Source organism: Nocardioides sp. Root240 (assembly GCF_001428825.1).
Classification (GTDB): Bacteria; Actinomycetota; Actinomycetes; order Propionibacteriales; family Nocardioidaceae; genus Nocardioides.
Genome location: NZ_LMIT01000001.1, coordinates 237,560 through 286,753 on the forward strand (window position 1 = coordinate 237,560; position 49,194 = coordinate 286,753).

Sequence of the window (49,194 nt, forward strand, 5' to 3'; positions counted from 1 at the left end):
CCGACGAACAGGCCGAGCACCGCCCACAGCAGGCCACTGCCGATCTCGCCGTCGCGGAACGCCGGGAGCACGACGTGGTCCGTCGACCACCCGAGCACCCACGCGTCGGCGACGGTCAGCGCGCCGAAGAGGACGCTTCCGATCGTGGAGAGCGCGAAGATCCACGGCTCCCGCTTGATGGCGACCCAGAGGACACCGAACCCGGCTGACGTCGTACCCGTGCTGCCGGTGCTCCCTGCCGTTGCCACCCGTTCCCCACCTCTGCTCGTCCAACCTGGGCCCAACCCGACCCCGGCGGAGCATATTCCTGACCGGCGACAGCGGCCCGCCCTGCTCGGTACGGTTCCCCTCGTGGACGTGGAGACGATGCTCGCGCACTGCCTCGCCAAGCCCGGCGCCTGGCCCGACAACCCCTGGGACCACGAGTACCCGGTCGTGAAGGTCGGCGACGGCGAGCGCGGCAAGATCTTCGCCTTCCTCGGCGCCGACCACGTCGGCATCAAGGCCGGCCCCACCCGCGAGGTCGCCGACGAGTGGCTCCACCGCCACCCCGACGACGCCACCGTCATGCCCTACATCGGGCGGTCGGGGTGGAACAACCTCGCGCTCGGCGGCGGGATCCCGGACGACGAGCTGATCGAGGCAGTGGATGCGTCGTACCTCGCAGTGGTGTCGAAGCTGCCGAAGTCGCAGCGGCCGGCGGGCTGGGATCAGCCGGTCACGTAGTCGGCACCCGCGCTCGACAGGTAGAGATCCTTCACCGAGTCGGCGTCGGACACTGCCTGGCGGACGTGCGGGAGGGTGAGGTCGAGGACACGCAGCTGCCCGTCGACCTCGGCAACGGCCTCCACGCGATGCAGGTCGTCGGCGAAGTCCTCGGCATATCTCGCCAGGCCCCGGAGCTTCGGCAGTGCGTCGCCGAGGTGGGTGCCGTGGGGGTCGACGATCGACGATCGGATCTCGCCCCGGACCTCTTGGAAGAAGATGAAGTCGGGGCACAGCCGACGCCACTCGCGCTGCGCGTCGAGGTAGGCGATGGCAATGGCGTCAGCCGAGGCTCGCGACGGGTTCCGGTACCACGCCACGCTGCGACCGATCTCGGCGTCGAGGACGGCGCGCTCCCACCCCAGCAACGAGCCCGTCGGGAAGCGACCATCGGCGTCGGACAGCAGGTGGCGAGGGTGCGTCGCGAGAACCTTGCCTGCCGCGTCCTCAGTGACCTCCATCCGGACGAGCGGGCGCTCCACGTCAGCCGGAACCGGGTACCCCGCCAAGGAGCGGAGCTCCTCGTAGACGGCGCGGCGCTCGTCGGGGAGATCCTTGATCGCGACCCGGTGCTCGGCGTCCCACCCGGAGAACATGCGATCAGCCTCGGCGCCGAGCTGCTCGACGACGTCGGAGAGGCGGGCCAGGGCGGCGGTACGCAGGTGCGCCTCGAAGTATCCGTCGTCGTACTCGTCCTCGAGCACCTCGGCGTAGGCAGCCGCGAGCTGCGGGGAGAGGGTACGACGAGCGACCTTGTACTCCTGGTCCACCGCACGGTCGTCGACGCGGAGCGAGAAGCTCGTCCGAACGGTCGTGCTCTCAGGTCCCATCCCCACGACGATCGTCTCGCCCGTCATCTCCTGGAGATCGGCGATCTGCTCCTCGACTCGCGTGGCGTACTGCACCGCCTTGCCGCGCAGGAAGTCGACGAGGGACTTGATCGCGGAGTCGTAGGCCCCGGGCCGGATGCCATCCCTGGCGAGGGCAGCGGCGAGCGCGGTGAACCTGCTCACCGGCTTGGATCCCTTGCGCGGCACCGTCTGCGACGGCAGCCGGTCGAATGCCTCCCACACGGATTCGTCGACGTCGCTGTTGCGCCGGAAGGCCGACGTCGCCGGGGAGATCACGGGCCCGGGCGAGCCGGCGCCCATGATCTGCCGGGCGACCTGCTGCGCGTTCGCCCGGTTGAACAGGGGCAGGAAGCACTCCACCGCGTTCAGGCGATCGTCGCCGGCGATGCGGCGAGCGAGGGGCGTGCGCACCATCCGCCCAAGGAGCTGGGTGATGTGGGTCAGGTCCTGCGCAGGACGGAACGAGACGAGCACCTCGGCACGCGGACAGTCCCAGCCCGTCGAGATGGCGTCCTTCGCCAGGAGGACTCGGACGTGGGTCCGTTCGGCCACGTCCTGCGGCGCGACGTACTCGATCTCATGACCCCCGACCGACAGCGGAGTCCCGTCCCCGAAGACGTTGGCGACGTTGGCAGAGCTGAGCTCCGGCCACTCGTCGAGGATGGTCGTGACGGCGTCAGCCAGCAGCTCGTCCGACGGTTTGTTCGGCACCTGGACCACCAGCAGTGGCTGCACGGCCGCACCGTGATCCTGCTGCTCGGCGTGGTAGGCGGCCCACAACTCGCTCGCCTCCCGCGTCCGCTGGACCGCGTGCCGGAGCAGGACGGTGTCGAAGGCGCCGATTTCTGCCGGGAACGACAGGAGGACGTTGTCCTTGAGGAGGCCGGACTCCTGCACCCTGGCCGGATCGACCGAGACGTCGGGCAGCGTCGTACGGCCGTCGGCCTGCTCCATGGCTCCGCGGAACCGGTCGATGGTGGCGCTGATGCCCAGCACGATCGGTACCGCTGGCGCGCCTGCCTCCCCGTTCACGAGCGCCCTGACGATCGTCGACTTCTCCCCCAGGTCGCGCTTGGAGGTGTTCATGCCGATGTGCGCCTCGTCGAGGACGACGTAGAGCGTGGTCCCGTCGTGCTCGATGGTGTTGCGCAGCACCTCCCAGAAGGTGCGGGCACGCATGTCCGGCGCCGCGAGCATCTCGCCCTCGTCACCTGCGCCGCCGCCCCGCACGAGGAGCGAGTTGCGGCTGAGCTTCTGCGAGTTGAGGAAGTAGACGGTCCCAGGCTCCAGGCGTTCCTCGGCGAACGTCGAGGGAACCACGACCAGTCGATTCGGCGTGAGGCGGTCCGAGGCCTGCTGGATGCGATGACGTGTCTGCTCGTTCAGGGACGGGTCGGACGTGAACCACAGCACTGTGGCGCGAGGATCCGGCAGCACGTCAAGATCGTCGCTGCCGAAGAACAGAGCCTCGATGATGGCTGCGGCCATGACGGTCTTGCCGGCGCCCGTAGGTGCCGTCAGCGCGAGCGAGGTCTTCATGTGCAGGTCGACCATCGCCCGCGCGTTGCCCAGTCCAGCGAGCACGCTCGCGACGGCCTCGGCCTGGTAGTCCTTGAGACCGAACCTCATCAGTCGTGCCCGCCGATCGTGAAGTTGGTCAGGTACGACTCGTACAGACGGACGGGGATGACGTGCTCCGGCAGGTCCGCGCACACCATCTGGAACGCGCGCTCGTCGTCCGTGACGACGTACGCCATCCGTGCGTCGGGCCGGGACGCCAACGCGTCGAGGAACAGCCCGGCCGCATCGACGTCGAACAGGACCCCGTACGCCTCGGCGACGTCGAAGGTGTCGGTCGGCGCGTCGATCCGCCGTCCCCTCGCCCCCGCCCTGAGCCACAGCAACGGAGCGATCGCCTCGAAGCTCCGGCCGTGCTGGACCGCCCGCGGGGTCTCGTAGGTCATCGTGAAGAACTCGACGTTCTCCTCGAAGCCGTCGGCCATCGGGAACTCGTCGGTGAACTTGTAGTCGCCCTTGATCGGGTCGCCGTCGGGCGTCCTACCCGTCACCGCCGCCGCGATCCGGGGTTTGGTGATGTGGTCGCAGATGCCCCACCGCTCCCACTCCGGGTCGCCCGGGCGCAGGCCCTGCTCCCGGAGCTTCTTCTGCTCGTCGGCGCCGACCTCGTTGTTGGTGACGCTGATGCTCTGGCGGCGGCCGCCGTCCTGCTTGTTCAGGCGCATGACTGCGTGGGCCGTCGTACCGGAGCCGGAGAAGAAATCGAGGACGACCGCGTCGGGCTTGTCAGCGACGGCTAGGCGAAGCGCATCCTCAACCGCGTAGAGCGACTTGGGGAACTGAAAGCGGCCGCGATCACCGAACAAGCGACTTAGTAGTTGGGCTCCGCCGCCGCCACCTGCAATGTGCTGCGGCCTGTTCCACACCGTCTTCGGCCGCTGACGTCTGCTAGTTGTGACCTGCTCGACTAGAACCTCTCCGCGTGGCCCGCGACCAACAACCCGGCGCTCACCAGACTCGATCTCGGCGACGGTCCCACCCAACAGATACCGGAGCGTTGGCTGCTCTGCCCCGGGCTTGGAGCTGACGTGCGCGTATCCCTTCGCGATGAGTGTCTCTAGCTTCCGCGCCTCGACCCGCCAAATCCCAAGCCGGCCATCATTCCTCAAAGGCCACACAACCGGTGCCCCATCGATACGAGTCGGCCTGCTTGCTTCAGCGCCAGAAAGGGGGGCACCAACCCCCACCATCCGCGTGCGTTCTTCATTCATCAGCACCGGGTAGCAGAGGTTAGGGCGTTGGTCCCGGTACCACGACCCGCCACCTCGGAGAAGCCATTCCCACCGCACTCCGGCCTTGCCGAGCTTCGCCCCGTCGGCCTGCTGATCGGTCAGAAGATCATCGAAGACCTCAGCCGGTCTGGCATCTCCGACGAAGCAAAAGAATGCGTACTCGTCTACTCGCGACAGCAATTCTCGCGAGGTTCCGCTGGGGTTGATGACGATCGAGATCATCTGCACGGTCGCCTCGGGAAAGGTCTGCTGCAACAGCAACCCCAGTCGCAGGTACTCCTTCTCGTCGATCGTCACGATCAACACGGAGTTCTCCGGGTTCAGCAGCCTCTTCGCCAGCTTCAGGCGCCGCTCCATGAACGACAGCCACTTGCTGTGCCGGTAGGCGTCCTCGCCGTCGACGTAGTCGTTGTTGTACTTCCAGTCCTTCGCGCCCGTGTTGTACGGAGGATCGATGTAGATCGCGTCGACCTTGCCGGCGTGGGTGTACAGCAACGCCTGCAGGGCGTGGTGGTTCTCCGCGTTGATGACCGAGTGGAACGGCTTGTCCGCTCCCCCGCGCTCGACCTTCCCGGTCGACACCAGTCCGGGGAAGATCGGGTCACGGAACTCCGCGACCACGACCAGGTCGGCGACCGCGACCTGTCGCGCCTCCCCGTCGGCGCCCACGAGCGAAGCGACGCCGGACGCGACCCGCTGGACGAGCCAGAGCGCGGAGTCGCCCCTGGCCGTCGTGCCCCGGGGCGGAAGGACGCGAACCTTGTCGCCGCGGCGGACCGGGCGTCCGGGGAGATCGACGGACTCCGGCACGTGCCGCTCGAAGTTCAGCCCAAAGGGTCGGCGGTTCTCGAGAGCCTTGACCTCGGCACGGAGGTCTGCGGCCAACCGCGGATCGGACCGTTCGACCTGCAGCAGCAGATCGCTCAGTCTCGACACGGTTCGACAGTTCCTTCCGGCTCAATACATCGGGCTTTGGCTCAATATATTGGGCCATGCCCGGAAGGGCAGGCGAACAGGGTGGTTTCGTGCCCGCCGCCGACCACCTCCCGGACTTCGCGGAGCGCGCGAAGCTCTTCGGCGAGAAGGTCCGGCAGCGGCGCAACGAGCTCGGCCTGACCGAGCGCGACCTGATCGAACGGACCGGTCTGAGCCGGGGCTACATCCAGCTGCTGCTGAACAACCGCGGCGGCCACAAGGACCCGAGCACCGGGCTCTACAAGCCGGTCAACCCGACGCTTGACGTGATCTGGCGGCTCGCCGACGCGCTCGAGCTCGACCCGACCTACCTCGTGGACAACGGCCGGGGCGTCGAGGCCGACGCTGGCCGCTCGTGAGGATCACCCTCGGCGTCACGGACAATGCATGGGCCGACTTCCTGCGCGCCCGTGACCACGTCACCGAGGCCAACTTCTGGGTGCCGTCCGCCCAACGGTTCACCGGACGTGCCTCGCTCGACGAGCCGTTCCTGTTCAAGACGAAGAGTCCGCGCGAAGGCTTGGTCGGCGGAGGCTTCTTCGCCGGCTACTACGAGCAGCGGGTCAGCGAGGCCTGGGCCGTTTTCGGCACCGGCAACGGCGTCGACTCCGAGGCTGCACTGCTCCGCGCCATCCGGACGTACCGCGAACGCACACGCAAGCCGTTCCACCCGGACCCGACGATCGGGTGCGTCGTGCTGCGCAACATCTTCTTCGCTCCCGAGGGCGATGAGCTGCCCGCTCCCGAGCACTGGGGCCGGTCGATCGTGCAGGGCAAGACCTACGACGACACCGACCCCGACTGGCACTACGTCCTCCACGCGTTCCGCGCCTTCCAGGGTGGCGCGCGCGTCGATCACGTCTGGGACAGAGACTTGGTCGCGGTCGACCTCGACCGCGACGACGCACGCTTCGGAGCACCGGTCCTCACCCAGCACCGGCTCGGTCAAGGCTCCTTCCGGCTGGCGGTGCTCGATGCGTACGAGAACCGCTGCGCCATCACCGGAAGCCGGATGGCCCCGGTCCTTCAGGCCGCGCACATCCGGCCCTACGCCGGCGGTGGCGAGCACGTCGTCACGAACGGCCTTGCGCTGCGTTCCGACATCCACGGCCTCTACGACCGCGGGTACCTGGGCGTCGACGAGAAGTACCGGCTCCGGGTCAGCCCGCGGCTCAACGCGGACTTCGGCAACGGCGTCGAGTTCTACTCGCGCGAGGCGCGCGGCGAGGTGATCCGACTCCCCCTGCGTGGCGTCGACCGACCCGACCACGAGTCGCTGACATGGCACATGGACGAGGTGTTCCTCTCGGCCTGACGTCCTCGGTCAGACTCCTCGCCTAATGGCGTCGGTTCGGCGGCGGTCGTCGAACCAGGACCCATTCGGTCGGGCTGTGGGAGCGCAGCTCGAATGTCGGGTCATGCGCTGCCCGGTGGTGGTGCCAGCACAGCGGCAACCCGTTGGTGAGGTCGGTCCGCCCGCCGTGCGCCCACGGTTGCGGATGGTGGATCTCGCACCAGGCGAACGGTCGGTCGCACGAGGCGATCGCGCAGGTGTCGTGGAGAACGGCGTAGGCCTGACGCTGCTTGTCGTTGTGCAGCCGGCGGGTGCGACCGAGGTCCAGCGGCATGGAGGCTCCGCCCATGACGGCCGGGACGATGCCCGCCTCACAGGCCAGGCGCCGGACCTCGCCGGCAGTGAGGTCAGCGCCAGTCGTGGTGGTCGCCACGCCGAGCCCCGAGCGCAGCACGTCGAGGTCCACCATCGCCATGACCGTGACGAGGGACCGGGACAGACGGTCGCTCGGGAGGTGCTCGATCAGCTCGCAGAAGGCCAGGCCCAGCTTGTCGGCCCAGCCCAGCCCTGATCCCTCGGCCCCGGCAACGTCGTCGAGCACCGGAGCTCCAACCGCGTCCCGCCCGTGCCGCCGCGGGGCGGTCAGCCTGTCGAGGACGCCGGCGAGGATCTGCCCGTGCAGCTCGGGGATCGAGAACCTGCCGTCGAAGGTGCCGTCACCGCGGTCGTGGAGAGTCAGCCACGTGTTGCTCGCGCCTCGGTGGTGGTTGGCCCGGACGCTGCGTTCGAAGTGGCGTCTGGCGAGGTCGGCATCGATCTGGTCGTAGGCACGTCGCACTGCCCGCCGCAGCCGGGCGGGGGGCATCGGAACGCCGCTGCGGGTCGCAGCTCCGGTTGCCTTGGCCAGCAGGCGCTCCTCGGCCTCCCGCTGCTGGGCCGGCGTCGCATCGTCCGCTGACACGTCGAGCCCGTTGACGATGACCCGCGCCTGCTCCAGTCGGATCTCGCCGGCCGACAGAGCGGCCGCGGTCGTCGCATAGCGCTCCTGCAACAACCGGGCGATCCGGAGGCCACCGCGCAGCACCTCACGCCGGTCGCCGGTCAGGCGGGCCAGCCACTCGTCGGTGCCGGTGTCGCCGCTGTCGCGGGCCACCGCCCGTCGTTCGGCCTCCGCGGCGAGCGCCAGCTCAAGGACGTCGGTCTGCGACCGCAGCCGTGCAGCGCCCTGGACCGCGGCCGCCAACTGCTCGTCGTCCAGCACTGCCAACGACACCGACGCCGCGCTCGCCATCGCACTGCGTGCCTCCTCCACCCCGGCCAACAGGCCGGGGGCACCTGAGGGTGCGAGGAGGAGGGCGGTGGCACTCATGGGTCCATCCGACACGCCACCACCGACAAAGAGGGCCCCGGCCGGGACGACCTGTGGAAACCCAGATCAGGCAGCCGCGACCGCGAGGTCAGCAAGTGTCAGGAGCCGCTGCCGCGCCGGCTCGGGCACGAGCGACGCCCACTTCCGCCACGACCCCGGTTGGCCGGGCCGCACCAGCGTGCGACGCACGTCCGCGTCCGCCTGTACGACGAGGGCGGCCGCGGCGACGAGCGCCTGGTTCTCCGGCAACACCTGGCCCTCGGAAGCTCGGCGCAGGAGACGGAAGGCAGCCCGCCGGCGTTCGTCGCGGCCCTCGCGCCAGTTCTGCACGGTCACCGAGCGCTGGGCCGCGGTGCAGCTGTGCTCGATGAGGGCGATCTCCTGGACGTCCGAGCCGATCTCATAGCCCTCACGCAGGTAGGAATCGGAGCTGATCCGGCGCTCGAGCTGCGCCGTGGCCAGCGGCACGGACCACCTACCTCCTCCGGTCGTGGCCGCGACATCCCGGGCCAGCTGCTCCGGAACCGGCAGGGGCGCCATGTCGAACATGAGCCGGTCGTCGACGCCGCTCGGAACCAGCCTGCCCAGCACCCAGCCACCGAGACAAAGGCCGGTTCGCGCACCCAGGTCCAGGACCTCGGTCCAGTCGACCGCACCGGCCTCGCGGACCTGGAGTCGTGCTCCGGGGAGGCTCTGGCCGAGCTGGTAGCCACTCATCGGCGCTGCCGCCCACTGGCGCGCGAGGTCGCCGTGCTCCGCCAGGCGGCCCTCGGCGTGCTCGTCGAGGAACGCCAGCAGGGCACCGACACCGAGAACCGTCTGCTGGTAGGCCCACGACTCCCCCATCACCTGGGCGCCGACGCGGACCGGGTCACCGCCGCGCTCGAAACACGCCTGGAGGAGGTCGCCGTGGGCCGTCTCGACCATCACCCGCAAGGTGCCCCGCACCAGTCCCCCCGTGTCGCCGTCCTCGCAACGCGTCGCGGTGTAGGAGAGATAGCGCATCCACACCCATGGGGGCAGGTCAGGCCCCCAGCCAGCCAGGTCCTCGAGGATCCGGCCGTGGCGGTTGCCGGCGAACATCGGCACGGTCCGGTACCAGTCGAGCGCGGTCGCGAAGTCGCCGGCGCGCTCCGCCCGGAGGGACATCTCGACGCACTCGTACAGGGCAGGCGTCATCCGGTCAGCGACGCGAGGTTGGCGGCTGAAGCCGCTCCGGGGGTTGCGAGACATGGGGCCAGACAAGACCGACGACCTACGACGCGCAACGTCGATCCCGGCCACCTGTGGACAACCAGACGTTGCCCGCAGGTTGTCCACAGATGACGCCCAGCGCTCTTGCGAGCACCCGGCCGCGCGACCACCCTCGTGTCGACCAACGACGAGAGGAAGGGCGCCGTGGAGACCATCGGTACCCGTCTCGGGATCCTCGGCGTCGCGCTCGGCATCACCTTGAGCGCGTGCGACGATCGCGTGACGCAAGCACCTGATCGAGACACCCCCGCCATCCGGATCGGCAGCGGCGCGGAGCCCGGGGCCGATCTGCTCCTTCCCCCGTCAACAGGAGCAGCAGGAGTGGCTACGGCGTGACCTCGGCCACGATCCGCACACTCATGTGGAAGGTCGACGTCGCGCCCTCGATGATCACCAGGAACCCGTCCTGGCCGTCCCGGAACACCTGCCGGCCCTGCGGGGACCACGGGTCCGGCGGGTCGAACTCGAAGGCCGCCCGCTTCGCGGCGAGCATCGCGGTGGCGTGGTCGGCGTGGCTGGTGCGGCCGACCTGGACGATCGTCGACGGCTTGGCCTGGCCCTGGTTGGAGTACTCGATGGCCACCCGCCACGGTCCTTCGGCGCCGAGGGACTGCGGGGAGCCGGACGGCTCGTACTGCGCGTAGGTCATGGCGGCACCCTCCCCCGTCAGCGGACGGGCACACCCGCGGCGGCGAGCGACTGCTTCACGTCGGCGATGCGCAGCGTGCCGAAGTGGAAGACGGTCGCGGCCAGGACCGCGTCGGCGCCGGCCTCGACGGCGGGGGCGAAGTGCTCGACGGCGCCGGCGCCGCCGGAGGCGATGACCGGGATCGAGACCTCGGCACGGACGGCGCGGATCAGCTCGAGGTCGAAGCCGTCGGTGGTGCCGTCGGCGTCCATCGCGTTGAGGAGGATCTCGCCGGCGCCCAGCTCGGCGGCGCGGACGGCCCACTCGATGGCGTCGATGCCGGCGGACTGGCGCCCGCCGTGGGTGGTGACCTCGAAGCCGGAGTCGGTACGGACGTCGGAGCCCGCCGCGACGCGACGGGCGTCGACCGACAGGACCAGCACCTGGTTGCCGAAGCGCTGCGCGATCTCCGCGATCAGCTCGGGACGCCGGATGGCCGCGGTGTTCACGGCGACCTTGTCGGCGCCGGCGCGGAGCAGCCGGTCGACGTCCTCGACGGAGGAGACGCCGCCGCCGACGGTGAGCGGGATGAACACCTGCTCGGCGGTGCGGGAGACGATGTCCATCGTGGTGGCCCGGCCCTCGTGGGACGCGGAGATGTCGAGGAAGGTCAGCTCGTCGGCGCCCTCGGCGTCGTAGAGCTTGGCCAGCTCGACCGGGTCACCGGCATCGCGCAGGTCCTGGAAGTTGACGCCCTTGACCACGCGGCCGGCATCGACGTCCAGGCACGGGATGACACGGACGGCCAACGTCATACGAGCCCGCCCTTGGTGAGCGCGAGCGCGTCCTCGAGGGTGAACTGGCCGGTGTAGAGGGCGGTACCGGCGATGGCGCCCTCGACGCCGATCTGCACCAGGCCCATCAGGGCGCGGATGTCGTCGAGGGTGGTGACGCCGCCGGAGGCGACGACGGGGCGCGAGGTCGCGGCGCAGACGTCCTGCAGCAGCTGGAGGTTCGGGCCCTGCAGCATGCCGTCCTTGTTGACGTCGGTGACGACGTAGCGCGCGCAGCCCTCGGCGTCGAGGCGGGCCAGCGTCTCGTAGAGGTCGCCGCCCTCCTTGGTCCAGCCACGGGCGGCCAGGGTGCGGCCACGGACGTCGAGGCCCACGGCCACGCGGTCGCCGTACGTCGCGATGGCCTTCGCGCACCACTCGGGCTGCTCGAGGGCGGCGGTGCCGATGTTCACGCGGCGACAGCCGGTCGCCATCGCGGCCTCGAGCGACTCGTCGTCGCGGATGCCACCGCTCATCTCGACCTTGATGTCGAGCTTGCCGACGATCTCGGCCTGGAGCTCGCGGTTCTGGCCGTGGCCGAATGCAGCGTCGAGGTCGACGAGGTGCAGCCACTCCGCCCCGGCGTCCTGCCAGCGCAGGGCCGCCTCGATCGGGTCGCCGAAGCGCTTCTCGGAGCCGTCGACCCCCTGCACCAGCTGGACGGCCTGGCCGCCCTTGATGTCGACGGCGGGAAGCAGCTCCAGGTACGTGCTCACAGTGATGTCACCCAGTTCCTCAGAAGTTGCGCGCCCGCGTCACCCGACTTCTCCGGGTGGAACTGCGTGGCGCAGAGTGGTCCGTTCTCGACCGCGGCGACGAAACGGTCGCCGCCGTGCTCGGCCCAGGTCACCAGCGGCTGGTGGCTCGCAGGCGTGCGGTCGTTGGTGACCAGCGTCCAGTCGCGCACGCCGTAGGAGTGCACGAAGTAGAAGCGCTCGTCCTCGATGCCCGCGAAAAGGCGGGTGTCCTCGGGGACCGACACCGTGTTCCAGCCCATGTGCGGCACGATCGGCGCCTGCAGCCGCTCGACGACCCCCGGCCACTCGTTGCAGCCCTCGGTCTCGACACCGTGCTCGATGCCGCGCTCGAACAGGATCTGCATGCCCACGCAGATGCCGAGCACCGGTCGGCCGCCGGCCAGGCGCCGCGCGATGATCCGCTCGCCGCGGATCGCCCGCAGCCCGCGCATGCACGCCTCGTAGGCGCCGACGCCCGGGACCAGCAGCCCGTCGGCCTCCATCGCCGCGTCCAGGTCACCGGTGAGGGTGACCGAGGCGCCGGCGCGCTCGACCGCGCGGACGGCGGAGCGCAGGTTGCCGGAACCGTAGTCGAGGACGACCACGGAGGGCTGGGCTGAGGTCACAGAGCGCCCTTGGTCGAGGGGATGCCGGTCTCACGCGGGTCGAGCGCGATCGCGTCGCGCAGCGCGCGGGCGAAGGCCTTGAACTGCGTCTCGACGATGTGGTGCGGCTCGCGGCCCGCGAGAACGCGCACGTGCAGCGCGAAGTGGCCGTGGAAGGCGATGGACTCGAAGACGTGCTGGGTCAGCGAGCCGAGGTAGGACACGCCGGAGCCGCCGAGCTGGACGTACTGCTGGCCCTCGGGCTCGCCCGTGTGGACGCAGTACGGCCGGCCGGAGACGTCGACGACGGCGTGCACGAGGGCCTCGTCGAGCGGGACGGTCGCGTCGCCGAAGCGGCGGATGCCCTTCTTGTCCCCCAGCGCCTCGCGCAGCGCCTGGCCGAGCGCGATCGCGGTGTCCTCGGTCGTGTGGTGGGCATCGATGTGGACGTCGCCCTCGGTCTGCACCGTCAGGTCGAGCAGCGCGTGGCGGGCCAGCGCGGTGAGCATGTGGTCGTAGAAGCCGACGCCCGTGGAGATGTCGTGGCGGCCGGTGCCGTCGAGGTTGACCTCGACGAGGACCTTCGACTCGCTGGTCTGTCGCTCGACGCGGGCGGTCCTGGCAGTCATGCGCGCTCTCCATCTACATCGGTCAGTGCGGCCCGGAAGGCCGCCATCTCGTCGGGGGTCCCGACCGAGACGCGCAGCCAGCCGTCCGGCCCGGTCTCCCGGATCAGGACCCCTCGGTCGAGGAGACCCTGCCAGACAGCATGACGGTCGGCGAATCGGCCGAACAACACGAAATTCGCGTCGGAGTCAGCGACGTCGCAGCCCTCGTCGCGCAGCCAGATCACCAGCGCGTCGCGCTCGACGCGCAGCTCGTCGACCTTGCCGAGCAGCTCGGGCGCGTGCCGCAGCGCGGCCAGCGCGACCGCCTGCGTGACCGCCGAGAGGTGGTACGGCAACCGCACGACCCGGATCGCGTCGCAGATCTCCGGCGCCGCGGCGAGGTAGCCCAGGCGCAGCCCGGCGCCCGCGAAGGCCTTGCTCATCGTGCGCGTCACCACGAGGTTGCGGTACGACGGCAGCAGCTCGAGCGCGCTCGGGACCCCCTCACGGCGGAACTCGCCGTAGGCCTCGTCCACGACGACCAGCCCGTCGCCCGCGGCCTCGCACAGCTCGCCGACCGCCTCGGGCGGCAGCGCCGTGCCCGTCGGGTTGTTGGGGCTCGGCAGCAGGATGACGCTCGGTAGCTCGGTCTTGACCAGGTCGCGCGCGGCGTCGAGGTCGAGCGAGAAGTCGTCGGCGCGGCGTCCGGCGACCCAGCGGGTGTTGGTGTCGCGGGCGTACTCCGGGTACATCGAGTACGTCGGCGCGAAGCTCACCGCCGTGCGGCCCGGTCCGCCGAAGGCCTGCAGCAGCTGCAGCATGACCTCGTTGGAGCCGTTGGCCGCCCACACCTGCTCGGGCACGATGCCGGCCGGCGTGTCCCGCGAAAGGTAGTCGGCGAGGGCAGCGCGCAGCGCGACGAACTCGCGGTCCGGGTACCGGTTCAGCGTCACTGCCGCCTCGGCAGCGGACGTCGCGATGTCGGCGATGCACGCCGGCGAGGGCCCGTAGGGGTTCTCGTTGACGTTGAGCTGGACGGGCACGTCGAGCTGCGGAGCGCCGTAGGGCTCGATCCCCCGGAGCTCCTCGCGCAGCGGGGGCCAGGTCATCGGCTCACCCGCACCGTGACGGCGGCGCCGTGGCCCGGCAGGTCCTCGGCCTCGGCCAGGGTGACGACGTGGCCAGCCACCTCGGCCAGCGCCGCCTCGGAGTAGTCGATGACGTGCACGGACTTGGTGAACGCGCGCACCGACAGGCCCGAGGAGTGGCAGGCGCAGCCCGCGGTCGGCAGCACGTGGTTGGAGCCGGCGCAGTAGTCGCCGAGGCTCACCGGCGCGTGCGGGCCGACGAAGATGGCGCCGGCGTTGCGCACCCGGGCAGCCCACGCGGCGGCGTCCTCGGTGTGGATCTCGAGGTGCTCGGCGGCGTAGGCGTTGACGACGTCGAGGCCCTGCTCGAGGTCGCGGACCAGCACGATGCCGGACTGCTGGCCGCCGAGCGAGGTGGTGATCCGCTCGGTGTGCTTGGTGGCCGCCACCTGCTTGTCCAGCTCGACCTCGACCTCGCCGGCGAGCCGCTCGGAGGTCGTGACGAGCACGGAGGCCGCCAGCGGGTCGTGCTCGGCCTGGCTGATCAGGTCGGCGGCGACGAAGGCGGCGTCGCCGGTGTCGTCGGCGAGGATCGCGATCTCGGTCGGGCCGGCCTCGGAGTCGATGCCGATCTGGCCCTTGAGGATCCGCTTGGCGGTGACGACCCAGATGTTGCCGGGCCCGGTGACCAAATCAACACGGGCGACCCGCCGGCTGGGATCTGTGTCGTTGAGGCCGTAGGCGAACATGGCGATCGCCTGGGCTCCACCGACGGCGTAGACCTCCTCGACGCCGAGCAGCGCGCACGCGGCCAGGATCGTGGGGTGCACCGAGCCGCCGAACTCCTTCTGCGGCGGACTGGCGAGCGCGATCGACTCGACGCCCGCCGTCTGCGCGGGCACGACGTTCATCAGCACGCTGGACACCAGGGGCGCGAGACCACCGGGCACGTACAGCCCTACCCGGCCGACCGGCACCTTGCGGTGGGTCACCCGGGCACCGGGGCCGAGGTCGGTGACGGCGTCCTGCTCGAGCTCGTTGGCGCACGTGGCGCGGAGCCGGCGGATCGACTCCTCCAGCCCGGCGCGGATGCCGGGGTCGAGGTCGGCGAGCGCGGCCTGCATCGCCTCCGGGGCGACCCGGATGTCGTCGACACGCACGCCGTCGAACTTCTCGCCGAACTCCACGATCGCGTCCAGGCCGCGGGTGCGGACCTCCTCGCAGATCGCATGCACCGCCGGCACCGCGGCTTCGATGTCGAAGTCGGCACGGGGCACTGCTGCGCGGTAGTCGACCGAGGTGTCGCCAGCGGTCGGCATCGTGCGCAGGTCGATGCGGCGGATCAGGGACATGTCCCCGATTCTACGGTTGCCTGCGCTTGCGACCGGTGCCGGTGACGCCTGCCGGGACGAGCTCCCCGGCCAACCGTCGCGCGGTGTCGAGTGCGGCGTCGTCGCCGAACAGCTCGCGTCGGGTGTTGGCGGCGACGAGGTAGGCGTCGATCCGGAAGGCCGCCTCCCCCGGGTCCGGTACGCCGGCCGTCGCGAGGTCGCGCTCGAGGAGGTCGAGCCACTCCCTCTTCAACGCCCGGACCGCGTCCGCGACCCGTCCCTCGCGGTGGCCGTACTCCGCCGAGCTCGCCGCCACGAAGCAGCCGCCGGGGAAGACCTCGGCGCGCAGGTAGTCGACCCACCGGTCGAGCAGCGCACGCAGTCGGGGCGCCCCCGCGCGCTCGCCCCAGGCGGGGGCGACGACGTGCTCGACGTACAGGGTGCGGGCCTCGGCGACGGCGGCGACGAGGATGTCCTCGCGGGTGCCGAACACGGCGAGCAGGCCGCTCTTGCTGGCGCCGGTCGCCTCGGCGAGCCCGCCCAGGGTGATCGCGTCGAGGCCGCCGACAGTCGCCATCCGGGCGGCGGCGCGGGCGGCGCGCTGCCGGGTGCGGTCGCCGCGCTCACGCCGGCCGTCGGTCGCCATGCGACCAAGATACCCGACCGACTGGACGCATTGTTTCGGCGCGACTAGCCTGCGATTTCCACGACCGATCGGTCGTAGAGATCGGAGGACTCCCATGACCACGCCCGCGCCGAGCCTGCACGCCGAGATCGAGGTCGCCGCTCCCCCGAGCACGGTCTGGGCGCTGGTCGCCGACGTCACCCGGATGGCCGAGTGGAGCCCGCAGGTCACCTCGACCCGACTCGCCCCGGCGACGCCCGACCACGCCGTCGGCACCCGCTTCACCAACCGCAACGCCCACGGCGAGCTGACCTGGACCACCCACGCCGAGATCACCCGGTACGACGACGGCGAGGCCCTCGCGTTCCGCGTCGAGGAGAACTGGACCACCTGGACCTTCGAGCTGGTCGCGACCGCCGCCGGCACGCGCCTGCGCCAGCGCCGCGACGCGCCCGACGGGATCTCCCCACTCTCCCAGGAGCTGACCGAGGCGTTCATGGGCGGCCAGGAGGCGTTCACCGCCAGCCAGCGGGCGGGAATGGCGCAGACACTGGCCGCGATCAAGGCCGCCGCCGAGGGGACGGCCACGTCCTGACCGCGCCGCTGGGGTGGAGACACTAGGGTCGGAGCGTGCCCGACGAGCTGCCCATGTTCCCGCTGAACGCGGTGCTCTACCCGGGAGTCAGCCTGCCGTTGCGGGTCTTCGAGGACCGCTACCGCGCACTGGTCCACCACCTGCTGCGGATCGAGGACCCCGCCCAGCGGCTGTTCGGCTCGGTGGCGATCCGCGAGGGCTACGAGGTGGGCGACCACGGCGCCCAGTCACTGTTCCGGATCGGCGTGCGGCTGCAGCTCACGGACGTGGAGAGCCACCCCGACGGCACCTTCGACATCGTGGCCGTCGGGCGCGACCGGATCCAGCTCGACCGGCTCCGGACCACCGAGGCCTACCCGCTCGGCGAGGTCCGGACACTGCCCGAGCCCCGCACCGACGTACCTGCGGAGGTGGTCGAGCGCGCACGCTCGACCTTCACGGCCTACCGCGCCGTGGTCCGCGAGATCTCCGCGGACCCGCTCGAGGGCGAGCTGCCCGAGGACCCGGGCTACCTCTCGTGGACCCTGGCCGCCTGCTCGCCGCTCCCCCTCGGCGAGCGCCAGGAGCTGCTCGAGGCGGCCGACCCCACCGACCGGCTGATGCTCGTGACCGACCTGCTCCGCGCCGAGCTGCGCGCCATGAACGTGATCACCTCGCTGCCGGCCACCGAGGTCGCGCGCACCCGCTGGTCCCCGAATTAGCGCCATGGCGAAGAGGAAGGCAGCCGGCGGCACCCCCGCCACCAGCGCCCTGACCGCGGCGGGCGTGGCGTTCACCGTCCACGAGTACCCGCACGACCCGCGCGCGGAGTCCTACGGCACCGAGGCCGCGGAGGCGATGGGCATCGATCCCGGCCGGGTGTTCAAGACCCTGTTCGTCGACCTCGACGGGGCACTCGTCGTCGGCGTGGTGCCCGTGGTCGGCCAGCTCGACCTCAAGGCGATCGCGCGGGCGCTCGAGGGCCGCAAGGCGGTGATGGCCGACCCGAGGGCGGCCGAGCGGGCCACCGGCTACGTCGTCGGCGGGATCTCGCCGCTCGGGCAGCGCAAGGCCCACCCGACGGTCGTCGACGACTCCGCACTCGCCCACGCGACGGTCTTCGTCTCGGCCGGGCGCCGTGGCCTGGAGGTCGAGCTCAGCCCTGCGGAGCTGGTGCGGCTGACGGCTGCTCGGGTCGCGCCGATCCGGCGCGGACCGACGCCTGGTTGAGCGCCAGCATCACGACGAGGTAGCCCAGCAGGCAGCCCACCGGCCAGGCGAGGTACGGCGTCCACCCGGTGACCTCGAGGTTGCCCGGCAGCACGGTGTCGATCTTGACCTTGGCGGCCTGGTCCTGCGGGTCGGACGGGCTCTGCCACAGGCCGATCGCGGTCATCAGCGCCGCGGCGGCGACACTGCCGACGAGGGCCGCTCCCAGACCGACCAGGGCCTCGTTGCGCGCGAGCATGCCACCGACGAGACCGACCAGCAGCGCCAGGCCGAAGCCGATCACGACGTACTCCGCCGTGCCGCTGAAATCGCGGGTGATGCCGGGGTCGAACGGGTTCGGGTACCAGGTCGGGCCGGCCGTGGTGTCGTAGATCTGGCCCTTCGGCGCGGGCCCCCACCAGGTCCACCACAGCCACCCGCCGGCGGCACCGAGGGCGACGGCGAGGAGGACGGGCGCGACGATCGCGCGCACCACGGCGTCGACCTTCATCCTGCGAGGCACCCCGGTCCGAGGAGCTGCTTGAGGTCGGCGAAGAGCGCGGACGAGGGAGTCACCCTCAGATTGTCCCCCAGGCGCATGACCTTCGTGGAGTCGCGGCTCAGCAGCTGCAGCCGGACCTCGGTCAGCCCGGCGTGGGTGACCAGCACGTCCTTGAGCTGCTGGACCACCGGGCCGGTGCACCGCGTGGACGGCAGGCTGATCACCACTGGACCATCGGCGCGCGTCTCCAGGTCGGGGACGGTCACCTCCTGGCCCCGCAGCTGCGCCGGCTCCCGGTCGGTGTCGAGCTGCCCACGGACCCGGACGATCGCGTCCTCGGTGAGGTACGGCGCCGCGAGGCGGTAGCTGCTCGGGAACAGCAGCACGTCGATCGAGCCCTCGAGGTCCTCGAGCGTGACGGTGGCCCAGGGGTCGCCGTTCTTGGTGATCTTGCGCTGGATCTGGGTGATCAGGCCGGCGACGGTGACCGTCGAGTTGTGGGCCCGGCCCTCGTCGGTGACCAGCTGGCCGATGGTGCAGTCGGTGCCGTTGGAGAGAACGTGCTCGAGGCCGAGCAGCGGGTGGTCGGAGACGTAGAGGCCGAGCATCTCCCGCTCATGGCCGAGCAGGGTCATCTTGTCCCACTCGTCGATGTCGGGGATCGCGACGCTGACGCCGAAGCCACCGTCGGCGTCGTCGTCGCCCAGGCCGGCGAACAGCGAGTCCTGGCCGATCGCCTCGTTGCGCTTGATGTCGACGTACTGGTCGACGGCGGTCTCGTGGATCACGACCAGCGCCCGGCGCAGGTGCTTCATGTCGTCGAACGCGCCGGCCTTGATCAGCGAGTCGATGACCCGCTTGTTGCAGACCGAGGCGGGGACCTTGGACAGGAAGTCGTTGAAGTCGGTGTAGCGGCCCTTCTCGACCCGCGCCTCGGCGATGCCGTCGACCACGTTGGAGCCGACGTTGCGCACGGCGGTGAGGCCGAAGCGGATGTCGGGGCCGACGGCGGTGAAGTCGTGGGCCGACTCGTTGACGTCGGGCGGGAGAACCTGGATCTTCATCCGGCGACACTCGTTGAGGTAGATCGCCATCTTGTCCTTGTCGTCCTTGACGGACGTCAGGAGGGCGGCCATGTACTCGGTCGGGTAGTTGGCCTTGAGGTAGGCAGTCCAGTAGGTGATGACGCCGTAGGCCGCGGAGTGCGACTTGTTGAAGGCGTAGTCGGCGAAGGGGACGAGGGTGTCCCACAGGACCTTGATCGCGTCCTTGGGGAAGCCACGCTCGAGCATGCCGGCCTGGAAGCCGTCGAACTGCGCGTCGAGCTCGGCCTTCTTCTTCTTGCCCATGACGCGGCGCATGTTGTCCGCGGCGCCGAGCGAGTAGCCCGCCAGCACCTGGGCGATCGCCATCACCTGCTCCTGGTAGACGATGAGACCGTAGGTCTCGCCCAGGACCGGCTCCAGCGCCTCCGCGAGCGCGGGGTGGATCGGCTCGATCGGCTGGCGCCCGTTCTTGCGGTGCGCGTACTTGTTGTGGGAGTCCGCACCCATCGGCCCCGGCCGGTAGAGCGCGGAGACGGCGGTGATGTCGGCGAACTTGTCGGGCAGCATCGAGCGCAGCAGCGCGCGCATGCCACCACCATCGAGCTGGAAGACGCCCAGCGTGTCGCCGCGGCCCATCAGCTCGTAGGTCGCCCGGTCGTCGAACGAGAGCTCCTCGAGGACGACCTCCTCGCCCTTGTTGGCCTTGATGTTGGTCAGCGCGTCCTCGAGGATGCGCAGGTTGGACAGGCCCAGGAAGTCCATCTTGACCAGCCCGAGCGACTCGCACATCGGGTAGTCGAACTGGGTGATGACCGCGCCGTCCTGCGGGCGGGCCATGATCGGCACGATGTCGAGGAGTGGCTCGCTCGACATGATGACGCCGGCCGCGTGCACGCCCCAGTTGCGGATCTGGCCCTCGAGCCCGAGCGCCGTCTGGTAGATCGTGCGGACGTCGGGGTCCTGCTCGTAGAGCGCTCGGAACTCGCCGCCGTCGTTGTAGCGCTTGTGCTCGGGGTTGAAGATCTCCTTGAGCGGCACGCCCTTGCCCATGACGTCGGGCGGCATCGCCTTGGTGATCTTGTCGCCGATCGCGAACCCGTGGTCGAGCACCCGGGCGGCGTCCTTGATGGCGGCCTTGGACTTCAGCCGACCGAAGGTCGCGATCTGGCAGACCCGCTCCGCGCCGTACTTGTCAGAGACGTACTGGATGACCTCGCCGCGGCGGGCGTCGTCGAAGTCGATGTCGAAGTCGGGCATCGAGGGACGCTCGGGGTTGAGGAATCGCTCGAAGTAGAGGCCGTGCTCCAGCGGGCACAGGTCGGTGATGCGCAGCGCGTACGCCGCGATCGAGCCCGCACCCGAGCCACGCCCCGGTCCGACCCGGATGCCGTTGTCCTTGGACCAGTTGATGAAGTCCGCGACCACGAGGAAGTAGCCGCAGTAGCCCTTCTGGGCGACGACCGCGAGCTCCATCTCGACGCGGTCCTTGACCTCCTGGTTGAGGCGGTCGCCCGGGTAGCGGGACTCGATGCCGCGCCACACCTCCTTGCGGAACCAGGACTCCTCGGTCTCCCCCGCCGGGATGTCGGCCTTGGCCATGTAGCCGCCGGTGTTCTCGTTGAACTCCACCTCGCAGCGCTCGGCGATGGCGACGGTGTTGTCGCACGCCTCGGGCATGCCGAACCGGTCGGCCCACAGCTCACGCATCTCGGCCGCGGACTTGATGTAGTAGCCGCCGCCGTCGAACTTGAGCCGGTTGGTGTCGGAGAGCCGCTTGCCGGACGCGACGCAGATCAGCGCGTCGTGGGCGTCGGCGTCCTCGGGGTTGTTGTAGTGGGAGTCGTTGGTGGCGATGGGCGGGATGTTCATCTCGCGGCCCAGGCGCAGCAGGTCATCGCGGACCCGCTTCTCGATCGAGATGCCGTGGTCCATCAGCTCGAGGAAGACGTTGTCCTTGCCGAAGATGTCCTGCAGCTCGGCCGCCTCGCGCACGGCCTCGTCCCACTGGCCCAGGCGCAGCCGGGTCTGGATCGCGCCGCTGGGGCAGCCGGTGCTGACGATCAGCCCCTTGCTGTGCTCGGCGAGGATCTCCTTGTCCATCCGGGGCTTGAAGTAGTAGCCCTCGAGGCTGGACCGGGACGAGAGCCGGAACAGGTTGTGCATGCCCTCGGTGCTCTCGGCCCACATCGTCATGTGGGTGTAGGCGCCGCCGCCGGCGACGTCGTCACCGCCCTCCTCGGCCGCGTCGCCCTTGCCCCAGCGGACCCGGCGCCGCTCGCCGCGCGGGGTGCCCGGCGTGACGTAGGCCTCGATGCCGATGATCGGGCGGACACCGTACTTCTTCGCCTTGGAGTAGAAGTCGTAGGCACCGTGCAGGTTGCCGTGGTCGGTCATGGCGATCGACGTCATGCCGAGGTCGTTGACGCGCGTGAAGAGCCCGTCGAGCAGCGACGCCCCGTCGAGCATGGAGTACTCGGTGTGGACGTGCAGGTGGACGAAGTCCGCTTCCCCGGAACCGGCTGCCATCGGGTGTGGTGACTCCTCGAGAGAGATGGTGGGCGGGTGAGTCGGGGAAGGGGATCAGCCTACGCGACCCGACCGACCCATCGTGGCAGGTGGGTCCGAGTCAATCCGAGTCACAGCGGTGTCCACTCCATCCGGACGTCCGGCGCCCGCTCCTCGTTGCCGGAGCCGTCGGTGCGCTCCCGCTCGACGAGGCCGCGGGCGGCGTAGAACGCCCGGGCCGGCTCGTTGGCGACGAACACCCAGAGGCCGAAGCCGCCGGGGTGCCGGGCCTTGACCAGGTCCAGCAGCGCGCTGCCGATCCCGGCGCCGGCGTGGTCGGGGTCGACGTAGAGGTCGTCGAGCCACGTGCGGGTGAACCGGGCGTAGCCCACCACCCGGTCGCCGACCTCGGCCGCCCACACCTCGTCGCCGCTGCCGTCGAGGCGCGCGGCCAGCCAGGCCCGCACCTCGGCGTCGGGGTGGATGCCCGCAGGCATCGGCGAGGCCGCCCGTGCCCGGAGGTGGACGTCGGCGACCGCCTCCGCGTCGTCCGGCGTGGCCGGACGGAGGATCAGCCCGTCGTCGGGCTCAGTGGCTGTCACGGATGATGTCGAGCGCCCGGGCGAGGTCGTCGGGGTACGAGGACTCGTACTCGACGTACCCGCCGTCAGGGTGCTCGAAGCCGAGCTTCACGGCGTGCAGCCACTGGCGCTCGATGCCGACCTTGCGGGCCAGCACCGGGTCGGCGCCGTAGGTGATGTCGCCGACGCACGGGTGCTTCAGCGCGCTCATGTGCACCCGGATCTGGTGGGTCCGGCCCGTCTCGAGGTGGACCTCGAGCAGGCTCGCGAAGCGGTGCGCCTCGAGCGTCTCGTAGTGCGTGACGCTGTGCCGGCCGTCGTCCATGACCGCGAACTTGTAGTCGAAGCGCGGGTGCCGGCCGATCGGGGCGTCGATCGTGCCCTCGTGCGGGTCGGGGTGGCCCTGCACCAGCGCGTGGTAGGTCTTGTCGACCGTGCGCTGCCGGAAGGCGTTCTTGAGGACCGAGTAGGCGTGCTCGGACTTCGCGATCACCATGACGCCCGACGTACCGACGTCGAGGCGCTGGACGATGCCCTCGCGCTCCTTGGCGCCGGAGGTCGAGATGCGGAAGCCCGCACCAGCGAGGTGGCCGACCACGGTCGGCCCGCGCCAGCCCGGCGACGGGTGCACGGCGACGCCGACCGGCTTGTCGATCACGACGATGGCGTCGTCGTCGTGGATGATCTTGATGCCCTCGACGATCTCCGGGACCACCTCGAGCGGGTCCGCCTCGGCCGGGATCTCGACGTCCAGCACCGAACCCGCGAAGACCCGGTCGCTCTTGCCGCCCACCGGGCTGCCGTCGAGCTGCACCCGGCCGTCGGCGACGAGCTCGGCGGCGCGCGTCCGGGAGACCCCGAACAGTTGCGCCAGCACGACGTCGACGCGCTCACCCTCGAGGCTGTCGGGGACGTTCAGGCTGCGGTGGTCGACCGTGGTCACGACGTCTCCTCCTCGTCCGGCTGGTGCTGCTCGACCCGCGAGCCGTCGAGCGCGATGCCACGCAGGACCTGCACGAGGATCATGGCGACGCCGACGTTGATGCACATGTCGGCGACGTTGAAGACCGGCCAGTTCGGCAGCATCAGGAAGTCGACCACATGGCCCTTGAAGGGCGCCGGGTCGCGGAACAGCCGGTCCATCAGGTTGCCGTCGATGCCCGCGAACATGAGGCCGAGCGCGACCGACCACCACCTGCTCTGCACCCGGCGGCTGATCCACAGCACCACCAGCGTGGCGGCGGTGGCGAGCACTGCCAGGGCCACCGTGAAACGCGTCCCGAGGCTGAAGGCCGCACCCGGGTTGTAGGTCAGGTGCAGCTGCAGCAGCTCGCCCACGACCTCGACGTCGGGCTCGCCGGCCAGGTGGCGTACGGCGAGCACCTTGGTCACCTGGTCGATGACCAGCATGATCGCGCCCACGGCGGCGAACAGCAGCCAGGTGCGGGGAGCGGCGAGCAGGCCTCCGCGGGTCTCGTCGGGGCCGTCGTCGCGGTCGTCTACCGGCGTTCCTCGCGCTGCTTGCATGTCATGCACAGTGTGGCACGCGGAAACGCCATGAGCCGCATCTTGCCGATGGGGTTGCCGCAGGACTCGCAGACGCCGTACGTGCCGTCGTCGATGCGGGCCAGGGCCCGGTCGATCTGCGCCAGCTTCTCCCGCTCGTGGTTGAGGACGGTGAGCTCGTGGTCGCGCTCGAAGCTGGTCGCTCCGAGGTCTGCCTGGTCCTGGCCGGCACCGTCACCGGAGTCGCGGAGCAGGCCGGTCAGGTCGGCCTCCTGCTCCTCGAGGATCTCCGCCGCGCGGGCGCGCTGCTCGTGCAGCTCGGCGACGACCTCGGCGAGCTCCGCCTTCGACCAGGCCTCCTCGTGGTCGAGGACGACCAGGGCGGCGGGGGCGGCCTTCCTGGCCGGCGCCTTCCTGGCGGGCGCGGCCTTCTTTGCCGGCGCAGGGGCGGCCTTCTTCGCGGGAGCGGACGCGGTCTTCTTGGCCGGTGCCGTCTTCTTCGCGGGAGCGGGCGCAGCCTTCTTGGCCGGTGCCGTCTTCTTCGCAGCCGGAGCCGCCTTCTTGGCGGGCGCCGCCTTCTTGGCGGGCGCCGCCTTCTTGGCAGGCGCAGCCTTCTTCGCGGCGGCGGGCGCGGCCTTCTTGGCAGGCGCAGCCTTCTTCGCGGTGGCGGGCGCAGCCTTCTTGGCCGGAGCGGCCTTCTTCGCAGCCGGAGCGGCCTTCTTCGCGGGTGCCGCCTTCTTCGCAGGTGCCGCCTTCTTGGCCGGCTCGGCACTCGCGGTTGCCTTGCGCGGCCGGATCATCTTCCGGGCGGCGGACGCGGCCTGACCGGCCAACGACTTCTTCGTGCTGCGGGCCATGAAGGACTCCTCCAGAAGCGACAGCCGGTCCCGGGTGATCGACAGGCTGCTGCGGAGGGTAACGGCTCCGACAGGCTCGGCCAAGGAGGCTCACCGTCTCGCGGACGCGTCGACGTGCCGCCGGACTCCCGCGAGCGTGCCAGCACATGCAGCGACCGGCCGGTCCGCGCGAGGCGGACCGGCCGGTCGGGTGCTCAGTGGGTGAGGGTGAGCTGGAGGCTCAGCCCTCCTCCTCGCCGAGGATGGAGCGCAGTCGCTTGGGGGCCGGGGCCTCCTCGACGGGGGCCAGCGTGTCGCCCGGCGTCTGCAGCGACTCGAGCTGCTGGGTGAAGTAGCTCTTGAGGCGCGAGCGGTACTCACGCTCGAACGAGCGCAGCGTCTCGACCTCGGCCGAGAGCTTGTCGCGCTCCTTCTCGAGGTCGCCGAAGAGCTGCGTGCGGCGCTCGGCGGTCTCGCTGTCGAGCATCTCCGCACGGGTACGAGCGTCGGACTCGAGGCGGTCGGCCTTGACCTTGGCCTCGGACTCCAGACGCTCGGACTTGGTGCGTGCCTCGCCGACGATCTTGTCGGCCTCGTTCTTGGCGTCCTCGACGAGCTCGTCGGCGTTGCGCGTGGCGATCTCGAGGAGGCGGGCCGCGGCGTTGGACGCCTCGGGAACCGTCTCGACGCGGATCGTCTGGACACCACCGGACGCCTGCGGGGCGGCCACGGGAGCAGCGACGACCGGGGCGACGGGCTCGACCGGCTTCGGCACCTCGACGGGCGCGGGCGGCTCGGGAGCGGCCTCGGGAACCGGGGCCAGCTGCGTCGGAGCGTCGAACGCCGCGGAGGAGCCGCCGGCCTGCGCCGCGGCCAGCTTGGCGCGGAGGTCGTCGTTCTCCTGGGTCAGGCGGGCAAGCTCAGCCTCCACCTCATCCAGGAACTGGTCGACCTCGCCCATGTCGTAGCCCTCGCGCAGCCGGACCGGCGTAAAGCGCTTGTTGCTCACGTCCTCAGGCGTCAGCGGCATGACCTCACCTATCTTCGAAGTACAAGGACAAACTGTCTCACCGAACCTTAGCGCCTGCAGTGGAGAAGGCCGCATCACCCGCCGGTGCTCGACGTGGGGACAGGGCGTGTCGCCGCTGGGAAGACGCGCAGAACGGGCGCAGAACTCCGGCGCGCCGCGGCGCGCCGCCGCCTAGGCCAGGAGGGTGTTGCGGTTCACCGAGAGCGCGACGTAGGCGAGGATCATCACCAGCAGGAAGCTGAGGTCGAGCGCGAAATTGCCGATCCGGATCGGCTTGATGACCTTGCGCAGCGCCGAGATCGGCGGGTCCGTGGCGCTGTAGGACAGCTCCAGGAACACCAGCATGACCCCGCGCGGCTCCCAGCTGCGCGCGAACATCTGCACCCAGTCGGTGATGAAGCGCACCCACAGGAACGCGATGAAGGCGAAGAGGATGCCCTCGATGATCCAACCGGCGATGCTCACGGTCCCAACCTATCGGGTGTCCGGGGACAGCCCGAGCCGGCTCAGCTCTGGTTGAAGAAGTCCCGGTCGGCGATGCGCTGCTTGTCCTCGGCAGCGACGGTGACGTTCGGCGGCGAGAGGAGGAACACCTTGTTGGTGACCCGCTCGATGCTGCCGCGGGTGGCGAAGATCAGGCCCGCGGCGAAGTCGACGAGACGCTTGGCGTCGGAGTCGTCCATCTCGGTGAGGTTCATGATCACCGGGATGCCCTCGCGGTAGGACTCGCCCACCGAGCGGGCGTCGTTGTACGTCGTGGGGTGCAGCGTCGTGATCCGCGACAGCTCCGCGACGGTCGGCTGGGGCGCGACGGCGACCGGGCGCCGACGCTCGTCGAGGTCGGCGACGGAGCCGGCCGTCGACGGTACGGCGCGCACGGGACGGGCCTGGCGGGGCTCGCGCGTCGCACGCGGGTCCTGCTCGGCGCGCTCGTCGTCGTACTCGTCATAGCCGGTGTCCTCAAGCAGGCCGAGGTACTCGCCGATCCTGCGCATCGCACCGCTCATGACTGTTGCCTCCGTGATCCTGGACGCCGAGTGTCAGCGCCCGTTGGTGGTGTTGTGGACATTACTGGACCGACTGCCTCGATCCGAGGACCGCGGAGCCGACGCGCACGTGTGTCGCGCCGGCGGTGACCGCGGCCTCGAGATCGCCGCTCATCCCGGCCGAGAGCCGGGTCGCGTCGGGGTGCTGCTCGAGGAAGGTGGACCGGATCGCGCGGAGCCGGTCGAAGGCGGTGGCGGGGTCCTCGCCGAGGGGCGCGACGGCCATCAGACCCCGCAGGGAGAGCGACGACGCAGCGGCGACCTCGTCGGCGAGCGCCACCAGGTCGGCCGGGTCGGCGCCGGCGCGGTGGTCGCTGCCGGGCGGGTCGAGGCTGACCTGGAGCAGGACGTCGACCTGCCGGCCGGACTCCCCCGCACCCCGGTCGAGCCGGCCCACCAGGCTGCTGCGGTCGACGGACTCGACGACGTCGGCGTACCGCGCCACGGCGGCGGCCTTGTTGGACTGCAGCCCGCCGATGAAGTGCCAGCGCAGGGCCAGGTCCGCGCAGTCGGCAGCCTTGGCCTCGGCCTCCTGGTGGCGGTTCTCGCCGACGTCGGTGACGCCGAGTTCGGCGAGCAGGCGGACGTCGGAGGCGGGGAAGAACTTGGTGACCACGACGAGGTCGACCTCGTCCGGCGCCCGGCCGGCGCCCTCCGCGGCCCGGGCGATCCGCTCGTGGACGGCGGCCAGGCGGGTGCGCAGCTCCTCGAGACGGCTCATGGCAGCCACACCAGCCCGGCGAAGCGGCCGGCCCCGGCGCCGTCGCGGCGGTAGGAGTGCAACCCGTGGTCCTCGCGGGTGCAGCCCGGCACCACCGTGACGTCGACGCCGGCTGCAGTGAGCTGGGCGGTGACGCCGGCACCGAGGTCGAGCGCGGGCGTGCCCCACGTCGTCTCGGCGTACGTCTGCGGGACCGCGGCCGCGACCTCGTCGCGCATGCCGGCCGGGACCTCGTAGCAGCCGCCGCAGATGTGCGGCCCGACCCACGCCCGGACGTCGGTCGCACCGAGGGCACGCATCCGCTCGACGGTGCGCGTCACCACGTCGAGCTCGACACCCAACCGGCCGGCATGGGCAGCGCCGACGACGCCTGCCGCGGGATCGGCCAGGAGCACCGGCACGCAGTCGGCGACCCGGATCACCAGTGCGGTACGACGCTCGCGCGTCACCACACCGTCGGCCACGCCGACCGCTCCCCCGCCGAGCTCCGTGGCCCCGTCGACGACGACCACGTCGTCGCCGTGCACCTGGCTGACCCGCGCGAAAGCGACGTCCAGCTCGGCACCGAGCACGGCCAGGGCGGCGGTCACCCCCTCGCCCTCCTGGAGGTCGAGGGAGGAGTCCGTGAACGCCACCTCGACCCGGCGCCCGCCAGCGGCGGGGTCCGGGTCGAGGTCGTGGGTCTCACGGAAGGCGAACACCAGGCAGCTTCACTTCAGGAAGTCGGGCACGTCCAGGTCGTCGCCGTCGTCGAACTGCAGCGGCGCCGGGTTGCGGACCCCGACCGGCTGCGGCTCGGCGGGGGCGGACTCGCGGGAGGGTGCGGACTGGGTCGGCGCAGCCTCGCGGGCCGGGGCGGACTGGGCCGGGGCGGACTGGGCCGGCGCGGACGACGTCGTGCGGGCTGCGGGCGCGGCCTGCTGCTGCGGGCGACGTACGGCCGCGGCGTCGCGACGCTGCGGCAGGCCACCGTCGAAGCCGGCGGCGATGACGGTCACACGGACCTCGTCACCGAGGGCGTCGTCGATGATCGTGCCGAAGATGATGTTGGCGTCCTCGTGGACCGCGTCGGCGACCATCGCGGCGGCCTCGTTGATCTCGAAGATGCCGAGGTCGGAGCCGCCGGCGATCGAGAGCAGCACGCCGTGCGCGCCGTCGATCGAGGCCTCGAGCAGCGGGCTGCTGATCGCCATCTCGGCAGCCTGCAGGGCCCGGTCCTCACCGCGAGCCGAGCCGATGCCCATGAGGGCGGAACCGGCGTTGCTCATGACGGCCTTGACGTCGGCGAAGTCGACGTTGATCAGACCGGGGGTCGTGATCAGGTCGGTGATGCCGGAGACGCCCTGGAGCAGCACCTGGTCGGCCTGCTTGAACGCGTCGAGCATCGACACGTTGCGGTCCGAGATCTGCAGGAGCCGGTCGTTCGGGATGACGATGAGGGTGTCGACCTCCTCGCGGAGACGCTCGATGCCCTCGTCGGCGGACTTCTTGCGGCGGGCGCCCTCGAAGGTGAACGGACGGGTCACCACACCGATGGTCAGCGCGCCGAGCGAACGAGCGATGCGGGCCACGACGGGCGCGCCACCGGTGCCCGTGCCGCCACCCTCGCCAGCGGTCACGAAGACCATGTCGGCGCCCTTGATGACCTCTTCGATCTCCTCCGCGTGGTCCTCGGCGGCCTTGCCGCCCACGTCGGGGTTCGCGCCGGCACCGAGACCGCGGGTGAGCTCGCGGCCGATGTCGAGCTTCACGTCGGCGTCGCTCATCAACAGCGCCTGGGCGTCGGTGTTGATGGCGATGAACTCGACGCCCTTGAGGCCGACCTCGATCATCCGGTTGACGGCGTTGACGCCGCCGCCCCCGATGCCGATGACCTTGATGATGGCCAGGTAGTTCTGTGCAGCTGCCACAGCGTCTCACCCCTCCTACGGGTATGGATGCGCGTATCGAATGTGTCCGTTCACCGACGTCGGCGGCCGGACCGCTTCCCCGTGGCCAGCCGGCGTGTCGACAACCCTTACCCTCAGCCTGAGGGTTATAGTTATGTCAACCTCGTCGTGATGACGACAGTAGGGACGCCCGTACCCCTGACGGCGCAGACACGCCGCGCGGGCTGCAAACAGGCCGATCGCGCGGGGTTGTTGACGTGTTCTCGCGGTTGATGACGCTTGCAACCGTCACCAACCGCGAGAATCCCCGCCGGAGCGGGGATTCCTGCGTCGCCGAGACCTCACTTGGTGGTGGGCGAGCCCGGCACGGAGACGTCGTAGACCGAGGCCTTGCGCTTCAGCAGCTGGAGCAGGACGGCGGCCTTGTCGTCGGACTGGTCGGAGCTCCCCCACTTGACCAGCCGGTCGTCGCGCAGGTGGAGCTGGATGTCGTCGACGGTGCGGACCTCGACGTACTCGACCATCGAGGAGACGTCGCCGTCGAGGGCGGTGACCACGGCCGCGCCCTCGCGCAGGGCGGCCTTGTCGGAGCTGCCGGCGACGGAGATGCGCGGCAGGCCGTCGCGGGCGCGGGGCGGGGCCTGGAAGGGCTCACCCTCGGCGTCGAGGACGTAGACCTTCTCGCCGAAGTTGAGCACCGCGACGGGCTTGCGCTCGACGACCTCGATCCGCACCTCGTGCGGCCACTTGCGGGAGACGTCGACCTGGCGCACGGCACCGATGCTCCGGACCCGCTTCTCGATCGCCCGGAGGTCGACGTCGATGAGCGGCCCCCCGGTGGGTACGGCGGCCGCGGCCAGGATCTGCTTGTCGGTCACCAGGTCGTTGCCGACCACCTCGGTGCCCTCGGTGCGCAGCCAGGAGGAGAAGTACAGCGCGTACACGCCGAGGCCGACCAGTGCGATCGCCAGCACCACGGCCAGCACCTTGCGCCAGGTCAGCCAGCGCCGCGCGCGCTGCCGGCGGGCGAACGCCTTGCGTGCCCGGTCCAGCCCGCTCTCCGGCGCCTTGCCCCGGCCCCTAGCCAACGCCGCCCTCCGCGAGGGCCGCGAGCAGCGCCGGGGCGATCGTCGTCACGTCGCCGGCGCCGAGGGTCAGCACCAGGTCGCCCGGCCGGGCCACCTCCACCAGCGTCGGTACGACGGCAGCGCGGTCCGGCTCGAAGCGGACCTGTGCTGCCGGCAGGGGCACCGCACCGGCGACGAGCGCGCCGGTCACCTCGGGGTCGGGGTCCTCGCGGGCGACGTAGACGTCCATGACGAGCACCTCGTCGGCCGCGCCGAGCTCGTGCCCCATCTGCGCGCCGAAGATGCGGGTGCGGGAGACGAGGTGCGGCTGGAAGCACACCACGAGCCGACCGGAGCCGGCGACGAGCGAGCGGGCGGCCTCGAGGTCGCCGCGGATCTCACTGGGGTGGTGGGCGTAGGAGTCGTAGACGCGAATGGCGCCGTCGCCGGCCGATCCGACCAGCTCCATGCGGCGCTTGGCCCCCTGGTGGCGGGCCAGGCCACGGGCGAGGGCCTCCGGGGCGCCGCCGAGCTCGAGGCCGGCGGCGAAGGCGAAGAGGGCGTCCTGCGCGTAGTGCCGGCCGGGGACGGCCAGCGTCACGTCGACGTCGACACCCTCGGCGGCGACGCCGAACCGGGTCGCGCCTCCCTCGATGACCAGGTCGCTGCCCCGGACGTCGGCAGCGGCGTCGAAGGCGGCGGTGACGTCGGCGAGGTCGGCCCGCTCGGCGATGGTGACCCGGGCACCTCGGGCGAACTCGGCGAAGGCCGCCTCGTAGGCCTCCTCGGTGCCCCAGTGGTCGAGGTGGTCGGCGTCGACGTTGGTGATGACGGCGATGTCGGGCGTGTAGACGAGGAAGGCACCGTCGGACTCGTCGGCCTCGACCACGGCGATCTCGCTCGTGCCGAGGCGGGCGTTGGTGCCGAGGCTGGCGACCTCCGCACCGATCGCGAAGGTGACGTCGAGACCGGCCTCCTGCAGGGCCACGGTCGTCATCGCGGTGGTGGTGGTCTTGCCGTGGGTGCCGGCGATCGCGACCACGCGCTTGCCGAGCAGGACCGACTGCAGGCCCGCCGAGCGCGGCCACAGCCGCAGGCCGCGCTCGGTCGCGGCGACGATCTCGGGGTTGTCCTCGCGTGCGGCCGTCGTGGCGACGACGGTGTCGACGCCGTCGAGGTGGGCGGCGTCGTGGCCGACGTGGACGGTGATGCCCTCGTCGCGCAGCGCCCGGACGACGGCGGAGTCGTGGGCGTCGCTGCCGCTGACCGTGACGCCGGACTGGTGCATCAGCCGGGCGATCGCGGACAGGCCGGCGCCGCCGATGCCGACGAGGTGGACGTGGCCGAGCTGGTCGGCGGGGAGGATCTCGTCCGGGACGGGGATCTTCACCGGGTCGTGCCTGCCACGTCGCGGATGATCCGGGCGAGCTTGTCGTCGGCGTCGCGGGGCACCAGGCCGGCGGCGGCCGAGCCCATGGCGGCCAGCCGCGCCGGGTCGGTGGCGAGCGCCGGGACGGTGTCGGCGACGTAGTCGGCGCTGAAGGCTGCGTCCTCGACCAGGAGCGCTCCCCCGGCCTCCACGACCGGGCGGGCGTTGAGCGCCTGCTCGCCGTTGCCGATCGGGAGCGGCACGAAGATCGCGGGGACGCCGCTGGAGGAGGCCTCCACCACGCTGGATGCGCCGGCGCGACAGACCATGAGGTCGGCCGCCGCGAGCGCGAGGTCCATCCGCTCGACGAAGGGCAGCACGACGTACGGGACACCGGTCGGGACCGGCGCGGTCCAGCTCGGGTCGCTCGCACCGTTCGGCCCGATCACGTGCAGCACCTGCACGCCGCCGGAGCCGAGCGCCGCGGCCGCACCGCTGACCGCCTGGTTGAGCCGGCGCGCGCCCTGCGAGCCGCCGGTGACGACGAGCGTCGGCAGCTGCGGGTCGAGACCGAAGAAAGCCCGGGCCTCGTCCCGCAGGGCCGCGCGGTCGAGGGTCGAGATCATCCGCCGGATCGGCAGGCCGACGTACTCCGCCTTGCGCAGCGGGGTGTCGGGGAAGCTCACCGCGACCCGGGTCGCGACCCGGGCGCCGAACTTGTTGGCGATGCCCGGCAGTGCGTTCTGCTCGTGGACGACGAGCGGCAGCTTGCGGCGGCGGGCGGCGACGTAGGCCGGCATGGAGACGTAGCCGCCGTAGCCGACGACGACGTCGGGGCGGACCTCGTCGATCACCTCGAGCGCGGCCTTCACGGCGGCGCGCAGGCGCTTCGGGACCAGGGCCAGGTCCTTGCCGGGCTTGCGCGGGAGCGGGACGGGCGGCACCAGGCGCAGCGGGTAGCCGGCCTCCGGGACCACCTTGTTCTCCAGGCCGCGCGGCGTGCCCAGGCAGGTGATCTCGACATCGGGCTCGAGGCGACGCAGCGCGTCCGCCGTCGCGAGCAGTGGCGAGGTGTGCCCCGCCGTTCCCCCACCGGCCAACAGAACTCGCACGCGCACAACCTACCCGCGGGCGGAGAGACCGGCGGACCTGGCTCGGCGACGCTGCTTGAGGGCGCGGGCCGCGGCGGGCTCGCGGCGGGCGAAGCCGATCACCAGGCCCAGCGCGGCCAGCGTCGGCAGCAGGCTCGATCCGCCGTAGGAGACGAGCGGGAGCGGGATGCCGATGACCGGCAGGAGGGCCAGGACCATGCCGACGTTGATCATCATCTGGCCCAGCAGCCAGACCACGATGCCGAAGGAGCAGTAGCGGACGAAGGGGTCCTTGGTCTCGCGCGCGACCCGCAGACCGGCGTAGGCGATGACCAGGAAGAGGCTGATCACGAGCAGCGTGCCGACCAGGCCGAGCTCCTCGCCGAGCACGGCGAAGATGAAGTCGGTGTGTGCCTCGGGCAGCTGGCCCCACTTCTGCTGGCTGGCCCCGATGCCCTCGCCGAAGATGCCACCGCTGGCCAGGGCGTAGAGGCCGTGGGCCGGCTGCCAGCCGGCGTTGCCGTAGTCCTTGAACGGGTCGGTGAAGTTGGTCAGGCGCTGGAGGCGCTCGGAGTCCGTCGTCGCCAGGCCGAGGGCGGCGGTGCCGACCACCAGGATCGCGAGCGAGAACAGCTTCGCCGGAGCGCCGACGACCCAGAGCATCGCGACCAGGAGCGCGCAGAAGACCAGCGCCGTGCCGAGGTCGTGGCCGACCACGACGAGCGCGGTCGCGAGGCCCATGCCGGGCACGACCGGCACCAGCATCTGGTGCAGGCTGCCGAGGCGCCGGTCCTTGTTGGCGTAGATGTTGCTCGCCCAGATGACCAGCGAGAGCTTGGCGATCTCCGACGGCTGGATCTGCACCGGGCCCAGCGCGAGCCAGTTCGTGTTGCCGTTGGCCTCGACGCCGACGAACGCGGTCAGGACGAGCAGGAGCAGGGAGATGCCGAAGGCGGGGTACGACAGGCCGCGCACCCACGACGTCGAGACCCGCGAGGCGATGAAGGCGCACGGGACGCCGAGCACGACCCACATCACCTGGCGTCGTACGACGGTGTAGGAGTCGCCCGTCTCGCGGAAGGCGTAGACGCTCGAGGCGCTCAGCACCATGATCAGCCCGATGGTGAGCAGCAGCGCGGTGGCGCCGAGCAGCAGGTAGTACGTCGTCAGCGGGCGGTCGAGCGCGTCCTTCAGCGTCGCCGTCCAGCCGGGACGGCGCACCCTCGGGCGGACGGCGAGGCGCTGCGGCAGGTGGAACCGGAACTTCTCGGGGTTCGCGGTGGTGATGACCGACTCCCCCTCACTGTCCCTGGCTAGCTGGCGCCGATGTACTCACGGACCGCCTCGGCGAACGCATCGCCGCGGGCGGCGTAGTCGGAGAACTGGTCCATCGACGCGCATCCCGGCGCCAGCAGCACGGTGTCGCCCGCCTGGGCGACCTCAGCCGCTGCCGCGACGACACGCGCCATCCGGTCGTCATCGACTACCTCACCAGTTTCGGCGCTGTCGACGTCGATCACCGGCACATCGGGAGCGTGTCGCGAAAGCGCCTGCCGGATGACGTCGCGGTCGCGGCCGATCAGGACGACCGCCCGGAGCCGGTCGCCGACCTGGCGGACCAGGTCGTCGAAGCCGGCCCCCTTGGCGAGACCGCCGGCCACCCAGACCACCGGGGCGAAGGCCGCCAGCGAGGACGCGGCGGCGTGCGGGTTGGTGGCCTTGGAGTCGTCGACCCAGGTGAGCCCGGCGTGCTCGGCGACCACGGCGATCCGGTGTCCGTCGGGCTGGAAGGCCCGCAGCCCGTCGCGGACGGCGGCCTGGCTCACACCGTGCGCGCGGGCCAGGGCGGCCGCGGCGAGGGCGTTGGCGACGAAGTGCGGGGCCCGCGAGGCGAGGTCCTCGAGGGTGCACAGCTCGGCGGCGCTCGACGAGCGCTCCTCGATGAAGGCACGGTCGACGAGGATGTCGTCGACCACGCCCAACATCCCCACACCCGGTACGCCGGTGGTGAAGCCGATCGCGCGCGCGCCCTCGACGACCTCGGCATCCCGCACGAGCCGCTCCGTGGCGGGGTCGGCGACGTTGTAGACGCAGGCGCGCTCCACGCCGGTGTAGATCCGGCCCTTGTCGCGGGCGTAGTCGTCCATGGCCGTCGGGCCGTCGTACCAGTCCAGGTGGTCCTCGGCGACGTTGAGCACCGCGGCGCTCTCGGCGGCCATCGAGTCGGTGTAGTGGAGCTGGAAGCTCGAGAGCTCGACGGCGATCACGTCGTAGGGCTCCGGGTCCATCACGGCCTCGGTCAACGGCAGGCCGACGTTGCCGGCCGCAACGCTGCGCAGCCCCGCGGCGCGCAGGATGCTGTCGAGCATCTGCACGGTCGTGGTCTTGCCGTTGGTGCCGGTGATGCACAGCCAGGGCGCGGGGTGCTCGGGGTCACGCAGCCGCCAGGCCAGCTCGACCTCGCCCCACACCGGTACGCCGCGCTCGCGGGCGGCGACGATGATCGGCGCGTCCGGCCGGAAGCCCGGCGAGACGACGAGCAGGTCGGCGTCGTCCGGCAGGAGCGCGGTCGCGCCCTCGTGGACGTCGATCCGCGCGCCGAGCACCTCGAGCAGCTCGGCGCGCTCGAGGATCTTGGGGCTGACGGACTCGGCGACGGCGCGGACGTCGGCACCGAGGTGGAGCAGGTTGTCGACGGCGGCGGCGCCGCTCGTGCCGAAGCCGGCGACGACGACGCGCACGCCCTCCCAGGAGTCCCTGCGGCCGAGGGTGGTGGGGTCGGGGTGCCTCATACCGGGGCCCCCGCGGCATTGTTCAGCGGAGGAGCGAAGCGGGGGAGCGAAGAATGTCGTGGGGTGGTCATAGTCTCGAGACCCACTCGGCGTAGAAGATGCCCAGCCCGGTCGCGACGAAGAGACCGGTGATGATCCAGAACCGGATCACGACCGTGACCTGCTCCCAGCCGAGCATCTCGAAGTGGTGGTGGATGGGCGCCATCCGGAAGATCCGCTTGCCCTTCGTGAGCTTGAAGTAGCCGACCTGCATCATCACCGAGAGCGTCTCCAGCACGAACAGGCCGCCGAGGATCACCAGGAGCAGCTCGGTGCGGGTCAGGATCGCGAAGCCGGCCAGCGCGCTGCCGAGGGCCAGCGAGCCGGTGTCGCCCATGAAGATCTTGGCCGGCGAGGCGTTCCACCACAGGAAGCCGAAGCAGGCGCCGGTGATCGCCGCGGCGATGATCGCGAGGTCGAGCGGGTCGCGGACGTTGTAGCAGCTGGCGCTGGGCTCGTCCTGGCAGAACTGGTTGCTCTGCCAGATGTTGACCAGCGTGTAGGCGCCGAAGACCATCACCGAGGCGCCCGCGGCGAGGCCGTCGAGGCCGTCGGTCAGGTTGACCGCGTTGCTGAAGCCGGCCACGAACAGCCAGATCAGCAGGATCGCCAGGATCATCGGCAGCACGAACCAGTCGAGCTCGCGCAGGAAGGAGACCTTCTCGCTGGCCGGCGTGCGGCCGTTCTCGTCCTCCAGCCAGGAGGAGAGGGCGAGCCAGCCGAAGACGAGCGCGATGACCGTCTGCCCGGCCATCTTCGCCTTGCTGCGCAGCCCGAGGCTGCGCTGCTTGGAGATCTTGATGAAGTCGTCGAGGAAGCCGACCAGGCCCATCCCGACGAACAGGAAGAGCAGCAGCAGGGCCGACGCGCTGGGCGTCGTCAGCGTGATCAGCTTGGCGGCGAAGTACCCGACGACCGCGGCGAGGATGATCACGACACCACCCATGGTGGGCGTGCCGCGCTTGGTGTGGTGGCTGGTGGGTCCGTCGTCGCGGATCTCCTGGCCGTAGCCCCACTGGGTGAAGAGGCTGATCACCACGCGGGTGCCGAGCAGCGAGATCAGCAACGCGATGCCGCCCCCGAGCAGGATGGCTCTCATGGCGTCGTACCCTCCAGGACCTGCTCCGCAACCCATTCCAATGCGACGCCTCGCGACGCCTTGACGAGGACGACGTCCTCCGGTCCGGCATTCTGCCGCAACCAGCTCGCAGCATCCTCCCGCCCCACCGTGACGATCACCTCACCGGCCCCGTCGGCGGCCGCCTCCGCGATCCCGCGGGCGGCCTCGCCGACCACGAGGAGCACGTCGACACCCAGCCGGGCGGCGTCGGCGCCGACGGCGCGGTGGCCGGCGTCGTGCTCGCTGCCGAGCTCCTTCATCTCCCCCAGCACCGCCACGGTACGACGCCCGCGGGACGCCCCGATCGACGCCAGCGCCTCGAGGGCGGCCCGCATCGAGTCCGGGTTGGCGTTGTAGGAGTCGTTGACGACCACCAGGCCGTCCGAGCGCTCCGAGACCTCCATCCGCCAGCGCGACGCGGCGGCCGCGCCGCCGAGCGCCCGGGCCACGTCGGCCAGCGCGAACCCGGCGGAGGTAGCCATCGCGGCGGCCGCGGCGGCGTTCTGCACCTGGTGGAGGCCGGTCTGCAGCAGCTGGACGTCGGCGGCATCCTCGCCGCGAGCCAGGCGGAAGCCCGGGCGCCCGAGCTCGTCGAGCTCGACCGGTCCCCAGTGCACCGTGCCGGTCGTGCCGAAGGTGACCAGGGCAGCATCGGTGCGGGGCGCCATGGCGGCGACGAGGGCGTCGTCGGCGTTGAGGACGGCCGTGCCGGCGGGCCCGAGCGCCTCGACGATCTCGCCCTTGGCCCGCGCGATCTGCTCGCGGCCGCCGAACTCGCCCACGTGGGCGGTGCCGACGTTGAGCACCGCGGCGATGTCCGGCGGCGCGATCGAGCAGAGGTAGGTGATGTGGCCGATCCCCCGCGCGCCCATCTCGACGACGAGGAAGCGGGTGCCGGCGTCCGCGCGCAGCACGGTCAGCGGGACGCCCAGCTCGTTGTTGTTGTTGGCGGCCGTCGCGACCACCGCGTCGTCACCGGCGAGGGTGCGCAGCACCGCGGCGAGGTAGTCCTTGGTGCCGGTCTTGCCCTGCGAGCCGGTCATCGCGAGCACGGTCACGTCGAGGCTGTCGACGACGTGCCGGGCCAGACGGCCCAGCGCGGAGACCGGGTCGTCGACGACGACGGTCGGCGCCTCGGTGGGGCGGCTGCCGAGCACGGCGTGGGCGCCGGCGGCGTACGCGTGGCCGTCGACGCGCTCCCCCACGACCGCGACGAAGAGCCCGTCGGGCACGGGGGTCCGGCTGTCGACGTACGCCGGGCCGGAGACGAGGACGTCGTCGCCGTGCAGCGTGCCGCCGACGACCGACGCGATCTCGGAGAGCCGCAGCGGGATCATCGGGCGAGCACCTCGCGCACGACCTCGCGGTCGTCGAACGGGTGGACCACCCCGGCGACCTCCTGGCCCGTCTCGTGGCCCTTGCCCGCCACCACGACCACGTCGCCGGGGCCGGCGCCGTCGATGGCACGCTCGATGGCGGTACGGCGGTCGCCCACCTCGACGACCTCGGCGGTGCCGTCGCGGGTGCCGGCCAGCACCTCGGCCCGGATCGCCGCGGGGTCCTCGGAGCGCGGGTTGTCGTCGGTGACGATCACCAGGTCGGCCAGCCGGGCGGCGATCTCGCCCATCACGGGGCGCTTGCCGGTGTCGCGGTCACCGCCCGCGCCGATCACGATGACCAGCCGGCCACGGGTGACCGGGCGCAGGGTGCGGAGCACGGCCTCGACCGCGTCGGGCTTGTGGGCGTAGTCGACGACGACGGTCAGGTCGCGTCCGGTCGGCACCCGCTCGAGGCGTCCGGGGACGCCGCCGGAGCCGGCGATCCCGTCGGCGACCTGCTGCGGGTCGAAGCCCGCCTCGGCGGCCGCGGCGACGGCGGCCAGGGCGTTGGCGACGTTGAAGTCCCCCGGCAGGGGGACGAAGGCAGGGACCCGCACACCGTCGGGGCCCAGCACGGTGAACCGCGACCCGTCAGCGCCCAGCTCCACGTCGACGGCCGTCCAGTCGGCGGGCCGTCCGATCGCGTAGGTGCGGACCGGGATGGTGGCCTCGTCGACGAGCCGCCGGCCGTGCTCGTCGTCGGTGCAGACCAGGCCGAGCGCGGCGTGCTCCGGGGTGAAGAGCATCGCCTTGGCCCGGAAGTAGTCCTCCACGTCGACGTGGAAGTCCAGGTGGTCGCGGCCGAGGTTGGTGAACACGGCGACGTCGAAGCGGACGCCGTCGACCCGGCCCATCACCAGCGCGTGGCTCGAGACCTCCATCGCGCAGGCGGTGACCTCGAGCTCGCGCATGCGGGCGAAGAGGCCGTGCAGGTCAGGGGCCTCCGGGGTGGTGAGGGCGGTCTTCACCTCCTCGCCGGCGATCCGGGTGCCGACCGTGCCGACGACCGCGCTGCGCACGCCGGCGGCGAGCAGCCCGCCGTCGAGGAGCCGGGTGACGGTGGTCTTGCCCTGGGTTCCGGTGACGCCGATCGTCCGCAGGGCCGCGGCCGGACGGCCGTAGACCAGTGCGGCCAGCGCACCCAGCACACCCCGCGGGTCCGGTACGACGAGCACGGGCAGCCCGCCCGCGCGCGCCTCCGGCTCCCCCGCCGGATCGGTCAGCAGCGCCACGGCACCGGACGCCGCGGCCTGAGCGGCGAACGAGGCGCCGTGGGCGCGGGCGCCGGGCAGGGCGGCGTACAGGTCGCCGGGACGCACCCGGCGCGAGTCGAGGGTGATGCCGGTGACGGCCACGCCTGTCGAGGCAGGGTCGACGACGACGCCCAGGTCGGCGGCGACGGTGGCGAGCGGGACCGGGGCGGGCTGGGCGGGACGCGTCGGGTCCACGTCCGGGCCGCCGCTCACCACTCGACCGGGGTCTGGTTGGCCTTGCCGCCCGTGGGCGGGACGCCGTAGCGCCGCAGTGTGAAGCTCATCAGCTTCGAGAATGCCGGACCGGCGACGCTGCCGCCACCGCTGCCCGCACGCGGGCTGTGCACCACGACGTAGATCGTGAACCGCGGGTTGTCGGCCGGCGCGAAGCCGGCGAAGGAGACGGTGGTGCTGCCGTCGTAGCCGCCGTTCTCGCCGACCCGCTGGGCCGTACCGGTCTTGCCGGCGACGCGGTAGCCGGGGACGGCCGCGCGCGGCGCGACACCCTCCTCGGGGTCGAGCACCCGCTCCATCATCAGCATCGTCTCGTGGGCTGCGTGGGCGCTGATCACGCGGCGGCTGGTGACGGCGTCGGTGCCGACCTCCTGGCCGCCGTCGGTGCGCGCGCGGCCCATCACGAGCGACGGGGAGACCCGCACCCCGCCGTTGGCGATCGTGTTGACCGCAGTGATCATCTGCACGGCGTTGACCGACAGCGACTGGCCGAACGCGATGCGGTCGTCGACCTGGGAGGTCCAGGCAGCGCCCTGCGGCAGGATGCCCTTCGACTCACCGTTGAGGCCGATGTCGGTGCGCTGGCCCAGGCCGAAGGCGGTGAGGTAGCGCCGCAGCTGGCCGCGGCCGAACTGGTCGGCGGCGAGCACGGTGCCGACGTTCGACGACTTGGCGATGATGCCGGCGAGGGTGAGCCGCAGCGTGCCGTGCTCCCAGTAGTCGCCGATCGGTCGGTCCTGGCGGAACAGCTTGCCCGGCACGCGGAACTTCTGGGTCCTGAACGCCAGGCCCGCGTCGACCAGTGAGCTGACGGTCAGCACCTTCTCGACCGAGCCGGGCTCGTAGACGTCGCTCAACGCCGACGACTTGTAGAGCTTGTCGTCGTAGCGATAGGGGTCCGAGGCGTCGTAGGTCGGGTAGTCGGCGAGCGCGAGGAAGTTGCCGGTCCGGCTGTCCATCACCATGGCGATGCCGGACTCGCCGCCCGCGCCGACGACGGTCTGTTGCAGGACCCGCTGGACGTAGTCCTGCAGGTCGCGGTCGAGCGTGAGCCGCAGGTCCTTGCCGTCGACGGCCGGGGTGACGGTGTTGTCGCCGAGCGGGATCTGGTTGCCGGCACCCATCTCGTAGCGCGCCTCGCCGTCGGTGCCGGAGAGGTACTTGTTGAAGGAGTCCTCGAGACCGGCGAGCGCCTGCGCGGAGCCGTCGTCCTTGGGCGTGCCGAGGAAGCCGAGCAGGTTGGCCGCGACCTCGTCGTTGGGGTAGACCCGCAGCGGGTCCCGCTCGGTCATCAGGCCGGCGAAGGGCCGGCCGTCCTCGTCCTTGAACATCTCCTTGACGTCGGCGACGACCTTCTCGGCCTTCGCCGCCGGGACCTGGCGCGCGACGTACTGGAAGCGGCTGTTCTCGATGCGGAGCCGCTCGAGGGTCTGGAAGTAGTCGACGCCGAGGCGCCGGGCCAGGACCGTCGCCAGCCTGGCGGCCACCGGGCGGGTCACCTGCGGGTCGGCCACGATCATCCGGCCGTCGACCGTCTCGGCGAGCGGCTCGCCGTTGCGGTCGAGGATCTCGCCGCGCGTGGCCGGCAGGACCACCCGCTGGGTGCCCTCGTCGGCCGCCATCTGGGCGTACGAGCCCGGGTCGATCGCCTGCAGCTGCAGCAACCGGCCGGCGAAGACCGAGAGCACGATCGCGATCAGCAGGAAGCCCACGTGCATGCGCCGGTGGGGCGAGCCCCGTCGGGGGCCGTTCCCGCGGCGGGTTCGGAGGGGGTTCAGTCGGCTCAACGCTCTCGTCCTGGTCGCTGACAGGGTTGGGTTCCTGCGGACGTCACGACCCTAGGCTCAAAGATCACCGATTCCGGGCGGACGCGCCGCTGGTGCCGCTCGCGCCGTCGGTCTTCGCCGGGGCGTCGGCCTGGACGTACTTGGTCTTCGGGTCCAGCTCCCGCGGCTTCTTCGGCCCGGGCATGTGCAGCGGGATCCGGTCGCCGGCCGAGGCCGGCGTCGGGTCGCCGAGGATCCTGCCCGTCCGCAGGTCGATCACGGCGGTGGCCGTCGACGGGATCACCATGCCGAGGCGCTGGGCCTCCTGGTGCAGCCGCGAGGGCTTGCGGAGGTTCGCGATGTCCAGCTCCAGCGCCTCCTGCTGGGCGCCGAGGTCGGTGGCCTGCTTCTGCAGCGCGGTCGCCCTGAAGGAGGCCTGCTGCATCGAGGTGTTGAAGAGGAGCAGGCCGACGACGCCGGCGAGCAGGATGATGCTGACGAAGGTCACGAAGGGCACCCGGGGCGCGCGCCTGCGGCGGGTCCGCGGCACGACGGTGAGCCGCGCCCGCTCCAGGGCCGCCTGGGCCAGGCGCGGCGCGACGGTCTGCAGGCGGCGGATCTGCGGTGCGGTGCTGGACATCAGTTGGCTCCCTTGCCCTGGGTGCTGCCGGACCTGCTCGACGAGGTGGAACGGATGCGCTCGATCGCGCGGAGACGGACGGACGCGGCGCGGGGGTTCTCCTCGATCTCCTCCGCGTTGGCCTGCTCGGCGCCCCGGGTCACCAGCCGGTACGACGGCTCGGCCCCCTCCGGCACGAACGGCAGGTCGTCGGGGACGTCGAGCCGGGTCGCGTCGGCGAAGACCCGCTTGACCAGGCGGTCCTCGAGGGAGTGGTAGGACTCCACGACCACGCGGCCGCCGACGCCGATCACGTCGACCGCGGCCGGCATGGCCCGGCGCAGCACGGCGAGCTCGTCGTTGACCTCCATGCGCAGGGCCTGGAAGGTGCGCTTCGCCGGGTGCCCGCCCGTGCGGCGGGCGGGGGCCGGGATGGCGTCGTACAGGAGGGCGACGAGGCGTCCCGAGTTCACGAACGGCTCCACCGCCCGCTCGCGGACGACGGCGTCGGCGATGCGGCGCGCCATCTTCTCCTCGCCGTACTCCCTGAGGACGCGGGTGAGCTCGGGCGCGGTGTAGGTGTTCAGCACGTCGGCCGCGGTGGGCCCGGTGCTGCCGTCCATCCGCATGTCGAGCGGCGCGTCGACGGCGTAGGCGAAGCCCCGCTCGGGCAGGTCGAGCTGCATCGAGGAGACGCCGAGGTCGAACAGGACGCCAGCGACCTCGTCGAGGCCCTGGTCGGCCACCACGTCGGCGATCTCGTCGTAGACCGCGTGCACGCCGGTGAACCGGTCGCCGTACGACGCCAGCCGCTCGCGGCTCATGGCGAGGGCCTGGGTGTCACGGTCGATGCCGATCACCCGCGCCTTCGGGCAGCGCTCGAGGACCGCCTCGCTGTGGCCACCGAGGCCGAGCGTGCAGTCGACGAGGACGGCGCCGTCGCGGTCGAGAGCGGGCGCGAGGAGGGAGACGACCCGGTCCAGCAGGACGGGGACGTGGCGGGGGCTGCTCATGTCGTCAGCGCCCTGTGGACCCGGCGAGCAGGTGCGGCAGGACCAGGAGCAGCGCGCAGCCGACCGAGACGGCCGCGGAGAAGGACATGAGGAGCAGCACCTCGCGTGCCTGCTCCCGCACGCGCGGCTGCGGAGAACGCTCGTGCGCCCGCATCACGCTCATGGCTTCGACCCCTCGACCCGACGGAACTGCTGGAAATGACCGGAACTTGCGTGGAACTGCCTGGAAATCAGGCGGATCCGCAGAGCCAGGTCCCTGCCCGCTCCCGCACCCGGTGTGTTCGGGTGCCCTCTGGTGCCGGGGAAGTGCCCCAGATGGCCGGGTGGCCCGTCCGTCGCTGTGTCCCGCCTGGTGCCGGGGAAGGTGCCCCAGGAGGTGGCGACATCGGGGTGTCGGGAGCAGGAGCGGGCTGAGACCTCGTCCTGCGGATCCGCTGTTGTGTTGTCAGTGGTGCTGCGGGGGGGTGCTGCGTGGGTGGTGCGGCGGAGATCAGTCGTCGTCCTCGTCGAGGTCGGCGAACTCCTCCAGCGCCTCGAGCTGGAACTCGCGCCATGCGGTCGGGTTCCAGATCTCCAGTCGGTCCCGGACCCCGATCACGACCACGTCGCGCTCGAGGCCCGCGTACTCCCGCAGGTGGCCGGGGATGCCGATCCGCCCCTGCTTGTCCGGAGTGCTCTCGTCGCCTCCGGCGAACAGCACCCGGGCGTAGCGCCGGGCGGCGCGGTTGGTCATCGGCCGGGCGGCCTGCCGCTCGGCCTCCTCGGCGAAGACGTCCGTGGGCCACACGACCAGGCACTTGTCCTGTCCCTGAGTGACCACGAGCCCCTCCGCCAGTCGATCCCTGAACTTCGCGGGGAGGAAGAGGCGGCCCTTGTCGTCGAGCTTGGGGGTGTAGGTGCCCATGAAGAGCATCGGGCCACCCCCAGCCGTCCCACCGGACTCCGCCGTTCCTCCACTTTCCACCACAGTACCCCACTTTCCCCCACCGTCAACCACTTTCGCTCCCCCTGCGCCGCTCACGCCCTCCCTGAGTGCGCTCGAGTGCGCCGGGAAACCGCTGGTCAGGGCGGTGGAGCGGGGTGGAGGGGCGGGGTGGAGCGAAGTGGAGGAAAAAGTGGGGGGAAGTGGGGAACTAGGGGCCCTCCGGTGGCGTCACAGGGAGCGCGGGGGCAGCTCGAGAGCTGCCCGGAAGCGGTCCGGGAGCAGTTCCGCCGGGTCCCGCACACACCAGCCACCCGCGCCGTAGGGTTGGTGCACCGTGGCCTCGGGCCATCAGGGACAGCACGACGAGGAGTAAGCCGTGGAGACGCCGATGAGCCCACCGATGAGCCCACCGCCGGGCCCCGCCGCCCCGCCCGCGCCCGTCGCCGGAGCGGCCGGTGCCGCCGCCGACGTCGACACCGTCGCCCGGGTCGCCGGCCAGATCCGGGCCAACGTGGAGAAGGTCATCGAGGGCAAGTCCGAGGTGGTCGGCGCCGCGATCGTCGTCCTGCTCGCCGAGGGACACCTGCTGATCGAGGACGTGCCGGGCGTCGGCAAGACGATGCTCGCCAAGGCCCTGGCCCGCAGCATCGACTCCACCGTGCGCCGGGTGCAGTTCACCCCCGACCTGCTGCCGTCCGACATCACCGGCGTCTCGGTGTTCAACCAGTCGACGCGGACCTTCGAGTTCCGCCCCGGCGGCGTCTTCGCCAACATCGTGATCGGCGACGAGATCAACCGCGCCTCGCCCAAGACCCAGTCCGCGCTACTCGAGTGCATGGCCGAGCGCCAGGTGACGGTCGACAACGTGACCTACCAGCTCGAGTCACCGTTCATGGTGATCGCGACCCAGAACCCGGTCGAGATGGAGGGCACCTACCCGCTGCCCGAGGCGCAGCGCGACCGCTTCCTCGCCCGCGTCTCGATCGGCTACCCGGTGCCGGCGGCAGAGATCGCGATGCTCGCCAGCCACGGCACGGTCAACCCGCTCGACGACCTGGAGCCGGTCACCGACAGTGCCGAGATCCGCAAGCTGTGCGGCATCGTCGCGCAGGTCCACGTCTCCGACGCCGTGCAGCGCTACGCCGTCTCCCTGATCGCCGCGACCCGCAACAACCCCGAGCTCCTGCTCGGTGCCTCGCCGCGGGCGACCCTCCACCTGATCCGCGCCGCCAAGGCCCGCGCCGCGCTGCACCGCCGCGACTACGTGCTGCCCGACGACGTCCGCGCCCTGCTGCAGATGGTGCTCGCGCACCGCCTGCTGCCCAGCGCCGAGGCCGCCGTCGGCGGTCGGGGCGCGGCCGCGATCCTCGACGGGATCGCGGCTCAGGTGCCGGTCCCCGACGCCGGCTCCTGAGCACCCCGGTCGAGCCCCCATGCTGCGTTCCGCGCTCTCCTCACTGACCCTGCGGGGACGGGCGTTCGCCGCGGCCGGCGTGACCGCGATCGCCTGTGCCGTGGTGTTCGGTCAGGCCGCGCTGACCCGCGTCGGCGTCCTGGTGCTGGCGCTGCCGCTCATCGCGGCCCTGGTCGTCGCCCGGCGCCGCCACGACCCGGTCGTGAGCCGCACCGTGTGGCCGCGGCTGCTCCGCGCCGGCGAGTCCGCGCGGATCGACCTGTCGATCTCCAGCGAGCGCCGCCGCGCCGACGGGCCACTGCTGGTCGAGGACACCCTCCCCTACGCCCTCGGCAGCCGACCCCGGTTCGTGCTGCAGGGCCTGGGCCAGCACTGGGAGCGCACCGTCACCTATCCCGTGCGCTCCGACATCCGGGGGCGCTTCGCGGTGGGGCCGCTCGTCGTCCGCATCACCGATCCGTTCGGCCTCGTCGAGCGCCGGCGCCAGATCGGCGGTACGGCGGAGCTCGTCGTCACGCCGCGGGTGCTGCCGCTGCCGGCCATCCCGCTGTCCGGTGGCTGGCAGGGCGCCGGCGAGCACCGGCCGCAGGCCTTCGCGTCCGGCTCGGCCGAGGACGTCAGCGTGCGGGAGTACCGTCGCGGCGACGACCTGCGCCGCGTCCACTGGCGCAGCTCGGCCCGCACCGGCGAGCTGATGGTGCGCCTCGAGGAGCAGCCCTGGGAGGCGCACGCGACCGTCGTCATCGACAACCGCACCCACGCGCACCGCGGGCAGGGACCCGCCTCCAGCTTCGAGTCCGCGGTGGTCGCTGCCGCCTCGGTGATCGTCCACCTCGAGAAGCACGGGTACGCCGTGCAGCTCGCCACCGCCAATGGCGCCGAGGCCGAGGGGGCTGAGCAGTCACTGCGCAAGCTCGCCGTCCTCGGCCTCACGGCACGACCGCAGCTCGACACCGCATGGTCCGGCGACCAGGCTCGCGGTGGCGTCGTGGTCGCCGTACTCGGCGCCCACATCGCCGGCGACACCACGTCGCTGCAGCGGATCCGGCACGACGCCGGTGCCGCGCTCGCCGTCGTCCTCGACGTCGAGCAGTGGTCGGCCACGCGCACCAGCGCCGGACCGGCCGCGGCCGCCACTCCCCTGCTGGCGATCGGCTGGCGCGGCGTCGGCATCGGCCCCCGCGACCGGCTCGACGGCGCCTGGCGCGACCTTGGCCGCGCCCCGTCCCGAGGCGGCGTCGGCCGATGACCTCCCACCGCGCCCCCGCACCCGAGGGCTCGAACGTCCCCTTCGCCCCCGGGCTGGTCGTCGGCCTGGTCGGCCTCGCCACCACGTGGGTCGCCCTGACCGCGTGGCAGGGCTTCGTGTCCCAGCCGACGACGTACCTGAACCGGGTGGCGGTCGTCGGGGCCGTCGTCGTCACGCTCGGCGCGGTGCTGCGCTGGCGGGCCGCTCCGCGGTGGCTGACCGCGCTCCTCCAGGTGCTGGTCGCGGCGGCCATCGTGTCCTGGCAGATCACCGGCAGCCCGCTCCCCGTGGGCGGGAGCGCTGCCGAGATCGGCCACGCGCTGGACCTCGCCGTCGACTCCGCGCGCACCTACAGCGCGCCGATCGGCCCCAACGTGCCGCCGCTGTGGCCGCTGCTGCTGGTCTGCGGTGCGGTGTTCGTCGTCCTCGTCGACGTCGTGGCGTGCACCTACCGCCGCGTCCCCGGCTCCGGACTGGTGCTGCTCGCGATCTACTCCGTCCCGAGTGGGCTGCTCGACGACGGTCCCGGCTGGGGCAGCTTCGCGATCGCCGCTGCCGGCTTCCTCCTGCTGCTCCACCTCGACGCGCGCGAGAACCTCCAGCGCTGGGGCCGCCCGCTCGGCCCCGACGACGCCTCGCCGTGGGGCCACGGCAACCCGGTACGGGAGGCGGCGCGGGCCGGCGCCGGACGGATCGGCGTCACGGCAGTGGCGCTCGCGCTCGTCGTACCCGCGTTCGTGCCGGTGCTCGGCACCGACCTGTTCAACCTCGGCGGCGGGGGCAGCGGCGGCGACATCCGCATCCGCAAGCCGATCGCCGACATGCGCCGCGACCTCGAGCGTGGCGAGGACGTGCCGCTGGTCCAGGTCCAGACCGACGACCCCAGCCCGTCGTACCTGCGGATCTCGGTGCTGAACCGCTTCACCGGCCAGGAGTGGAGCAGCGGCGACCGCGACGTCGACTCCGAGAACACCGCCAGCGGCGCGCTGCCGCCGCCGGCCGGGCTCGCCGAGTCGGTACCCCGCGACCAGTACGACTACCAGGTCCGCATCACCGACGAGCTCGACTCCACCTGGCTGCCCACGCAGTTCCCGGCATCCGCGGTCCGCGCCGACGGCGACTGGCGCTTCGACCCGGCCACGATGGACTTCCTCGCCGCCGACAAGGACCTCGACACCCGGGGCATCGCGTACTCCCTCACCTCCGTCGTCCCGCACTACGGCACCGACGGCCGCTACTTCCGTGACCCGGCCGCCGGTGCGGTGTCCGACGAGGTGCTGGACCTGCCGACCGGCATCCCGCCGATCGTGCGCGACCTGGCCCGCAGCATCACCCGGCCCGCCGACAACGACTACGAGCGCGCACTGATGCTGCAGCGCTTCTTCCGCCAGGACGGCGGCTTCGTCTACGACCTCCGCAAGGCGCCGGCCGGCACCGGCAACGGCACCCTGGAGGCCTTCCTCTCGCCCGGCGGCCGGGTCGGGTACTGCGAGCAGTTCGCCTCCGCGATGGCCGTGATGGCGCGGATCCTCGGCATCCCCTCCCGCGTCGCCGTGGGATTCCTCGAGCCGGACCCGCTCGGCGACGGGCTGTACGAGTACAGCAGCCACGACCTCCACGCCTGGCCCGAGCTCTACTTCGCCGGCGCCGGCTGGGTCCGCTTCGAGCCCACGCCGTCCGGCCGGGTCGAGTCGGTGCCCGACTACTCGCGCGTGCCCCTCGACGGCATCGGCGAGGAGAACACGTCGAACGCCACCAGCTCGTCCGCGAGCAACGGCGGCACGGCGACCGTCGCACCCAACCGGCCCACCAACCGGCCGTCGACGGCACCGGAGGACACCGCGTCGGACTCCTCCGGCGCCGGCAGCCACACCGGACGGAACCTCGCCGTCGGCGGAGGCGCGCTGCTGGTGCTGCTGCTCGTGGCCGCCGCGGTGCTCGGACCGCGGTCCGTTCGTCGTACGGCGCGACGGGTGCGGCTCGGTGGCGGACCGGACGAGCTGTGGGCAGAGCTGCGGGCGACGGCGGTGGACCTCGGGGTGCCGTGGCCCGACGGGCGTTCGCCCGCCGAGGTCGGGGCCGTGCTGGTCGACCGACTCGGGGATCCGTCGGCCGAGCAGCTGGAACGACCGCGGACCGGGGCCGACGTGGCTCCGGAGGCGGCGCGGGCGTTGGCGCGGGTGGTGCTCGCCGTGGAGCGGGCGCGGTACGCGCGGCCGGGCGCGGCAGGTGCCGCGGGCGGCGCGGTCGGCACGCTCGAGACCGTCGACGTCGAGGCGGACGTCACTCTGGTGGCTGCGTCGTTGGCTGCGGGGGTGACGCCTCGGGAGCGGCGGCGGGCGGAGTGGTTGCCGCGATCGGTGTGGGGTGGGGTGCGCGCCCGGTTGCGTCGCTGACCTTGCGCTGCGCTGGCCTTGCGCTGCGCTGGCCTTGCGCTGCGCTGGGCCTGGATCGGACGTGGCTGGGTGGCGGGTGGATGCCTCCGGTGCCTCCCGGTGATCGGTCCCGTCGGCTCGGAGCGGGGGCCCCGCCGTCGGCGGACCTCTTCCGCGTTGGTCGCACCTGGTGCGTACGCCGACGGCACCCCGACGTCGCCGCCGGGACCGATCACCGTCCGGCGCCTCCGGCACCCACCCGCCCGTCTTC

The 49,194-nt window shown here is 71.6% G+C and carries 47 protein-coding genes (1 of these 47 running past the window's edge); 9 read left to right on the top strand and 38 right to left on the bottom strand.

Features of this window, described 5'->3' with window-relative positions; genetic code table 11:
- On the bottom strand, positions 1-248 hold the 5' portion of the coding sequence (locus tag ASE20_RS01070; RefSeq protein WP_056892679.1) for an ABC transporter ATP-binding protein. It extends 1,570 nt beyond the left edge of the window; 248 of the gene's 1,818 nt are visible here — the first part of the coding sequence; its start codon is at positions 246-248; its stop codon lies off the left edge, out of view.
- A gap of 103 nt (positions 249-351) precedes the next feature.
- Here ASE20_RS01070 and ASE20_RS01075 point away from each other — a divergent pair, with 103 nt between their 5' ends.
- Positions 352-726, top strand: a complete 375-nt coding sequence (locus tag ASE20_RS01075; RefSeq protein WP_157538367.1) for an MmcQ/YjbR family DNA-binding protein — start codon at positions 352-354, stop codon at positions 724-726.
- On the opposite strand, the gene ASE20_RS01080 is transcribed toward ASE20_RS01075, so the two are convergent.
- Both ASE20_RS01080 and ASE20_RS25390 read right to left on the bottom strand, forming a co-directional pair.
- Positions 711-3,245 carry a DEAD/DEAH box helicase gene (locus ASE20_RS01080; RefSeq protein ID WP_056892680.1) on the bottom strand — a complete coding sequence of 845 codons (2,535 nt, stop codon included), beginning with the start codon at positions 3,243-3,245 and terminating at the stop codon, positions 711-713. The two genes, ASE20_RS01075 and ASE20_RS01080, sit on opposite strands and share 16 nt — an antisense overlap.
- Complete coding sequence (locus ASE20_RS25390; protein WP_056892681.1) at positions 3,245-5,362, bottom strand: site-specific DNA-methyltransferase; 2,118 nt, start codon at positions 5,360-5,362, stop codon at positions 3,245-3,247. The genes ASE20_RS01080 and ASE20_RS25390 overlap by 1 nt, the downstream gene beginning before the upstream one ends.
- An 89-nt stretch (positions 5,363-5,451) precedes the next feature.
- Between ASE20_RS25390 and ASE20_RS01090 the strand changes: the two genes are divergently transcribed.
- Both ASE20_RS01090 and ASE20_RS01095 read left to right on the top strand, forming a co-directional pair.
- Positions 5,452-5,760 (top strand): helix-turn-helix domain-containing protein, encoded by a 309-nt coding sequence (locus ASE20_RS01090; RefSeq protein WP_056892682.1) that lies wholly within the window; start codon positions 5,452-5,454, stop codon positions 5,758-5,760.
- Positions 5,757-6,716: an HNH endonuclease gene (locus ASE20_RS01095; RefSeq protein ID WP_056892683.1), complete on the top strand. Its 960-nt coding sequence runs from the start codon at positions 5,757-5,759 to the stop codon at positions 6,714-6,716. The genes ASE20_RS01090 and ASE20_RS01095 overlap by 4 nt, the downstream gene beginning before the upstream one ends.
- A gap of 22 nt (positions 6,717-6,738) precedes the next feature.
- Here ASE20_RS01095 and ASE20_RS01100 read toward each other — a convergent pair whose 3' ends face one another.
- From ASE20_RS01100 to ASE20_RS01145, 10 genes are all read right to left on the bottom strand, one after another.
- Positions 6,739-8,064: an HNH endonuclease signature motif containing protein gene (locus ASE20_RS01100; RefSeq protein ID WP_082612042.1), complete on the bottom strand. Its 1,326-nt coding sequence runs from the start codon at positions 8,062-8,064 to the stop codon at positions 6,739-6,741.
- A gap of 66 nt (positions 8,065-8,130) precedes the next feature.
- Positions 8,131-9,243, bottom strand: coding sequence for a hypothetical protein (locus ASE20_RS01105; RefSeq protein ID WP_056892685.1), 1,113 nt, complete (start codon positions 9,241-9,243; stop codon positions 8,131-8,133).
- A 400-nt stretch (positions 9,244-9,643) separates the two neighbouring features.
- Positions 9,644-9,967, bottom strand: a complete 324-nt coding sequence (locus ASE20_RS01110) for a hypothetical protein (RefSeq protein ID WP_056892686.1) — start codon at positions 9,965-9,967, stop codon at positions 9,644-9,646.
- 17 nt (positions 9,968-9,984) lie between these two features.
- On the bottom strand, positions 9,985-10,761 hold the full coding sequence (gene hisF, locus ASE20_RS01115; RefSeq protein ID WP_056892687.1) for an imidazole glycerol phosphate synthase subunit HisF: 777 nt from the start codon (positions 10,759-10,761) through the stop codon (positions 9,985-9,987).
- Positions 10,758-11,495 (bottom strand): bifunctional 1-(5-phosphoribosyl)-5-((5-phosphoribosylamino)methylideneamino)imidazole-4-carboxamide isomerase/phosphoribosylanthranilate isomerase PriA, encoded by a 738-nt coding sequence (priA, locus tag ASE20_RS01120; RefSeq protein WP_056892688.1) that lies wholly within the window; start codon positions 11,493-11,495, stop codon positions 10,758-10,760. Before priA ends, hisF begins: the two co-directional genes overlap by 4 nt.
- Entirely contained in the window at positions 11,492-12,142 is a 651-nt protein-coding gene (gene hisH / locus ASE20_RS01125; RefSeq protein WP_056892689.1) for an imidazole glycerol phosphate synthase subunit HisH, read from the bottom strand. Before hisH ends, priA begins: the two co-directional genes overlap by 4 nt.
- A complete protein-coding gene (gene hisB / locus ASE20_RS01130) occupies positions 12,139-12,750 on the bottom strand; it encodes an imidazoleglycerol-phosphate dehydratase HisB (RefSeq protein WP_056892690.1) in 612 nt (203 codons plus the stop codon). The genes hisH and hisB overlap by 4 nt, the downstream gene beginning before the upstream one ends.
- Positions 12,747-13,838: a histidinol-phosphate transaminase gene (locus tag ASE20_RS01135; RefSeq protein ID WP_056892691.1), complete on the bottom strand. Its 1,092-nt coding sequence runs from the start codon at positions 13,836-13,838 to the stop codon at positions 12,747-12,749. Before ASE20_RS01135 ends, hisB begins: the two co-directional genes overlap by 4 nt.
- Positions 13,835-15,169, bottom strand: coding sequence for a histidinol dehydrogenase (hisD, locus tag ASE20_RS01140; protein ID WP_164483658.1), 1,335 nt, complete (start codon positions 15,167-15,169; stop codon positions 13,835-13,837). Before hisD ends, ASE20_RS01135 begins: the two co-directional genes overlap by 4 nt.
- A gap of 10 nt (positions 15,170-15,179) precedes the next feature.
- Entirely contained in the window at positions 15,180-15,794 is a 615-nt protein-coding gene (locus tag ASE20_RS01145) for a TetR/AcrR family transcriptional regulator (protein ID WP_056892692.1), read from the bottom strand.
- 94 nt (positions 15,795-15,888) lie between these two features.
- On the opposite strand from ASE20_RS01145, the gene ASE20_RS01150 reads away from it, so the two are divergent.
- The 3 genes from ASE20_RS01150 to ybaK are packed head-to-tail and all read left to right on the top strand — an operon-like array spanning position 15,889 to position 17,577.
- Positions 15,889-16,368 carry an SRPBCC family protein gene (locus ASE20_RS01150; RefSeq protein ID WP_056892693.1) on the top strand — a complete coding sequence of 160 codons (480 nt, stop codon included), beginning with the start codon at positions 15,889-15,891 and terminating at the stop codon, positions 16,366-16,368.
- A gap of 35 nt (positions 16,369-16,403) precedes the next feature.
- Complete coding sequence (locus ASE20_RS01155) at positions 16,404-17,069, top strand: LON peptidase substrate-binding domain-containing protein (RefSeq protein WP_056892694.1); 666 nt, start codon at positions 16,404-16,406, stop codon at positions 17,067-17,069.
- Between the two features lie 4 nt (positions 17,070-17,073).
- Positions 17,074-17,577, top strand: a complete 504-nt coding sequence (ybaK, locus tag ASE20_RS01160; RefSeq protein WP_056892695.1) for a Cys-tRNA(Pro) deacylase — start codon at positions 17,074-17,076, stop codon at positions 17,575-17,577.
- Here the strand turns inward: ybaK and ASE20_RS01165 are convergent.
- The 25 genes from ASE20_RS01165 to mraZ all read right to left on the bottom strand — a co-directional run bounded on the left by ASE20_RS01165 (position 17,504) and on the right by mraZ (position 43,873).
- Positions 17,504-18,067, bottom strand: a complete 564-nt coding sequence (locus ASE20_RS01165; protein ID WP_056892696.1) for a hypothetical protein — start codon at positions 18,065-18,067, stop codon at positions 17,504-17,506. The genes ybaK and ASE20_RS01165 overlap by 74 nt on opposite strands.
- Complete coding sequence (gene dnaE, locus ASE20_RS01170) at positions 18,064-21,630, bottom strand: DNA polymerase III subunit alpha (protein ID WP_056892697.1); 3,567 nt, start codon at positions 21,628-21,630, stop codon at positions 18,064-18,066. The genes ASE20_RS01165 and dnaE overlap by 4 nt, the downstream gene beginning before the upstream one ends.
- A 110-nt stretch (positions 21,631-21,740) precedes the next feature.
- The gene (locus ASE20_RS01175; RefSeq protein WP_056892698.1) at positions 21,741-22,211 is read right to left on the bottom strand and encodes a GNAT family N-acetyltransferase; all 471 of its coding nucleotides are present in this window, start codon (positions 22,209-22,211) and stop codon (positions 21,741-21,743) included.
- Positions 22,198-23,133, bottom strand: a complete 936-nt coding sequence (locus ASE20_RS01180) for an RluA family pseudouridine synthase (RefSeq protein ID WP_056892699.1) — start codon at positions 23,131-23,133, stop codon at positions 22,198-22,200. The genes ASE20_RS01175 and ASE20_RS01180 overlap by 14 nt, the downstream gene beginning before the upstream one ends.
- Positions 23,130-23,717 (bottom strand): signal peptidase II, encoded by a 588-nt coding sequence (gene lspA, locus ASE20_RS01185; RefSeq protein ID WP_056892700.1) that lies wholly within the window; start codon positions 23,715-23,717, stop codon positions 23,130-23,132. The genes ASE20_RS01180 and lspA overlap by 4 nt, the downstream gene beginning before the upstream one ends.
- Entirely contained in the window at positions 23,690-24,553 is an 864-nt protein-coding gene (locus ASE20_RS24150; protein ID WP_225868993.1) for a TraR/DksA family transcriptional regulator, read from the bottom strand. The genes lspA and ASE20_RS24150 overlap by 28 nt, the downstream gene beginning before the upstream one ends.
- Before the next feature lie 220 nt (positions 24,554-24,773).
- Positions 24,774-25,562, bottom strand: coding sequence for a DivIVA domain-containing protein (locus ASE20_RS01195; protein WP_056892701.1), 789 nt, complete (start codon positions 25,560-25,562; stop codon positions 24,774-24,776).
- A 171-nt stretch (positions 25,563-25,733) separates the two neighbouring features.
- The gene (locus ASE20_RS01200) at positions 25,734-26,027 is read right to left on the bottom strand and encodes a YggT family protein (RefSeq protein ID WP_056892702.1); all 294 of its coding nucleotides are present in this window, start codon (positions 26,025-26,027) and stop codon (positions 25,734-25,736) included.
- A gap of 41 nt (positions 26,028-26,068) precedes the next feature.
- Positions 26,069-26,569, bottom strand: a complete 501-nt coding sequence (locus ASE20_RS01205) for a cell division protein SepF (protein ID WP_056892703.1) — start codon at positions 26,567-26,569, stop codon at positions 26,069-26,071.
- A 61-nt stretch (positions 26,570-26,630) separates the two neighbouring features.
- Positions 26,631-27,329, bottom strand: a complete 699-nt coding sequence (locus tag ASE20_RS01210) for a YggS family pyridoxal phosphate-dependent enzyme (RefSeq protein ID WP_157538368.1) — start codon at positions 27,327-27,329, stop codon at positions 26,631-26,633.
- Complete coding sequence (locus tag ASE20_RS01215; RefSeq protein WP_056892705.1) at positions 27,326-28,030, bottom strand: polyphenol oxidase family protein; 705 nt, start codon at positions 28,028-28,030, stop codon at positions 27,326-27,328. The genes ASE20_RS01210 and ASE20_RS01215 overlap by 4 nt, the downstream gene beginning before the upstream one ends.
- 9 nt (positions 28,031-28,039) lie before the next feature.
- Complete coding sequence (ftsZ, locus tag ASE20_RS01220) at positions 28,040-29,239, bottom strand: cell division protein FtsZ (RefSeq protein WP_056892706.1); 1,200 nt, start codon at positions 29,237-29,239, stop codon at positions 28,040-28,042.
- Positions 29,240-29,559: 320 nt separating this feature from the next.
- Positions 29,560-30,306: a cell division protein FtsQ/DivIB gene (locus tag ASE20_RS01225; RefSeq protein WP_056892707.1), complete on the bottom strand. Its 747-nt coding sequence runs from the start codon at positions 30,304-30,306 to the stop codon at positions 29,560-29,562.
- Positions 30,299-31,675: a UDP-N-acetylmuramate--L-alanine ligase gene (gene murC, locus ASE20_RS01230; protein WP_056892708.1), complete on the bottom strand. Its 1,377-nt coding sequence runs from the start codon at positions 31,673-31,675 to the stop codon at positions 30,299-30,301. The genes ASE20_RS01225 and murC overlap by 8 nt, the downstream gene beginning before the upstream one ends.
- Positions 31,672-32,766: an undecaprenyldiphospho-muramoylpentapeptide beta-N-acetylglucosaminyltransferase gene (murG, locus tag ASE20_RS01235; protein WP_056892709.1), complete on the bottom strand. Its 1,095-nt coding sequence runs from the start codon at positions 32,764-32,766 to the stop codon at positions 31,672-31,674. Before murG ends, murC begins: the two co-directional genes overlap by 4 nt.
- Positions 32,767-32,775: 9 nt before the next feature.
- Positions 32,776-33,966 (bottom strand): putative lipid II flippase FtsW, encoded by a 1,191-nt coding sequence (ftsW, locus tag ASE20_RS01240; protein ID WP_225868994.1) that lies wholly within the window; start codon positions 33,964-33,966, stop codon positions 32,776-32,778.
- Between the two features lie 92 nt (positions 33,967-34,058).
- A complete protein-coding gene (gene murD, locus ASE20_RS01245) occupies positions 34,059-35,537 on the bottom strand; it encodes a UDP-N-acetylmuramoyl-L-alanine--D-glutamate ligase (RefSeq protein ID WP_056892711.1) in 1,479 nt (492 codons plus the stop codon).
- A gap of 67 nt (positions 35,538-35,604) precedes the next feature.
- Positions 35,605-36,675 carry a phospho-N-acetylmuramoyl-pentapeptide-transferase gene (gene mraY, locus ASE20_RS01250; RefSeq protein ID WP_056892712.1) on the bottom strand — a complete coding sequence of 357 codons (1,071 nt, stop codon included), beginning with the start codon at positions 36,673-36,675 and terminating at the stop codon, positions 35,605-35,607.
- Complete coding sequence (locus tag ASE20_RS01255) at positions 36,672-38,033, bottom strand: UDP-N-acetylmuramoyl-tripeptide--D-alanyl-D-alanine ligase (RefSeq protein WP_056892713.1); 1,362 nt, start codon at positions 38,031-38,033, stop codon at positions 36,672-36,674. Before ASE20_RS01255 ends, mraY begins: the two co-directional genes overlap by 4 nt.
- Positions 38,030-39,463: a UDP-N-acetylmuramoyl-L-alanyl-D-glutamate--2,6-diaminopimelate ligase gene (locus ASE20_RS01260; protein ID WP_225869019.1), complete on the bottom strand. Its 1,434-nt coding sequence runs from the start codon at positions 39,461-39,463 to the stop codon at positions 38,030-38,032. The genes ASE20_RS01255 and ASE20_RS01260 overlap by 4 nt, the downstream gene beginning before the upstream one ends.
- Before the next feature lie 74 nt (positions 39,464-39,537).
- Complete coding sequence (locus ASE20_RS01265) at positions 39,538-41,280, bottom strand: peptidoglycan D,D-transpeptidase FtsI family protein (protein ID WP_056892714.1); 1,743 nt, start codon at positions 41,278-41,280, stop codon at positions 39,538-39,540.
- A 133-nt stretch (positions 41,281-41,413) separates the two neighbouring features.
- The gene (locus ASE20_RS01270; RefSeq protein WP_056892715.1) at positions 41,414-41,968 is read right to left on the bottom strand and encodes a hypothetical protein; all 555 of its coding nucleotides are present in this window, start codon (positions 41,966-41,968) and stop codon (positions 41,414-41,416) included.
- Positions 41,968-42,960, bottom strand: a complete 993-nt coding sequence (gene rsmH / locus ASE20_RS01275; protein ID WP_056892716.1) for a 16S rRNA (cytosine(1402)-N(4))-methyltransferase RsmH — start codon at positions 42,958-42,960, stop codon at positions 41,968-41,970. Before rsmH ends, ASE20_RS01270 begins: the two co-directional genes overlap by 1 nt.
- 4 nt (positions 42,961-42,964) lie before the next feature.
- A complete protein-coding gene (locus tag ASE20_RS24560; protein ID WP_157538370.1) occupies positions 42,965-43,123 on the bottom strand; it encodes a hypothetical protein in 159 nt (52 codons plus the stop codon).
- A 327-nt stretch (positions 43,124-43,450) separates the two neighbouring features.
- Complete coding sequence (gene mraZ, locus ASE20_RS01280; protein WP_056892717.1) at positions 43,451-43,873, bottom strand: division/cell wall cluster transcriptional repressor MraZ; 423 nt, start codon at positions 43,871-43,873, stop codon at positions 43,451-43,453.
- 412 nt (positions 43,874-44,285) lie between these two features.
- On the opposite strand from mraZ, the gene ASE20_RS01285 reads away from it, so the two are divergent.
- From ASE20_RS01285 to ASE20_RS01295, 3 genes are read left to right on the top strand one after another with little or no spacing between them, the layout of a single operon-like run.
- Positions 44,286-45,299 carry an AAA family ATPase gene (locus ASE20_RS01285; RefSeq protein WP_056892718.1) on the top strand — a complete coding sequence of 338 codons (1,014 nt, stop codon included), beginning with the start codon at positions 44,286-44,288 and terminating at the stop codon, positions 45,297-45,299.
- Between the two features lie 19 nt (positions 45,300-45,318).
- Positions 45,319-46,548 (top strand): DUF58 domain-containing protein, encoded by a 1,230-nt coding sequence (locus ASE20_RS01290; protein ID WP_225868995.1) that lies wholly within the window; start codon positions 45,319-45,321, stop codon positions 46,546-46,548.
- Complete coding sequence (locus tag ASE20_RS01295) at positions 46,545-48,944, top strand: transglutaminaseTgpA domain-containing protein (RefSeq protein WP_056892719.1); 2,400 nt, start codon at positions 46,545-46,547, stop codon at positions 48,942-48,944. Before ASE20_RS01290 ends, ASE20_RS01295 begins: the two co-directional genes overlap by 4 nt.
- Positions 48,945-49,194: the final 250 nt, after the last annotated feature.

Excerpts from the sequence above, each read along its gene's own strand:
- ASE20_RS01195 (WP_056892701.1), bottom strand. The coding sequence starts at position 25,562 with ATGCCGCTGACGCCTGAGGACGTGAGCAACAAGCGCTTTACGCCGGTC.
- ASE20_RS24560 (WP_157538370.1), bottom strand. The coding sequence starts at position 43,123 with ATGAGCGTGATGCGGGCGCACGAGCGTTCTCCGCAGCCGCGCGTGCGG.
- mraZ (WP_056892717.1), bottom strand. The coding sequence starts at position 43,873 with ATGCTCTTCATGGGCACCTACACCCCCAAGCTCGACGACAAGGGCCGC.
- ASE20_RS01285 (WP_056892718.1), top strand. The coding sequence starts at position 44,286 with ATGAGCCCACCGCCGGGCCCCGCCGCCCCGCCCGCGCCCGTCGCCGGA.
- ASE20_RS01270 (WP_056892715.1), bottom strand. The coding sequence starts at position 41,968 with ATGTCCAGCACCGCACCGCAGATCCGCCGCCTGCAGACCGTCGCGCCG.
- ASE20_RS01290 (WP_225868995.1), top strand. The coding sequence starts at position 45,319 with ATGCTGCGTTCCGCGCTCTCCTCACTGACCCTGCGGGGACGGGCGTTC.
- ASE20_RS01145 (WP_056892692.1), bottom strand. The coding sequence starts at position 15,794 with ATGGCGACCGACGGCCGGCGTGAGCGCGGCGACCGCACCCGGCAGCGC.
- murD (WP_056892711.1), bottom strand. The coding sequence starts at position 35,537 with ATGAGGCACCCCGACCCCACCACCCTCGGCCGCAGGGACTCCTGGGAG.
- ASE20_RS01205 (WP_056892703.1), bottom strand. The coding sequence starts at position 26,569 with ATGAGCGGTGCGATGCGCAGGATCGGCGAGTACCTCGGCCTGCTTGAG.
- ASE20_RS01110 (WP_056892686.1), bottom strand. The coding sequence starts at position 9,967 with ATGACCTACGCGCAGTACGAGCCGTCCGGCTCCCCGCAGTCCCTCGGC.
- ybaK (WP_056892695.1), top strand. The coding sequence starts at position 17,074 with ATGGCGAAGAGGAAGGCAGCCGGCGGCACCCCCGCCACCAGCGCCCTG.
- ASE20_RS01135 (WP_056892691.1), bottom strand. The coding sequence starts at position 13,838 with ATGACCTGGCCCCCGCTGCGCGAGGAGCTCCGGGGGATCGAGCCCTAC.
- hisB (WP_056892690.1), bottom strand. The coding sequence starts at position 12,750 with ATGACTGCCAGGACCGCCCGCGTCGAGCGACAGACCAGCGAGTCGAAG.
- ASE20_RS01295 (WP_056892719.1), top strand. The coding sequence starts at position 46,545 with ATGACCTCCCACCGCGCCCCCGCACCCGAGGGCTCGAACGTCCCCTTC.
- lspA (WP_056892700.1), bottom strand. The coding sequence starts at position 23,717 with ATGCAAGCAGCGCGAGGAACGCCGGTAGACGACCGCGACGACGGCCCC.
- ASE20_RS01165 (WP_056892696.1), bottom strand. The coding sequence starts at position 18,067 with ATGAAGGTCGACGCCGTGGTGCGCGCGATCGTCGCGCCCGTCCTCCTC.
- ASE20_RS01210 (WP_157538368.1), bottom strand. The coding sequence starts at position 27,329 with ATGAGCCGTCTCGAGGAGCTGCGCACCCGCCTGGCCGCCGTCCACGAG.
- ASE20_RS01265 (WP_056892714.1), bottom strand. The coding sequence starts at position 41,280 with ATGCACGTGGGCTTCCTGCTGATCGCGATCGTGCTCTCGGTCTTCGCC.
- ASE20_RS01080 (WP_056892680.1), bottom strand. The coding sequence starts at position 3,245 with ATGAGGTTCGGTCTCAAGGACTACCAGGCCGAGGCCGTCGCGAGCGTG.
- ASE20_RS01255 (WP_056892713.1), bottom strand. The coding sequence starts at position 38,033 with ATGATCCCGCTGCGGCTCTCCGAGATCGCGTCGGTCGTCGGCGGCACG.
- mraY (WP_056892712.1), bottom strand. The coding sequence starts at position 36,675 with ATGAGAGCCATCCTGCTCGGGGGCGGCATCGCGTTGCTGATCTCGCTG.
- dnaE (WP_056892697.1), bottom strand. The coding sequence starts at position 21,630 with ATGGCAGCCGGTTCCGGGGAAGCGGACTTCGTCCACCTGCACGTCCAC.
- ASE20_RS24150 (WP_225868993.1), bottom strand. The coding sequence starts at position 24,553 with ATGGCCCGCAGCACGAAGAAGTCGTTGGCCGGTCAGGCCGCGTCCGCC.
- ASE20_RS01105 (WP_056892685.1), bottom strand. The coding sequence starts at position 9,243 with ATGACGCCTGCCCTGTACGAGTGCGTCGAGATGTCCCTCCGGGCGGAG.
- rsmH (WP_056892716.1), bottom strand. The coding sequence starts at position 42,960 with ATGAGCAGCCCCCGCCACGTCCCCGTCCTGCTGGACCGGGTCGTCTCC.
- ASE20_RS01100 (WP_082612042.1), bottom strand. The coding sequence starts at position 8,064 with ATGAGTGCCACCGCCCTCCTCCTCGCACCCTCAGGTGCCCCCGGCCTG.
- hisD (WP_164483658.1), bottom strand. The coding sequence starts at position 15,169 with ATGTCCCTGATCCGCCGCATCGACCTGCGCACGATGCCGACCGCTGGC.
- ASE20_RS01150 (WP_056892693.1), top strand. The coding sequence starts at position 15,889 with ATGACCACGCCCGCGCCGAGCCTGCACGCCGAGATCGAGGTCGCCGCT.
- hisF (WP_056892687.1), bottom strand. The coding sequence starts at position 10,761 with ATGACGTTGGCCGTCCGTGTCATCCCGTGCCTGGACGTCGATGCCGGC.